Raw genomic sequence first — 42,405 nt, 5'->3', positions numbered from 1 at the left:
AGAAGTGAAACCTCTTAGCGCTGATGGTAGTGTGGGGTTACCCATGTGAGAGTAAGTCATCGCCAGCTCATTATTCAAAGCACCCCAATCTCTATAGAGGTCGGGGTGCTTTTCTTTGCGGGGTATTTTTTCTTATAAAAATCCAATAATTTTAATTTTTTTAGAAGCTTTTAAGAAAATAGGATATAAAAGTTACAATAAAATATGATTCTTTAGTTATAAACAATCAAAAAAATTAAGTTCATGCTGTAGATTAGGTAGGTATTCGTAAGGTTGACGAATATATCAATAATTTATCATTATAAAACTATAGATTGTCAATGGCATTGTTTCTCTGAATGTCTTGATAAATTTAGGGATAAATAAGGAATTTGCAAAGGATTGCAGCTGATCAATAAATCAGATAATTATAAGGAAGGGATAGAATGATTGAACTCATTTCTCTAAGTATATTGAGTGTGTTGATTTTGGTGGTATTTGCTGTTCGATATAGAAATCGCAATACTGATCATCAACATTATGATAGTGCTTTAAAACAGCGTGCATTACTTAACTATAATGAGCAGATGATTTATCAACGCTTGTCTCAGTTGCTACCACAACATATTATTTTATCGAATGTGTCTTATAGCTCATTATTGACAAGTAAATATTCACATACACGTGCAAAATATCATAATATGATTGCTGATTTTGTGATTTTAAATGAAAAATTTCAAGTAGTTACGATTATTTCGTTAAGTGATTCGATGTTTACTCAACATCGTGATGATCGTTATGAAGATGCTTTATTAGAAATGGCTGGTTATCGAGTGCTGCGTTATGCAGGCATACCAGATTTGAAAAAATTGTCGCGTGATTTAAATATTCAGGAAAAAACGATGGCATTTGCGTAGGCAAATGCCAGTTTGAAAGCTTATGGTTTAACAGCAGTTACTGTCATTTCAACCAAAACTTCTGGAGCATACAGTTTAGACTCTACACAAGTACGTGCAGGTGCATGACCTGAAACAACCCATGCATCCCAAACTTCATTCATGGCTGCATAGTCTTGTTCGATATCTTTGAGAAAAATAATGACAGATAGAATATGGGTTTTATCTGTACCTGCATCAGCTAAAAAGCGGTCAATATTATCGAGGGTTTGTTGTGTTTGTGAGCGAATATCTTGGCTTGTATCATCTGCAAGTTGCCCAGCGAGATGGACTAAATTACCCGAAATTGCCACTTCACAAAAACGTGAGCTTACATGTAAACGTTCAACAGCCATAACTTTAATCTACAAGGGGAGAATTGACAGTTTTTGATGATACTTGACCCTTCATACATGCTGCAACAATTGAAGTTAATAAACAGCCCACAGTTAAATAGATCGCAACGAAAATCCAGTGCCCATGTGCAAGGAAGATGAGCCCAGTCGCAATAAATGGAGTAAAACCACCGCCAATAATACTGGCAAGCTGATAACCGACACCTGCACCGCTATAGCGATATTCTGTTCCAAACAATTCGGTAAAAATAGGCTGATGAACGCTGACTACCATGTCGTGTGCAAGATTGGCGAGAAGAATAGATAAAATCACTAACCAAAAAACAGATCCGTTTTGCAATGCCAAGAAGAATGGAAATGCGGCGGCTGCACCAATTAGACCACCAATAATACACATGCGGCGGCGACCAAAACGGTCTGCAAGCATGGCAAAAAATGGAATACTGACACAGCTAATCGCTCCGACCATTAAGGAAATGTTCAAGAATAACTGCGAAGACATGTGCAATTTTTCAGTTGAATAATTCAGGGCAAAGGTCGTGACCAAATACATTGAAAGCAATTCAGCTAAGCGTAATGCAATGATGTAGAAAAAACCTTTCGGATTGTGCTTAACCGCTTCAATAATTGGAAAGCGAGATATCTTTTCCTGAGGCTTAGGTTTGTGTTGTTGCTGTTGTTTGAATTCGGAAGATTCTTCTTGATCTGAACGAACCCATACAGCAAAAGCAACCAGGATCACGCTAGCGAGAAAAGGAATGCGCCAGCCCCAGTCACGAAAACCATCTTCACCGATAAATAAGGTGATCAGTGATACACAGCCAGATGCCAGCATTAAGCCCACGCCATAACCGATTTGAACACCACTACTATAAAAAGCCTTTTTAGTTGTTGGTGCATTTTCAACAGCCATGAGTGCTGCACCACCCCATTCACCGCCTACGGCAAAGCCTTGGATTGCACGTAACGTGACCAAGAGTACAGGTGCCCACCAACCAATTTGTGTAAAAGTTGGTAATAGTCCGATGAATACAGTTGCTCCACCCATGAGAAACACGGTCAAGAACAGCATTTTTTTTCGACCTAATTTGTCACCAAAATGCCCGAAGACTATACCACCGAGTGGTCGAAAGAGAAAACCAACTCCAAACGTGGCAAACGCAGCCAATGTACCCATGGTTGGGTCAATATTTGGAAAAAATTGTTGTTTAAATACTAATGCGGCAACAATGCCGTAAAGTAAAAAATCATACCAGTCCACAACTGCGCCAATAAAACTACTAAGAGCAGCTTTGCGAGCTCGTTTTTCTTGTGTGGTATGTAGAGAAGAACTAGAGGTCATTCAGAAGGAGTCCATGCCTAACAATCGGAGCGCCCTGCAATGCGCAAGATGATTAATCCGATGTATTACAGGGACGGCTGGTTAAAACCATGGATTAGTTTTAACCTTGCAATAGCTTCATGGATAAATGTAAGCGCGACTAGCTTAATCGAAAAATGCATGGCATGCGAGTATTTAGTGCATATATTTTCTATGAAGCAGAATTATTTTAAGTTATTCAATGTCTGACCAAAAAGAGAGTTGGGCTTTTTGCTCAATTTCTAAGAGTTGATAGACACCAACCCCAACCAAACGAAAGCGCAATTGAGGGGAAATATTCAGTTCTGTAATTAATAAGGCAATGGCTTGTTGTAGTTGTGCCAGATTTTCTAAGGGACTTTGGAAGCGTTTACTGTGTTGCAGCACATGAAAATCAGCTTGTTTGAGCTTTACTGTTACACCAAAGGCACTGAGCTGACGCTTTGCTAAACTTGCCCAGACTTTTTCAGCCAGTGCTGGCCATGCAGTTTGGCATTCCGTTAAATACAGATCCTGATCAAATGTGATTTCTTTAGAAATTTGCTGACGGACTCGGCTGGCTTCTACAGGTCGATTATCAATGCCTTGTGCATACAGGTGCAGTTGTTGCCCATATTTTCCAAAGTGCTGCTGTAAAACGTGCAATTCAATTTTTTGTAAATCGCCGAGTGTGTAAAGCTGTAATTGTTCGAGCTTGGCTTGAGTCACTTTACCTACCCCAGGGATTTTTTTTAAGGGAAGATCATAAATAAATTGCTGAACTTGCTGTGGTTTAATCACACAGAGTCCATTGGGTTTATACCAGTCCGATGCAATTTTGGCTAAAAATTTATTAGGTGCAACGCCTGCTGAAGCTGTCAGTTGAGTCTGTTGCCAGATTTGCTGTTGAATGGCTTGAGCCACAGCAGTTGCTGATGCCAGACCTTGTTTATTTTCGGTGACATCCAAATAGGCTTCATCTAAAGATAACGGTTCAATTAGATCGGTATATTGCTGGAAAATCTGCTGAATTTGGGTTGATACCTGTCGATATAGTTCAAAGCGAGGTTCTAGGACGATGACTTGTGGGCAGAGTTTACGGGCTTGTGCCATCGACATGGCAGAACGTAAGCCAAAACGTCGTGCAGGGTAGGAGGCAGTTGTGATGACCGCACGTGGATGATGTGATGCAACCACGACAGGGACATCGACTAAGTCGGGGCGTTCACGTAATTCAACTGAAGCATAAAAGGCATCCATGTCGATGTGAATGATTTTGCGCTGTTTAATGATGAATAATCCCTAAATAACGTAAATAACTTTGCCATTGTTCTGCTGAGCCTGCATAGGCGTTCAGATCGACAGATTGGCTAATTCCATTGATATGCCCTTTTTGAGTGTATTGCCAGAACATCCAGCCATGCTGGTCTTTGAGTTTTGGATAAGCCTCATCATAATCGCGAATCCAGAGTGCGGTATGAGGGATGTGTCCCATGAGTACAATATGATAAAAGGTCTTTGAGGTATATATAATGGGGGCTTTACCATAATGCTGATGCAAGATTTGCTGCATCACCTGAATTTGTTTCAGGAGTTGTTCTTGATTTGAATTTTGGATGCAATTGGCATCGTATTCCAAGTCAATCACAGGGGCTAGGGCATCAGCTTTATTGGGCACTGTGGCAATAAAATTGGCGGCCTGAATTTTTGCTTCACGGCATAAACGATAATAATGATAAGCGCCCACATGTAAGCCCTGCTCACGCGCTTTTAACCAATTTTGCTGAAAACTCGGGTCTTGGTAGTCGCCACCTTCGGTGGCTTTTAAATATACAAATTGATATTTATGCGGTGATATTTTTTTCCAGTCGATATTGCCTTGATGATGAGAGACATCAAAGCCTTGCACAGGATGATCTTGCGCTTCTACAGGCTGGTTCTGGAATAGAATCAGGCTAATCAAGCACAGGATTAAGACTACAAGGGTCGCAGTTAAAGTTCGGACAAGGTGCAAATGGCTTTTGCAGGCAGCTTTCATGATCCAGCAGATATGTAAGGTTAAGTCTCTATTTTAAGAAAACTGCGCCTGAAAACCTATTTAAACTTATGATTGATTTTCTTTTGGAATCTTCCAAAAAACCAGCATGGTGATCACATTGATGATACCTAGCGTAATGAGCGTGTAATCAAAAGCTTGGGCGGTTGAAAAGTGAAAAGTCGCACCCTGATAGAAATTAATCAGCGTCCCTGTCAGTGCAATCCCGATACTCATGGAGAGCATCATGATCATTGACAAGAAACTGTTGCCGCTACTGGCATGCTGAGAGGGTAAATCCTTCAACGTGTAAGTGTTCATCGACACAAACTGGATCGAGTTGAGTGTACCAAACAGAAAGAAATGTAGTGCACGTAGCCATTCTGGTGTCGTTGCTGTGGTCAAGGTAAAGCTCATCACACACAGTCCAACGGCAACCGTGTTGATCAGCAGAACATTACGATAACCAAAATGCTGAATTAGAGGGCGGACAATCGGCTTAGAAAATAAAGAACCGAGAACCAGCGGAATCATCATCAAGCCTGTTTCAAAGGGGCTAAATTGAAACACCACTTGTAAGAGTAAAGGCAATATAAATGGAATGGCATTCCCTGCAAAACGCGCAAAGAAATTCCCTAAAATGCCAATCACATAGAACTCATGTCGGAATAAATCACTACGAAACAGTGCATGTTGCTGGTTATATGCATGATGTGCATATAAAGTGCTGGCGATCAGACCAGCAGCCAAAAGTAGATAGGCAATCAAATGCGATGAGGCTTCAACTGAAAATGAATCAATCCCCAAGGTGAGTCCAACCATTGCTACAATCAGCATGAGTACGCCTGAAATATCAAAACGTTTGACATTCGCTTCGACAATATTCGGTAAAGCTTTTAACGTGACTAAAACGCCCAATATTCCCATAGGAATATTGAGTAAGAAAATCCAGTGCCAACTGGCAACTTCCACTAGCCATCCACCAAGTGTTGGGCCAATCAGTGGGCCAACTAACCCTGCAAGGCTCATGAGGTTAATCGCAGATAAAAACTGGTCGCGTGGAATGATTCTAAGCAAAGACAGGCGTCCAACAGGCAACAATAAAGCCCCACCCATTCCTTGTAAGACACGGAAAAAAATCAGGAGTTCTAAAGAGTTGGACAAGCCACAACCCAGTGACGCCAGTGTAAAAATAATAATGGCACTGAGATAGACAACACGCAGACCAAAACGATCCGCTAGCCAGCCACTTAAAGGAATGCAGGTTGCAACGGAGAGCACATAAGCCACGACAACCCCATGCATATGTAGAGGATCTTCTCGCAAGTGCTGTGCCATGGCTGGGAGTGCCGTATTGACAATGGTTGTATCGAGAGCTTGCATGAAAAACCCAATAGACACCAAAAGAACCAATAAGCGGTATTTGGGTTCGAGAGCTTGATACTTAGGCGAATTTTGAGATTCCATGCAGGTAAAACCTTATAAAAAGTCAGGAATTTATCGAAATGTGATAATTGCTATTGTAACAGGAGTGTCATCAGCATTTAAGTTGTAGTTGTATTGCATCGAAATTCTAGGTTATAACAAACCCTAGTGATCATATATTGATCTATGAAGATGACGGGAAGCCACACTCTGGAGGTCGCTTTCATGATGATTCTGCACTATTTACAGTACTCACGAGCCTTTCGTATTTTATGGGCTTTAGAAGAGTTACATTTGCAAAATTACCAAATTCGCTTTTATAAGCGTCAGCCGAATCTCGCGGCGCCTGAAGAACTCAAGATTGTTCATCCGCTAGGAAAATCCCCAGTTTTGCAGGATGGTCAGCAAGTGCTTGCAGAGTCGGCTGTGATTTTGGAAATGTTACAGCAGCGTTATGACCAGGAGGGTCAATTCAAGCCCAAACCTGAAGATCAGGAACATGCTTATCAGTATTTATACTGGATGCATTATGCTGAAGGCTCACTGATGCCACTGCTGGTGTTTCAACTGGTGATGAGTAATATGCCTTGCCATATGCCATTATTGATTCGGCCAATTGCGAAAAAAGTCTGCAATGGTGTCAAGACGGGTTTTTTACAGCCTCGTCTCAAGGATCATGTTCTGTATATTGAAAACTATTTGGCAAGACATGATTATTTTGCTGGAGAATTCTCTTTTGCTGACATTCAAATGAGTTTTCCACTTCAGGCATTATCTAAACGTGTTCCACTCGATATTCCCAACATTCGTGCATTTCTGTCACGTATTCAGCAGCGTGAAGCCTTTCAGCGTGCACAGGAAATTGATGGGCATTATCAATAGTACTTAGGGTTAAATGTAAAAAGCGCTATGCTTATCTTTTTCCTTGTAGGCGTGTTGAATCATGATCCTAGTCAGCGCATGTTTGGCAGGTAAACCTGTTAGATATGATGGAACAGACTGTTTACATCTCAAAGTTCAGCAGCTGATTCATCAACACAAAGCCATTGCGATTTGTCCAGAGTTGCTTGCAGGCTTAGCCACGCCACGACCACCCGCTGAAATTATTGGCGGAGATGGCTACAGTGTTTTGGCAGGTACAGCACAGGTCATTGAGCAGTCAGGGCGTGATGTCACTGAGCAATATATTCAAGGCGCTTATTCCACGCTGGCGATTGCTCAGAAATATCAGGCAACTCATGTGGTATTAAAAGAAAATAGTCCATCTTGTGGTAGTCAACAGATTTATGATGGTTCATTCTTTGGAATTAAAATGGATGGGGTAGGAGTGACGACAGCGTTGTTACGTCAACACGGTATTTTAGTGCTGTCAGAAAAACAATTATTACAGATGGCGGAATAGCGGAAGATACTATTCGGCGATTGCCAGAGGTGGTCGATGACTGGTTGCAATTTGATATTGATCACGTCCACGATGTTTGGCTAGGTAAAGTGCATGGTCTGCCATACCCACCAGCTCAGAAACGGTTTCCCCATATAAAGGAATGGTTGTTGCAACACCCATGCTCAGCGTGACATAAGACGAAATTGAGCTAGAGGGATGTGGTAAGGCCAGTTGATGGACTTTCTTCATTAATTCTTCCGCACGTGCTTGGGCCTCTTTTTCATCTGTTTGAGGAAATAGCAGTAAAAACTCTTCACCACCATAACGGGCAATTACAGCATCAGAGTGTTTAGCTTTAGCGCAGCTCAGCATAAAGGCAATCCGTTTTAAGCATTCATCGCCTTGGATGTGTCCCAGTGAGTCGTTATACAATTTAAAATAATCAATATCGATCATCATGATGGTCAGTGGCATTGAACAATGGATCGCACGTTGCCATTCTTTTTCTAAAATTTCATCGAGATAGCGGCGATTGGCCAAGCCAGTCAGTGAATCAATTTGTGAGAGCTTTGAGAGTTGCTGAGCTTGTTGTACCAACTCAAGGTGGTTATGTTCGATAATACAGTTTTTTAGAAAATTTTCGCGGTGTTGCCGATCAATGAAGTAGGCCAAAGACATGCCTAAAAAACTGCTAAAGGTATATGTGCGGTTGAGCAGCGTCCAGTCAATCATGGCATTCATATGATTACTGATAATCAGCCCAAGCAACCCACCTAACCAACCTGCCAGTAAAGCGGTATAAAAGCGTAGACCGACAAAGGCATAAATAATAATCACTGCATACATCATGGCAGTATGAAATAGAACTGTATTTTGGACTTGCTGTAAGCCATTGACTAAAATGAAACTAATGGTAACGGAAAGGGTTGAACCAATTGAAGCGTAATAATCAAACCAAGAATTGAGCTTTTTAATAAAAGAGCTAATCCAAGCTATAAAAATAATGATCCCTACCCAGCCATATAATAATGCCCAAGCCATAACTTGACTGTCTGGTAAAACTTCATAAATACCCAAAGAAAGATAAAGATATAAAATTAAGATAATAAAACCACGATAACGAAACTCATAAGCGGCTTCGTTACAATAGCGTTCTCTGTATAGGCGTTCGAATCTTTTAGGAAACCACAGAAAATTTAACCGAGTTTTTTTGAGTAAATCGACTTGTTTCCGACCAAGGATACTAGAACCCTGTAAGTTCATAGCTTCATCTCACTCTTCTAAGAATCTATATTTTTAGTTTCTTCTATGGTTTATATAATATCTTCTATGAAATGAAAATTATAACGCGATTTTAAAATTGTATATAAAAATTTCGTTATAATATTATATTTTATGAATTTTTTAGACTGATAATAATTATCCTTAATGCTATATGGTGCTGCATGATAATAAATGATATTTAGAATTTTAAGTGTAAAATTCATGTAAAAAGTAAATATTATTCGTGAAATATAATGTAATGTTTAATGGAAATAAAGAGAGTAAATCTATCATTATGTATTTATTAACATAAATACATAATTCAAATTCTATATTTTATTTAAATCAATAGAACAGTAGTTTTTGTCTAATAAATCAATAAATCTAATTGATTATTCTAGAATAATATTGTATTAAAAATAAAAGTGTGGATTATAAATAGGAATAGGGTAATGACGATTTTAAAAAATGAATTTAGCCTAGAAATCACACCACATAGTGAATGGGCCCAAAAATTTTGGGATGATTTAATTCCCGCAAAAGAACGAGTCAGCCAGCATCCATTATTTCTGGGTATGGCAAATGGAACGCTCAAATTAGAATGTTTTCGTGCTGCGTTATTAAACTTCTATCCACTCGTGGCACAGTTTCCTTCTTATATGGCACTTGCCTTGTCTAAGGCGATTCATTTTCAAGAGCAGGGGGTCGTGGAGAGTCGGGATTGGTTAATTCAGAACATTAAAGTCGAAGAGCGCCATTTGGCTTGGTATCGGGATTGGGCTGGTGGTTTTGGCTTAAGCATTGATCAACTTGATACAGTGACTCCACCACCTGCAATGAATGCTGTCAATCATTTCCTGTGGAGTGTGAATTACCGCAGTAGTCTGGCTGAGTGCTTGGCAGCGACCAATTTGGCGATTGAGTGGGCAACAGGGGATTGGTCTTTGCATGTTTATAAGGGAATTCGTGGTTACGAGAATCATCCAGAGGTTCAGATTAACAAGCGATCACTGGCGTGGTTACGTGCACATGCCCATTATGATGATTTGCATCCATATGAAGCTATGGAGCTGATTAAACGCTTATGTGATGGCAAGCCTGAGCTGCAACTCAAAGCCTTTAACGCGGCACGTGAAGGTCTAGAATATTATGCGTTGGCACTGGATGAATGCTATAAATTGCAGGCTTAGCAAGAGCCGCGAAGTTGAGAAGGTGTACAGCCAAAATGCTGTTTAAAGCGATTGCTAAAATGGCTGGCAGAGCTGAAACCACACTGAAAGGCAACTTCAGTCAAGTTAAATGTTGAGTGCTGAATCAGCTGATGTGCCCGCATCAAGCGTTGTTGCAAGATATATTGATGCGGTGCTTGTTGCATGGAATGCCGAAACATATGGGCAAAATGGTAGTCGCTTAAATGCGCTTGCGCTGCCAAATCTGAAATGGTTAGTGGTAAGTGTAAATTTGCCTCAATCCACTCTAACAGTAAACGCAAGGTGGCAGGTGCAAGTCCGCCTTTGACGTGCGGCATGTTCCATACAATATTGCTGTAGTTGCGAAGTATATGATTGAGCAATAAAGTCGCCGTGGTCGAGAGTTGCAGTAAATTTTCGGACTGTTGCCAATCGCAATTGAGTAAAAAATGCCGATATAACAAAGTGATCTGAGGATCAACTGCGAAGGTTTTTTCATCTAACAGGATGGTATTGGGCTCTTTGTCCCAAACATTGGTCGCCAAATCTCGTAGATGCTGGTCAGTATAATATAAATGCACAAAACTCAGCTCTCCGCGAATGTCCCATTCTGATGCTTGATGCTGTGGCATTAAGCAAAAATGATCTGGCCCGCCCCCATTATGCCAATTCAAGCCCCGTTTTTGATAACTTTCATAGCCTCCCTGAATATATAAACTCAGGGTATGGTGATCGCTACAGACTCCAATACGATCATGTTGGTTATACCAAGAGGCCAATTGCATGCCAGAACCCAGCTGCGTATGGTCAAGCAACTGTGCTTTATGCTTTTGAAGCTGTTGAAGGGTCTGATAGGTCATCTGCATCATTACGTGACAATACCATGGACAGTATAGTCTAGCTGTTTTTTAAACAGTCTTTGCAGATTTTCTAAAAAAACCGCAAGTTTGTGCAAGTCGATCCCGAGTTTATACAAGTTTATTTTTCAGCTGCTCTCCATACTAGCCTATGAAAAAAGGAGAACATCAGTGAACTTGTTTTTATATGCTTTGGTGGTGCTGATTTGGGGCACAACATGGATTGCCATTACTGCTCAGTCCAATTTCGTTGATCCTGTCGTTGCTGTCTTCTGGCGCTTTCTTGTGGCTGCGAGTTGTTTAGTGTTTGGCTTGTTAATCACCCGCCGTTTACGCCGTTTCTCTGTTAAAGATCATTTATTTTTTGCTGTTCAGGGTTTGTGTGTTTTTGGGTTAAATTTTTTATGTTTCTATCATGCGATTGCTTATATTAACAGTGGCTTAGAATCCGTTATTTTTTCGATGGCGGTACTTTTTAATACCCTGAATAGTCGTCTGTTTTTTGGTCAAAAAATCTCTCCTCAGTTTTTCCCTGCGGTCACATTGGGCTTTATGGGAATGTTTTTATTGTTCTGGCAAGACTTGAGCAGCACTCACTTACAAACCGAGACGTTACTTGGTATCGGTCTATGTATGCTTGGAACTTACGGTTTTTCTTTAGGAAATATGATCAGCGCACGCCATCAGAAACGAGGACTAGATGTCTTAAGTACCAATGCTTATGCCATGAGTTATGGGACTTTATGGATGGGCGGGTTTGCTGCGATGACAGGCATGCAGTTTTTACCTGTTTGGAACTGGCAATTTATTGTGGCCGTAGGTTATTTGGCAATTTTTGGTTCAGTCGTTGGTTTTACAGCTTATTTTATTTTAGTTGGACGGATCGGAGCAGGGCAGGCGGCTTATAGTACTTTGCTGTTTCCTCTGGTCGCTTTGAGTATTTCTACGATTTGGGAAAACTATCACTGGAGTTTGAGTGCGGTGATCGGAGTAATGTGTATATTACTGGGGAATCTGGTGTTTTTCTTAGGCCCGAAATTGCGCAATTTAGCCATAAAAAAAGCGATCAGTTGATCGCTTTTTAAAGTTTGGTGGCTTAGTGCTTCACAATGATCGAATCAATTCCGCTATTTTGCAGTGTTTGCTGTGCAGCAATCGCATCATTTTGATTGGTAAAAGGCCCTGAAATCACACGATACCAAGTTTTACCCTTTTCCACACTGACAATAACATCCGCAGGCAATTTGTTCATCAGAATTTCTGAACGTTTGGCATCTGCACTGTCAGGATCGGTAAAGCTTTTCACCTGTAAAATATAACTGGTTTGAGCTGCTGCTGTTGGCTCAGAGGCTGTACTACTGCTTACACTTGGTTGTGGTGCAGGTGCTTCAACAATGACACCCACTTCTTTTGAAGGCGTTACAGGTACGGCTTGCTCAGGAATCGGTGTCACCTGTTGTTTAGGTAACTGATCATAAAAACGGTAGTCTTTATTGGTCTCTTCCTGTGGCTGCCCAGTCGGAATATCAGTATGTGGTTGTACGGGTGCCCACGGCTTCCACAGCATTAATGCAACCGCTGCGCTCAGTACCATTAAAATCAAAATTAAGGTACCAAACCACTTGGGAATGAATGACTGTTTTGGCTGTTTAGGGCGCTCGGAAACGCCGCGTTGTATTTTACCCCACACGTAGGAACCCTCTTAACTTACATCGCTGTTGGTGCAGATACGCCAAGCAATTCTAAACCATTGCGTAAAACTTGTTGTACGTTTACTGAAAGTAATAAACGAGCTTGCGTTAGGGCAGCATCTTCACTCAATACTTTATGCTCGTTGTACCAGCCATGGAACAATGCTGCAAGTTCTTTCAAGTAGTTACCGACTTGGTGTGGTTCATAGGCATTGGCTGCACGGTTAATAATGTCTGGGTAAGCTGCAAGTTTTGCCAAGATTTCAGTTTCAGCATCAAGGCTTAATTGTTCAGCAAACTGGCGTGCCGCTACTGCATCAAATGCAAGGCCTGTATCTTTGGCTTTTTCAAGCATACGGCAGATACGGGCATGTGCGTATTGAATATAATACACAGCGTTGTCTTTACTTTGAGAAACTGCAAGGTCAAGGTCAAAGTCAATGTGCTGTTCGCTCTTACGCATCACGTAATAGAAACGCGCTGCATCGTTGCCCACTTCTTCACGCAATTCACGTAAAGTCACGAACTGACCTGAACGAGAGGACATTTGTACCATCTCACCGCCACGCCACAAGCTGACGAACTGAACCAAAAGTACAGTCAGTTTGCTTGAGTCATAACCCATCGCATCAATTGCCGCTTTTACGCGGGCAATATAACCGTGGTGGTCTGAACCCCAAATATCCACAATATGCGTATAACCACGTTGTAATTTGTTGAGGTGGTAAGCAATGTCCGATGCAAAGTAAGTGGTTTGACCGTTGCGACGTTTCACTACACGGTCTTTTTCGTCGCCAAATTCTGTTGATTTAAACCAGATGTTACCGTCTTGTTCGTACAAGAAACCACGTTGATCAAGGGTTGCTAACGCTTCATCAATTTTTTCAGTCAGGCTAGCTTCGCTGAACCATTGGTTGAAGGTGACACCGAACTCACCAAGGTCATCTTTAATGTCTGCTAAGATGGCTTTCAGTGCAGCTTGATGGAAAACGCGATAGCCTTCACCAAGGAGTTGTTGTGAGTTGGCAATCAAACCATCGATATGTTTTTCTTTGTCACCTGAAACAACGACTTTGTTGCCATCTGCATCAAGCTCATCGGCATATTGAACATCTTCAGGCACATCTTTATAGACATCTGCAACAGGGCGGACATGTGCATCGCTATCTTTTTCAATAATGCTTTGCGCGATTTCTTTAACATAGTCGCCTTGGTAAGCATTTTTTGGGAAGACAAGGCTTTGGCCTTTTAATTCTAAATAACGTAAATACGTTGAAGTCGCCAAAATGTCCATCTGACGACCTGCGTCGTTAACGTAGTATTCGCGGTCAACCACAGCGCCAGTCGTTTCAAGTAAATTCGCAACGGTCATACCGTAAGCTGCACCACGACCATGACCGACATGTAGGCTAGAAGTTGGGTTAGCTGATACAAATTCAACCTGGATGCGTTGTCCAACATTGCTTTGAGTGCGACCAAACTGCTGGTTTTGTTGTTGAATTTGATCAAGCACAGTAAAACGTTGGTCTGCATTTAAAAAGAAGTTAATGAATCCTGGGCCAGCGATTTCAGCTTTACTGATATCGGCAACTTCAGGCAAATTTGCCAAGATTTGTTCTGCAAGATCGCGTGGTTTTAAGCCTGCAGCTTTCGCAGCGGTCATGGCAACATTTGAGGCAAAATCACCGTGGCTTCGATCTTTGGTTCGCGTTAAGGTGCTGTTGTTTTTCCAGTCAGATGGAATAACACCCTGTTGTTGAAGGGACTGAACTGCATGATCAAGAGCTGCTTGGATTGCCGTATTCATAATGGTTAGAAAAAATGTCGCGGAAAAACGCTAAATATAGCAAATTTTGTACGTTCTAGGGAAAGACTATTTCTGTCGATTTTGTGCATGAGCACACGGATTTTTTGACGAAGATGAAAAAAATCGGATAGAATATTGTTATGTTATAACGTAATTATATTGGAGTGTGTTATGAAAAAAGAAATTCATCCTGATTATCAACAAGTTTTGTTTCACGATACCAACGCGGATACCTACTTCTTAATTGGTTCAACCTTAAAGCCGAGCCAAAGCAAAGCGTATCAAGGGCAGATTTATCCTTACGTCACGCTGGATATTTCCAGTGCTTCACATCCGTTTTATACAGGTGAAGTCCGTCAGGCCAGCAACGAAGGGCGTGTGGCCAACTTTAATCGTAAATTTGCACGCTTTGCCAAAAAGAAAGCGTAAAGTAGTAGTTGGAAACCTCTCATTTTCTCTTGCAGAATTTCGTGAAAATTCTGCAAGAATCCTTAAAAAGGATTCAAGACCAACCAGATTACTCAGAATAATTCAATCTCGAAATAAGTCCCATACCATTATAAATTTGCTAAATACCCATTTTTATCAAAAAAGGCTTAAGCTATTCAGGTATTTTGAAAAGCTAAACTTCACAATCGTGTGGTTTTAGTCAAAGATGAGACTAAACATGACCTCTGCTACGCAAAAAAAGCACCCACTTTATATCCCTTATGCTGGAAATACCTTATTAGAATTGCCTTTATTGAACAAAGGTTCTGCATTTAGCGAAGACGAACGGACTCGTTTTAACCTACATGGCTTAATTCCCCATGTTATTGAAACTATTGAAGAACAAAGCCAACGCTCATATCAACAGTACTCTGCATTCCACGATGCGATCAATAAGCACATTTATTTACGGAATATCCAAGACACCAACGAAACCCTGTTTTTCCGCCTGATTGAAGATCATTTGGCGGAAATGATGCCGATTATTTATACACCAACGGTTGGTGAAGCTTGCCAACAGTTCTCTGATATTTACCGCCGTCACCGTGGCGTATTTATTTCTTATCCTGACCGTGAACACATTGACGACATTTTGCAAAACGTGAACCGTAAAAATGTCAAAGTGATTGTGATCACCGATGGCGAACGTATCCTTGGCCTTGGCGATCAAGGTATTGGAGGTATGGGCATTCCAATCGGAAAATTATCGCTGTACACAGCGTGTGGTGGGATCAGTCCTGCTTATACATTGCCAATTACCATTGATGTCGGCACCAACAACCAGCAGTTACTGAATGACCCGATTTACATGGGATGGCGTCAACCGCGTATCAGCGGTGATGAATATTACAGTTTTGTTGATGAAGTGATTCGTGGTATTCGCCGTCGCTGGCCAAAAGCCTTGATTCAGTTTGAAGACTTTGCACAGAAAAATGCGATGCCTTTACTGAACAAATACCGTGATGAAATCTGCTGTTTCAATGATGATATTCAGGGAACGGCTGCAGTATCTGTAGGGAGCTTGATTGCAGCGAGTCGTGCGGCAGGCAAGCAGTTAAAAGATCAGCGTATTGCTTTCTTGGGTGCAGGTTCAGCAGGTTGTGGTATTGCTGAGCAGATCGTGGCGCAAATGGTGGCAGAAGGTCTGACTGATGCTGAAGCACGCAAGCAAGTATTTATGGTTGATCGTTTTGGTTTAATCACTGAAAATCAGCCGAACTTGCTGGACTTCCAGCGTAAATTGGCACAGCAACCTGAAGCCGTTGCAAGCTGGGCACAAGCCGATGAAATGATTTCATTGCTTGATGTGGTGAAACATGCCAAACCAACCGTGTTGATTGGGGTATCGGGTCAGCCAGGTTTATTTACCGAAGAAATTATTCGGACTTTGGCTGAAAACTGTGAACGTCCGATTGTACTGCCATTGTCGAATCCAACTTCGCGTGTAGAAGCTGTACCTGCTGATGTCTTGAACTGGACAGACGGTAAAGCGCTCATTGCAACAGGTAGTCCGTTTGCACCTGTAAATTATCAAGGCAAGCTGTATAACATTTGCCAGTGCAATAACTCATACATTTTCCCAGGTATTGGTTTGGGCGTGATTGCAGCCAGTGCAACTCGCGTGACGGACAGCATGTTGATGGCGTCGAGCAATGCTTTGGCAGACTGTTCACCAATGTTGCAAGATCCAAATGCAGACTTGTTACCTGAAATTGATGACATTCAAAAAGTGTCACGTGTGATTGCGTTTAAAGTGGCAAAAGCAGCGATGGATGCAGGCGTAGCTCCTGTGATTAGTGATGAATTGCTCATGGAAAATATTGAGAAGAATTTCTGGAAACCAGAATACCGTCAATATAAACGTGTTCCATTCTAAGTTGTAAGATGAAAAAAATACCCTGCAAATGCAGGGTGTTTTTTTGGGAATCTGTGGCGTTATAATAAAGAAAATAGATTAATAATTAACCATGGTGAAGCCGATGAATCAAAATATAGAAAACCGTAATGCGGGTTGGATGTGGATTGCTTTCGGACTTGTTTTAGTGGTGGTTTTTTTTGGTTTTATGCTGCTGTCGATGCATAACACGTATCGTGGTGGATATGGCATGGGATGGGGTTCAGGTTCAAGAGCAGGTTACTGGAATCATATGCCCATGTATGGCGGTTATGCCAGAAATCATTGGGGCAATATGCCGATGTACGATGATGAATCTACGGAGCAAAATATTGCGAGTATGCCAATGTATAGTGGGCAGTCTTGGTCGGATATGCCGATGTACAATAGTCGCTATGCAGGGCATGATTGGTCAGATATGCCGATGTACAATGGGCGTTATGCGGGACGAAACTGGTCGGATATGCCGATGTACGATGGTCGCTATGCAGGGCATGATTGGTCAGAGATGCCAATGTACAACATCTTGAATCATCCAGAAAATACAACTCAGTCTAATAAATAATGGTCTGTGTAATGCAATTCTCCCCCTGATGGTTTGGGGGATTAAAGATATGCAGGCATTTTTTATATACGCACTGCTTTTGATTTTTACATAGCTTAAAAAACGATAAATTTGCCATTTTTTATTATTTTACGCTGCATAAGAAAATATGGATCAATAGACCTGATCAGATTGATATTTCGATTCAGGTGTATATTCTCATGTCCATAATTCTAAATGCGGTAAAATCATTCAATATCGTTGCTGTTTCTGGTGGATTAAATCATCCGTCTAAAACCGAAACACTAGTCGAAGAAATTATTCGTGAACTGAGTCATGCAACTCCGATCAATGTGCATTTTATTAAATTCAGTGAAATCGGGCAGCTCTTGGGTGGGGCGATTTACCGTCATCAATTACCACAGCGTGTGCAAGATGACTTGGCAGCGGTGGAAGCAGCGGATGCACTGATTGTCGGGACTCCTGTTTACCGTGCGTCATTTACAGGATTATTTAAGCATTTCTTTGATTTTGTAGAACAAACGGCTTTGGTCGATGTGCCTGTCTTGTTAGCCGCTTCAGGCGGTAGCAACCGTCATGCTTTGGTACTTGAACACCAGTTACGTCCATTGTTCAGTTTCTTCCAAGCGCAAACCTTGCCAATCGGGGTGTATGCCACAGATCGTGATTTCACGCCTGAATACAGCATTCAAAGTGCAGCTTTGCGTGACCGTATTACTTTAGCGGTTGCCCGTGCCTTGCCAATTTTAGAGTGGGCGCCTGCCAAAGGTCAGCATGCGGAAGTGGTCAGCGCTAAAACCGCACAGGCCAATCAAAACCTTGGTATCAACTGCCAAATTGAACAGGACGACGTTCTGCTTTCAGCAGCTGTACTTGATCTGCAAGCCGTAGAATCTCGCTTACAACACAAAACTACCAAAACCCCAGTCAAGGCAGATGTGGCTTAAACCCCATCTATGGCCCAAGGAGAATAAAAATATGGTGCAAGCACAACAACAGCTCGAATTTGCTTACGGGGTTCCCAATGTCTGTGAGAGCTTGGTGGTCAGCAATATCGAACAGCGTACCGCATGGAACATCAAGAACAATAACAAACCAAGGATGTTGCCTAAATGCAATAAGATTCAACATTCATGATTTTGCGAATAAAAATAAAATAAGTGGCATTCGTCGTGATGCAAAAGCGTTAAAACAATTGAGCAACTAGCGACGCATTTTTGGATGCGCTTTTTTATGCCTGATTCAGATATTAATTCAATCTATGAATGAGATAAAAATTTAAGATTATTTTTATAATTAAACCGCTCGTATGATGGTTGCAAGATCAATCACACAGCACCGACTGTGCAACAACGAGATACTAATATGATGAATTCGATAGTTTGGCCTGAGGGCTATCTTCCAGGTGAAACCGATAACTTCTGTTCTAATGAAGTCATTGTCAAAGGTTTAAGCACTGCAGAAGTGTGGCCATATCTGGCGAATGCTGATGTGTGGCCAAGCTATTATGCTAATTCTTCTGACATCAAACTGCCTGAAGGTGCAGAGCAACTGCAAGCAGAGATGGTGTTTTTCTTTAAAACTTTTGGTTTCCCTGTCGATGCTCAAGTGGTGGAATTGGTTGCACCGCAAGCAGGTGAGCCTGCACGCATTGCATGGCATGGTTGGGCGGGCGATGTCGGCTCAGCCGAGCGTCTGGATGTACACCACGCATGGCTCATTGAAGACCTAGACGGTGGTCGTGTACGGATTTTGACTCAAGAAACCCAGAACGGTCAGCCTGCCAAAGAACTGGCCCAAGCCAAACCTAACCCGATGATCAATGGTCATCAGGACTGGTTAGACGGTTTGGTGGCTGCTGCCCGTCAAGCCAAAACTAACGCATAAGTCGAATTGCCTAGCCCCGCGCTAGGCAATGTCTTTTTTAGAGATTAAAAAAACAGGAATAACAACATGGCTGCAAGCGGTATAAAAATTTTAATGATCGTGACTTCACAAGCGACAATGGGAACATCTAATTACCCAACAGGCGTGTGGCTAGAAGAACTGACCACGCCTTACTATGCATTTAAAGATCATAATGTTGAGGTGGATATTGCCTCAATTCAAGGCGGACAGATTCCTGTCGATCCAAATTCAGAGCAGGCCGCAGGTAAAAATCCTGCCAGTGTCGAGCGTTTCTTAAATGATCCTATGGCGATTGCCAAAGTCAAATCTTCTTTAAAACTTGATCAACTTTCAGCACAAAGCTACGATGCGATTTTCCTACCAGGTGGGCATGGCACAATGTGGGATTTACCGACCAGTCAGCCCTTGGCCAAGTTACTCTCAAGCGCATGGCAACAGGGTAAAGTCTTGGCAGCCGTGTGTCATGGCCCTGTCGGTTTGATCAATGTCAAAGACAGCACAGGTCAGGCTGTGGTGAAAGGTCGTCATGTGAGTGCCTTTAGCAACACCGAAGAAGTTGCCGCTGGTTTAGATAAAACCGTGCCATTTTTATTGGAAGACCGTTTGCGCTCACTCGGTGCAATCTATGAAAAAGGCCCAGATTTTCAGGTGCATGCAGTGCGTGATGGACGTTTAGTGACAGGACAGAACCCTCAGTCCTCAGAAAAAGTGGCAGAGTTGACCTTGCAGGCTGTTGCAGATCAGGCAGCTCGATAAGTGAAGTGTTAAATTTATTATATTTTTAGCTATTTAGAGATTAGGAATGACTGCATTATTTACCCCCTTTCAACTTAAAGATGTGACCCTACGCAACCGTATAGCTGTGCCACCGATGTGTCAGTATAGTGCGGTTGAGGGCAAAGTGACCGACTGGCATTTGGCGCACTACACCAGTATTGCACGTGGTGGCGCGGGTCTGGTGATTGTTGAAGCGACAGGGGTTTCACCTGAAGGGCGAATTACGCCAGCTTGTTTAGGCTTATGGAGTGATGAGCATATTGATGGTTTGGCACAGATTGCCCAAGCGATTAAAGCGGCTGGGGCCGTACCAGGCATTCAGATTGCCCATGCAGGACGTAAAGCCAGTGCCAACCGTCCGTGGGAAGGTGATGACCATATTGCCGAAGGTGATCCGCGTGGCTGGCAGCCGATTGGCGCTTCGGCCGTGGCATATGGTGAAAACCTGCCACGTGTCCCACAGGAAATGAGCCTTGAAGATATTCAACGGGTTCAGGCAGACTTTGTTGCGACAGCTCGTCGTGCAGAACAGGCAGGTTTTGAATGGTTAGAGCTGCACTTTGCACATGGTTATTTGGCGCAAAGTTTCTTCTCGAAACACGCCAATTTCCGCCAAGACCAGTATGGTGGGGATTTTGCGGGACGTAGCCGCTTCTTACGTGAAACCTTTAGCGCAGTTCGTGCAGTTTGGTCTGAGCGTTTACCATTAACCGCACGTTTTGGTGTAATTGAGTACGATGGGCATGATGAGGAAACCCTGAGCGAGTCGATTGAACTGGTCAAACAATGGCGTGAGGATGGGCTAGATTTACTCAATGTCAGTATCGGTTTTAATACCCCTAAAGCTAAAGTGCCTTGGGCTGAGCCTGCATTTTTAGCACCAATTTCTGAGCGTGTACGTCGTGAAGCCAATTTGCCTGTTGCCTCTTCATGGGGAATGGACAAACCTGAACTGGCTAACCGTTTGGTGGAACAGCAGCAAATGGATTTGGTGATGATTGGCCGTGCATTCTTGGCGAATCCACATTATCCACTGCAAGCAGCTAAAGCATTGCAACTGGAAAAACCAACGTGGGTATTGCCTGCGCCGTATGCACATTGGTTAGAGCGTTATTAATTGATCTAGGTTTGAGATAAAACGCAATCTAAATGCAAATTTTTTAAAAAAGTCAGCCTTGAGCTGGCTTTTTTCATGTTGTAACCAACGAATTGTACAGCGCACAATTTTTTGCAAACTGTTCTTCATGCTGGCAGGTTTCTAGCATCAACTGACGCAACCAACGATGACGCGGGTCGTGCTCAGTGCGTTCATGCCACAAGGCAACTTTGCTAAAACTTGGAATCTCGAGTGGTGGTTGCACAATTGCTAAATCTTGACGTTTACATACCAGACGTTTCGGCACAGTCGCCACCAGATCACTATTTTGCAAAATCTCAGGCAATAGCAAGAAACTCGACACGGACAGGGTAACGTGGCGCTGCCGTCCCAGTTGTTGTAATTGCTGATCGGTAATCCCTGAAAAGCTGCCCTGAAAGGACACCAAGGCGTGATCCAGTTCGCAAAAAGCATCTAAAGTTAGCGGTTGTTGCAAGGCTGGATGTCCCAAACGCATCACGCTGACATAGTATTCATCGAACAGATGCAAATGATGCAATTCACTGCCGCAACTATGTTCAGGTGTAGACAGTGCCAGATCAATTTCGCCCTGTTCCAGACGTTGTGGTTCTTTATCGGTCGATGGCAACAGTGCAATCTGCACATGCGGGGCTTGCTGTTTGAGTGCCGCCAAAAAAGGCACCAAAATCACCTGATGGGCATAGTCGGTTGCGGCAATACGCACAGTAAAATCTACCGTGGCAGGGTTAAACTCCAGCGGTTGTAGCAGCAGATCAATTTGCCCCAAAATCTGTTTGATCGGGCAGATCAGTTCCAATGCACGCGGGGTCGGCACAATGCCGCGCTGCGAACGGACAAACAGTGGATCATCAAAACTTTCACGCAGACGTGCCAAAATACTGCTCATGGCAGGCTGGGTAATAAACAGGCGTTCCGCAGCACGGGTTACGCTGCGTTCTTCCAGTAAAATATCCATGGCTTTAAGCAGATTAAAGTCCAGATGACGCAAGTTTTTGACCATCATTCTCCCCGAAGTGGCACGTTTTATCTCATGATAACCTGTTCTTGATTGGTGGGGGAATGTCGGGTGAGGCTGAGCGAGTAAAGTGAAGATTTTGCTCAGAAGTTTTGGCGATAGAACAGCAAATTTTGGGTAGGAAATTGTATGGCGAGCCTAAAGCTCACACATACAGTTTAATGGGAATTAAATGATACAGGCCTGACTGATCTGTTGAATCTGGGTTTCGCCTAAGCCCAATTGATCCCATTGGTTCATTTGGGTGGTGAGCCAGACAAAATCGGTAAGTTTCGGTGTCGCTGAGTGTGCAACATAATTTTGAATAATACTGACAATTTTGTAGTAACGCTCAACATGAGTGTCTGGGGAACAGGGGAACTGGACAATTTCATAATGAATCAGCATTTGCCACAATTCTGAAAAATCTTTCATTTGCTGAATGTCTTGCTGTGCCAAACGCAGGGCAGTCCCAATGGTGAGTAAGGTATCGGGATGGCGTTTTGCCCAGTCATCAGTCACTGCAAGGACTTTGTCGGCAACGCAAGGCACAACATCTAACCCAGAAGCAACGACTTGGGTTTTTCCTAAAACTTCCCCTTGAGTATTCCACGGTTCACCGACACAAAAGCCATCGATAAGTCCCGTCGAAACGGCTTCAACCATGTAAGGTGGTGGCAAGGTGAAGAGCTTAATATTTTGTGCCAGTGCTGGGTCAGCAAAAGCCAGCCATTCACGTAGACAATAATGATGCAATGAATGACCAAAGACCTGCGCCAGACGAATCGGGCGATGCGGCAAGATTTCAGCCAGTTTGTGTGCAGCCTGACCTGCATTGTCTTTCGCAGAAATGTCGAGCTCGTGGCAAAGTTTTTGGCTCAAACTAATTGCCGCAGAGTTTTGGCTGAGAATTAACGATGTTTTAAACGGAATGCCGACCTGATCTGTACCTGCCTGAGAAGCAGGGAGCATGGCAGATAAACAGTGCGCTGCATCTAAAATACCAAATGCCAGACGATCGCGCAGGCTGGCCCATGAGGCTTCTTTGACGAGCGTGACTTCAAGCCCAACCTGCTCAAAGAACCCCTTATGTTTTGCCCATAAGATGGCAACGGCATCGAGCAGGGGAATATAGCCGATTTGCAGATGAGTTTTTTCGATCTTCATGCTAATCATCCTTGAACGTCAGGTTGAGTAATTGCTGTGCCTGAATCAGTTGGCGTGCCAGATCTCCCATGGAAGTTCTTGCATTCATTGCATTTTTACGCAATAGACGAAACGCTTCTTCTTCGGACAGCTGCTGGATTTTCATAATCATATTTTTAGCTTTTTCGATGTCTTTTCGATCAGCAAGCCGGAGTTTGGTTTCTTTCAAATCACATTCAAGCTGCTGATGCTTTTTATATTGTTCAATGGCAATTTCAAGGACGCTATCCAGACGTGCAGGATCGACCCCATCGACAATATACGCCGTGACCCCTGCCTGAATGGCTTGTTTTATCGTGTCACGATTATTGTTTTTGGTAAATAGTACGGTGGGCAAATTGAAGTGATTGACAAAGGCTTCGATCAGATCACGTTGAGGATGATCCATGTCAAGCAAAATCACGTCGGCTTTTAAGTCTTGCAAATCTTCGAGTCGAATTTCTTTAATGAGCAGGCAAGCCACAACTTCAAAGTCGTGCTCAGTCAGGCATTCTTGCAAATAGCTTGCTCGAGATTCATCATCATCAATCAAGGCGATTTTGAGTTTGGATGTCGACATAAGTGGCGAGCTCAAAGGTTGGCGAGTAGTTAATCTGTTTATGTAAAAGCAAAATGAATGCCACGTAAATGGCTGAAGACTGATTGTTTGAGCAGATTTTGTCAGGCTTTAGTCGAAGAAAAGTGGCCTAAAATAAAGAAAAGACAAATAAAACAATGAAGTAAATTAAACGTGTGGCATGGCAGTGAGCCACATGAATGTGCAAGCCTAAAAAATCGCCTAAATTTAGTGCGTTTTTGCGATGCAGTGCACAATATGTGCAAAAAGAGCACACGCGATTGATCGATGATAAAAGCTGTTTTTGTTTAATATTTATTCAAAATCAGTGGTTTTTTAGAGTTGGCACAGGCCTTGCATTATCTAAGACAGATCAAAGGCGATCACCTTATATACCAAATATAACGGCCAACGATGTCCGTTCTGATAAATACTACTGATGCAGGGTTGCATGAGTAGAACGTAATTAACGTATCAGTGCGAGAGGATTGGCCATGTCTACCAATTTAGATACTCAAAAAGCAACAAAAATCAGCTTATTTAGTTTTTCTACACCTGCGATGCGCGCTTTTCATATGAGCTGGCTCGCATTCTTCGTCTGTTTCTTTGCTTGGTTTGCCTGTGCACCACTCATGCCCGTGATTTCAGGTGAATTCCATCTTACCAAAGACCAAATTGCCAACATTAATATTGCCGCAGTGGCGATTACCATTTTGGTTCGTCTGATTGTTGGCCCGTTGTGTGACAAATACGGTCCACGCAAAACTTATACCGCATTGTTATTTTTAGGCAGCATTCCTGTATTTGGTATTGCTGCTGCCAACAGCTATGAATCTTTCTTGTTCTTCCGTCTGTTGATTGGTGCGGCGGGGGCGAGCTTCGTCATCACGCAATATCACACTAGCGTCATGTTTGCGCCAAATGTGGTGGGAACTGCCAATGCAACCTCTGCAGGTTGGGGGAATGCAGGTGGTGGTGCGACACAAGCCTTGATGCCGTTATTGTTGGGTGCCATCGTGATGTATGGCGTTGAGCAAAGTATGGGCTGGCGCCTCGCATTGCTTGTCCCTGGTTTTATGATGCTGATCGTAGGTGCTTTGTACTGGAAATTTACCCAAGACTGCCCAGCAGGGAACTATAAAGAGCTTCGTGAACAAGGGATTGAAGTTGAAGGCGGTAAAAAAGGTGGTTGGGCCATCATTAAAGAAGCGTCTCGTAACTACCGTGTCTGGATTCTTTTCATTAGTTATGCAGCGTGCTTTGGGATTGAAATCTTCATCCATAACGTTGTGACCATGTATTACGTACAAAAATTTGACTTCGGTTTAAAAGAAGCAGGCATGGCTGCGGGGATTTTCGGTTTACTCGCGCTATTTGCCCGTGCACTCGGTGGGATTATCTCTGACAAAGTGGCACTGAAACGTGGTCTGGATGCACGGACTGAAATTTTATTTGCCATGATTTTGGGTGAAGGTCTGTTCTTGATGTTGTTCTCGCAAATGAACACACCAATGCTGGCGATCTTGAGCATGACTGTATTTGGTTTGTTCACTCATATGGCCTGTGGTGCGACTTATGCGCTGGTGCCATTTATTGACCGTAAGGCACTGGGTGGTGTCGCTGGGATTATTGGGGCAGGCGGTAATGTGGGTGCTGTAGCAGCAGGCTTTATCTTCAAGAGCATGCCTGACCTACAAACGTGCTTACTGAGCCTTGGCATTATGGTGGTGGTGATTGGTTGTGTGGTGTTGTTCATCCGCTTCTCGCCTGAACACAAAGCCCGTGAAAAACAGTTGTTCGAAGACGCAATGCTTGAACGCAACGAAGCTGTTTAATCCAAATCTCCCAAGAAATCACTTTAAGGATGCCGATGATGAAACTCGTTATGATTGGTCATGGAATGGTTGGGCACAAATTTATTGAAAGTGTCCTCGAACATAACAATGACGACCTCGAAATTACCATTATTGCCGAAGAACCACGTTTAGCCTATGACCGCGTACATTTGACCGAATACTTCTCTGGACGTAGTGCCAAAGATTTATCGCTTGCACGTGCTGACTTTGCAGATGCTTATGGCATTGATTTACACCTCAATACCAAAGCGATTGCAATCGACCGTCATAACCAGACCGTGACCACAGCAACGGGTCAAATCATCGGCTATGACAAACTGATTTTAGCCACAGGTTCTTATGCCTTTGTTCCACCGATTCCAGGCAATGAGCGTCAAAACTGCTTTGTGTATCGCACCATTGAAGACCTTGATGCGATTCGTGCAGCCAGTCTGAATGCAACATCGGGTGTGGTGATTGGCGGTGGCTTGCTCGGTCTTGAAGCGGCAAAAGCACTGCGTGACCTGAACCTGCAAACTCATGTAGTGGAGTTTGCACCACGTTTGATGGCTGTTCAGATTGATGATTTGGGCGGTAAAGTGCTACGCCGTAAAATCGAAAACTTGGGCGTGCAAGTGCATACTCAAAAAGCCACCCAAGCGATTGAAGATGGTGAACATGCTGTGCATGTGATGAAGTTTGCGGATGGCTCACATCTTGAAACTGACATTGTGTTGTTCTCGGCAGGGATTCGCCCGCGTGATGAACTAGCACGGAGCAGCGGTTTGGCGGTGGGTGAGCGCGGTGGGATCGTGATTAACGACTATTGCCAAACCTCAGATGATCACATTTACGCGATTGGTGAATGTGCGCTGTGGCAGAACAAAATCTTTGGTCTAGTTGCACCGGGCTATGACATGGCGCGTATTGCGGCGAAACATGTCCAACAACAAGACACCGCATTGTTTGCAGGTGCGGACATGAGCACCAAACTCAAACTGATGGGGGTTGATGTTGCTTCAGTCGGTGATGCACATGCCATGACTCCAGATGCCGTCAGCTATTTCTATGCTGACGAAGATGCCTTGATCTATAAAAAATTGGTGGTGGATCAAGCCAAAACTAAAGTTTTGGGTGCAGTGTTGGTCGGTGATGCAACCGAGTACAGCGAATTGCTGCAAATGATGCTCAATGATTTGCCTCTGCCTGAACAACCTGAAAGCTTGATCATGCCGGGCTTTAGTCAAGGTGCAGCCAAAGCAGGTGGCAGCGGTGTGGACTTATTACCAGATAGCGCGACCATCTGTTCATGTAACAACGTTTCCAAAGCCGACATTTGCCAAGCGATTGGTGATGGTGCAACCTCACTCGGTGCTTTGAAAAAATGCACCAAAGCAGCAACAGCATGTGGTGGCTGTGCGCCATTGGTGACTCAAGTTTTGAAAGCGGAGTTGCAACGTCAAGGCGTAACGGTGAATAACCACATTTGCGAGCACTTTGCTTACTCACGCCAAGAGCTGTATCACTTGGTACGCGTGCATGAAATCAAAACTTTCGATGCTTTGATTCAACAATTCGGACAAGGTTTGGGCTGTGACATTTGTAAACCGACCACGGCCAATATTTTAGCGTCTTGCTGGAATGACTTTGTACTGAAACCGAGCCATGCAGGCTTGCAGGACAGCAACGACTACTACTTGGGCAACATCCAAAAAGATGGTTCTTACTCAGTTGTGCCGCGTATGGCAGGTGGTGAAGTCACTCCAGATGGTTTGATTGCTGTGGGTCAGATCGCTAAAAAATATAACCTTTACACCAAAATCACAGGCGGTCAGCGTGTCGATATGTTTGGGGCGCAGTTGCATGAATTGCCGCTGATTTGGGAAGAACTGATCGCCGCAGGTTTCGAGTCTGGGCATGCCTACGGCAAGTCATTACGTACCGTGAAATCGTGTGTCGGTAGTACATGGTGCCGTTATGGTGTGGATGATTCAGTCGGTTTGGCAATTCAACTGGAAAACCGCTACAAAGGTTTACGTTCACCGCACAAATTGAAAATGGCAGTGTCTGGTTGTACCCGTGAATGTGCCGAAGCACAAGGCAAAGACGTGGGCGTGATTGCCACTGAAAAAGGTTGGAACTTATATGTCTGCGGTAACGGCGGCATGAAACCACGCCATGCAGAATTGCTGGCATCTGATCTGGATACTGAAACCTTGCTGCGTTATATCGACCGTTTCTTCATGTTCTACATTCAAACCGCAGACCGTTTACAACGCACCAGCGTATGGCGTGACAACATGGAAGGTGGCTTAGATTACCTCAAAGCGGTGATCGTGGAAGATTCACTCGGCTTGGCAGAAGAACTAGAACGCCGTATGGCGCATGTGATCGGCACCTATCAGGATGAATGGCGCACTGCCGTGGAAGATCCAACAGTTCGTAAACGCTTCAAAACCTTCATCAATGCCGATGAACAGCGTGATCCACATATTCAATTTACTCAAGAGCGTGGACAGATTCGTCCATTGAAAACGGCAGAACGCGATCAAGACCGAATCGCAATGGTTGAAGCACAGGTTTAAGGAGAACAGAGATGACCAATCAGCAAATGCAAGAAATGGACTGGATTGAAATCTGCGACCTTGACGATGTGACTGCAAATACAGGCGTGGGGGCTTTGATCGCAGATCAGCCGATTGCCCTGTTTCGCGTGGGAGATGAAGCGCGCGTGTACGCCTTGAGCGCACGTGACCCATTTAGCCAAGCCAATGTGATGGCACGTGGCATCTTGGGGGATATTCAGGGTGAACGCGTGGTGGCATCACCTTTGTATAAACAGCATTTTAGCTTGGCAACAGGGCGTTGCCTTGAAGACAGCACCCAGCATTTAGCGGTGTATCCGAGCAAGGTTGAAGATGGTCGGGTTTGGGTATGTAGTCAGCCGATGAAAACCTATTTGACCAGCAACGGTCAACAAGTCGAGAAACAGGCGTTGGTGTTGGTGGGCAATGGTTTGGCAGGCATGCGCTGTCTGGAAGACTTGCTGGATATGGAGCCTGAACGCTACGAGATTACCGTTATTGGTGAAGAGCCGTGGGGCAACTATAACCGCATCATGCTCTCGCCAGTGTTGTCGGGCGACAAAAAAATCGAAGACATCATGCTGCATCCGCCTGCATGGTATGCCGAAAAAAATATCCGTTTTATTGCCGATGATCCTGCGGTGGAAATTGACCGTAATCACAAAACCGTGACTACGCAAAAAGGTGAGGTGGTTGCTTATGACCGCCTGATTTTAGCGACAGGTTCGAAGCCATTTATTCCTCCTGTTGAAGGCAAAGATTTACAAGGCGTGTTGAGCTTCCGTGACATTTACGATGTCAATCAGATGATCGAAACCAGTCAAAACAAACATCATGCGGTGGTGATTGGCGGTGGTCTGCTCGGTCTTGAAGCGGCGTATGGTTTAAAACGTCGTGGCATGAACGTGACTGTATTGCACTTGACCTCGCACATTATGGAGCGTCAACTGGATGCCTGTGCCAGTGACATGCTGAAACAGAGTATTGAAGAAAAAGGCATTCGTGTGATCACCTCCGCATTTACCCAACGCTTGGCAGGAAATGAACACGGTCAAGTCACCCAAGTCGAACTGCAAGATGGCACGATTATTCCTGCTGATTTGGTGGTATTTGCCGTGGGGATTCGCCCGAATATTGCCTTGGCTCAACAAGCAGGTTTACGCTGCAACCGTGGCGTGTTGGTGAATGACACCATGCAAACCTTTGACCCAAGCATTTATGCAGTCGGTGAATGTATCGAGCATCGTGGCAGTACTTTCGGACTGGTTGAACCACTTTGGGGACAAGCCTTTATCTGCGCGTCGCATTTGGCAGAACATGGCAGCCTGACTTTTGCAGCGCAGCCTGTACCAACACAGCTTAAAGTCAGTGGTTGTGACGTGTTTTCCGCAGGCAACTTTGCTCCTGAAGATGCCTTTGAAGAAATCGTATTACATGACGACAAACGTCAGATTTATAAACGCATCATCATTCAGGACAACAAAGTCGTCGGTGCAGTGCTGTTTGGCGACACTGAAGATGGCGTGTGGTATGCCGAACTGATTGCAGATCAGACACCAATTCATCCGTTTAGAAATAAACTGCTTTTTGGTAAAGATTTTGCATTAAAACAAGCAAGTTAATCGTTAAAACAAAGCTTCTTTCATCGTTATTTACACCCTCTTTGTATTTCTCCCAGAGGGAGAAAAAAAGGGATTGATGAAAGAAGCTATAGAGGTTGAATTCGGCAGCGTGGAACAAGGTATGAACAGCATTCCAATGGTGGAACAGACTCGCCACACCGACAGCACAGTTACTACTGCAAGTACATGCCCGTATTGTGGCGTGGGCTGTGGGGTTGAGGTCAGTGTGACTCAAACGGCACATGGGGCACAGATTGCCGTGCGTGGTGATGCACAGCATCCGTCCAATTTTGGTCGTCTGTGCATCAAAGGCAGTCATTTGGCCGATACACTGGGCATGGAAACCCGTGTACTTGAGCCAATGCAGGGGCGTAAAGCTGCCCGCCGCCGTAGCAGCTGGGATGCTGCCTTGAGCCAGATTGCCGAGCGTTTTCAGGGCAGTATTGATCAGTACGGGGCAGACAGCGTTGCGTTTTATGTCTCAGGACAATTGCTAACCGAAGACTACTATGTGGTGAATAAATTCGTTAAAGGCTACTTGGGCACTGCCAATATCGACACCAATTCACGTCTGTGCATGTCCTCTGCGGTGGCAGCGCATAAACGCAGTTTTGGTGAAGACCTTGTACCTGCTAGCTATGTCGATTTTGAACAGACTAAAATGGTGGTACTGGTCGGTTCCAACACTGCATGGTGTCACCCTGTGCTGTATCAACGCATCATGCAGGCCAAAGCTGAGCGTGATCTGTTTGTGGTGGTGATCGACCCACGTTTTACCGCGACCTGTGAACAGGCGGACTTACATTTGCCGATTTTACCGGGGCAGGATGTCACGCTATTCAATGGTTTATTGCAATATTTATATCAAAACGGTCATGCCGACATCAGTTTTGTTGAGCGCTATACCGACAACTTGAATGCGGCTTTAGAAGCCAGTCAGGGCGAAACTGATTTGGTCGATCTGGCACAGCGGACAGGCATTCAACTGGATAAATTACAGCTATTTTTTGAGAAATTTGCACAGACTGCACAGGTGATGAGCCTGTTCTCGATGGGGGTCAATCAGTCTTCGCAAGGTGTTAACAAAGCCAATTCGATTATTAACTGTCATTTGCTGACAGGGAAAATCGGACGTACAGGTGCAGCGCCATTTTCCATGACAGGGCAGCCGAATGCTATGGGTGGGCGTGAAGTTGGTGGTTTGGCGAATATGTTGGCGGCGCATTTGGATGTCGATAACGCTGAGCATCAGCAATTGGTGCAACAGTTTTGGCAAAGCCCAAACATTGCCACCAAAGCAGGTTTAAAAGCCGTAGATTTATTTGAAGCGGTGGAGCAGGGCAAAATCAAAGCCTTGTGGATTATGGCGACCAACCCTGTGGTCAGTTTGCCGAATGCCGATCAGGTCAAACGTGCTTTGGAAAAATGCGAATTTGTAGTGGTCTCGGATATTTGCCAAGACACAGACACCACCCAATATGCCGACATTTTATTGCCTGCTTTAGGATGGGGCGAAAAAGACGGCACAGTGACCAATTCCGAGCGCCGTATTTCACGTCAGCGTGCGTTTTTGGGTGCGCCTGCTCAAGCCAAAGCCGACTGGTGGGCGGTGGCACAAGTCGCAAAGAAAATGGGCTTTTCAGGTTTCGATTTTCAGTCTTCGCATGAGATTTTCCTTGAGCATGCCCGACTCTCTGCCTACCAAAACAGTGATTTGGCAGGACGTGAGCAGTGCAATACATTCCGCTACTTTAACTTGGCAGGGCTGAGTGACATCAGTGCCGAAGAGTATCAACAACTGCAACCGATTCAATGGCCTGTGTGGCAACAGCCACAAACGCAAGCCTGTGAGCGCCTGTTTTCACAGGGTCAGTTCAGCTTTGCATCGGGTAAAGCCAAATTTGTGGCAACTGCACCCGTTGCGCCTGTGAATGCGGTGAATGGGGATTATCCACTGATTCTAAATACTGGACGGATTCGCGATCAGTGGCACACCATGACCCGTACAGGTTTAGCACCTGCTTTGGCCAATCACCGCGCCGAAGCTTATTGTGAAATTCATCCGCAAGATGCCTTGAAATACGGCATTTCTGAACAGGGTCTGGTGGAAGTGTTTTCAACATGGGGCAAGTGTGTATTGCGTGCGCAGTTCTCGCAAGGCGTGCGCCGTGGGCAGATTTTTGCACCGATTCACTGGACAGAGCAATTTGCCTCCGATGCGCGGATTGGCAAAGTGGTCAATCCTGTAGTGGATGCCATTTCGGGAGAGCCTGAATTTAAACATACTCCTGTGATGATGCAGCCGTTTCATAGTCGCTGGCAGGGCGTGTGTTTTATTCGTGAAGAATATTTGCCACAGGTACGTGATTCAATTCAGTCTGTGAGTTGGTGGAATAAAATCACCACGCCATATGCCGCACAGTATGAACTGGCAGGACGCCAAAATTTTAACGATGTCACCAGTAACATTAAGGCATTATTGAATTTTAATGATGACAGTCTGGAGTGGTTAGATCTTAAAGATCAAAGCCAGCATTTGTGTCATATCGTGGTGCTCAAAGACAACCAACTGGTGGCGTGTTTATACATTGCAGATAAAGCATTTTTGCCTGATCGGGCATGGATTGCTAGCCTGTTTAAGCGTGAGCGCTTAAGTGCGACACATCGTAAAGCCTTGTTAGCAGCAGCGCCGATGAATGCGGGCAGCAGTGAAGGCCCACTGGTGTGTAGCTGTTTTAAAGTTGGAAAAAATCGCATTCTTGAAACAATAAAAACCCAAAACATCACCCACGAAAAACAGGTGACAGCGTGCTTAAAAGCAGGCGGTAATTGTGGTTCCTGTCTCCCTGAAATTCGTGGCTTAATTAAATCGTGCCAACAGGAGCTTGCCCATGACTGATGCAAACCATCCCGTTACAGATTTGGTCATTTTAGCGGGTGGTCAGGCCCGCCGCATGCAAGGCTTAAACAAGCTTTTGCAGTGTTTCGATAAACAAATACAACTCTTAAAAATCTCACAACATTTTCGGGGGAAAACCCAACAGCAGTGGATTAGCAGTAACCGTGATCATCGGATTTATCAGCATATGGTGCCGAACATTCGTAGTTTTCAGGACGATGAAACAGGCTTTCTTGGGCCGCTGATTGGAATGAAAAGTGCGTGGCGACATGTTTCAGCGGATTATGTGCTGTTTGTACCCTGTGACGTGACTTATTTGCCGAAATCGGTTTTGAAAAAACTGCATCAAAGTTTGCAGCAGCACCCTGAAGCCGAGGTGGCTTATGTCGAAATCAATGGCGCGGCGCTGTATCCATTTTGCTTATTGAAACGCAGCAGCTTGCCCACTTTGAGCGCTCAGATTGAACAAGGCGAGTTAAGTCTTAAAAAATGCTTCAAATTGATGCATGCACAAGCGGTAAAGTTTCGAAAACATGCACTGATTTTTCACAGCATTAACTCCTTCGATGAATTACAACAATACAAACAGTTGAATGTGTTGATTTAGTGCAAAGTTGGAATATTTCTTGCTTCAATAAAGCTCATAAAATGTGCACCTGAACCGTGTGGCAGGTGCATTTTTCTTCTTCAGGTTTGGAGTGGTTCGTGCATGATGCAGTCCGCCAGTTCATGGATTGACCAGTTTGGTCGTCAAAAACGTAAACTGAGAATTTCAGTGACGGATCGCTGCAATTTCAAGTGCCTGTATTGTATGCCTGAACATCCTGAATGGATGGACAAACACAGCTTACTCAGTTTTGAAGATTTGTATGCCTTTTGCCAGTTTATGGTGGAACGCGGCATTGACAGCCTGCGGATCACAGGCGGTGAACCGTTGATGCGTCAGGGCGTGGTGCATTTTATTGAACAATTACAAGCGCTGCGCGCACTGGGTCTAAAGCGCATTGCCATGACCAGTAATGGGCACTATTTGCCCAAATATGCACAAGCCCTGAAACAGTCAGGTCTGGATGATCTGAATATCAGTCTGGACAGTCTCGATTCAGTTCTTTTTCAGCAACTGACTCAGCGAGAGCTTGCGCCTGTTCTATCAGGTATCGCTGCGGCACAGCGGGCAGGGCTATCCCTCAAAATTAATACGGTACTGATGCAAGGCATTAATGATTCACAAATTTTGCCGCTTGTGGCATGGGCCAAACAGCAGCAATTACCGCTACGTTTTATTGAATATATGCCACTCGATGGTGATGCACAGTGGCAACGTCAGCAGGTGGTGACCGAGCAACAAATTTTGCAGCAACTGGGCGAGCAGTATCAGATTGAAGCCTTGCCGCAAGACCATTCACCTGCACGCATTTACCGCTTAGACCAAAGCTATGATGTGGGCATTATTTCCACCATTAGCCACGCTTTTTGTGGACAGTGTGACCGTATTCGCCTGACGGCTCAGGGCGAGTTATTTAACTGTCTGTTTGCACCGCAAGGCATTGCGCTCAAGTCCGAGATTCAGGCTTTGGCTGTGCATTCCGATGTAGCGCGTGAACAGTTACAACAGCGCATTGGAACTTATATTTGGCACAAAGCGGCGGGCTTTCATGCCATACAGGCTACCCAACATTCCCCTCGCAAAATCAGTATGCATATGCTTGGAGGCTAACATGCAAAAAATTTCCGTGCAGATTGAAGGTTTTGGCGCAGTGACGCGCTGGTTGCCTAGCGATCTTCGACTTGAGTTCGATGCGCCTGTGGCGATTGCGGCAGTGCTCAGTCAGCTGGAGCAGCAGCATCCCCAAGCACAATCTGCAATTCAGCAATGTGCTTGTGCCATCGGGGACAGTCTGGTGTCACGTCAGGATGCTTTAAATACAGCGTGTACCTTGGTGTTGCTGTCACCTGTTGCAGGAGGTTAAGCATGGATTTTGCACGAATTCAGGATCAGGATTTAAGCCTCGACTGTTTTGCCCCGATTGAAGATTTCCCTGAATGTGGTGGGATTGGCAGTTTTGTCGGTGTGGTGCGCAATCATCATGAAGGACGCTCAGTCGATGCGTTGTGTTATACCGCTTATGCGCCTTTGGCTGAAAAAATGATTCGGCAGATTGAGCAGGAAGTCCAAGCCAAATATGCAGTGCAGTATGTGCGGGTGGTGCATCGGGTCGGCAAACTGGGCATTGGTGGAAAAGCGATTATTGCGCTGGCCTATGCCGAGCATCGCCGTGAAGCGTTTGCGGCTTGTGAAGAAGCCGTCGAGCGTGTTAAACATGAAGTGCCTGTCTGGAAAGAAGAATTTTATAGCGATGGCACGAGCCAGTTTGTGACAGGTTGTTGTATTCGTAAAGACTATAGTGCCGAAGAACAGGCACATTCAGAACATCAACATACACATAAACATCAGCATTCACATTATTAATTGAATTATTTGAGAAACATCAGCATGAAAAACGTGGCCATGAAAGCAGAGAGTTATCGGATTGCAGAAGCCCAAGCGGTGCTCTCTGCGCCGCCGCATTGCATTGAACTCTTGCGGCAGGGCAATACCGAAAAAGGTGATGCGCTGAAAACGGCACGCATTGCAGGGATTTTGGCTGCCAAGCGGACGGATGAACTGATTCCGCTGTGTCATCCACTGCCGATTTATCGTGCCGATGTTGAATTTGAACTGCATGAGGCGGCGGTGACCATTGTGGCTACTGTGGAAACCATTGGGCCAACTGGGGTGGAAATGGAAGCCTTGACGGCTGCCAGTCTTGCGGCATTGACCCTGTATGACATGCTAAAACCGCACTGTGAACCTGAAGATTTGCAGATGGATCAGTGCCGATTGCTCAAGAAAAAAGGTGGCAAATCGCATTTTGTCCGTCAGCTCAAGCGTAGCTTAAAAGCGTCGGTGATTGTGCTATCGGATACGGTTGCCGCAGGCAAAAAGCCCGATACTGCAGGGCAAAGTGTCATGCAGATGCTTGAAGAAGCCAATTTTAGTGATATCGTCTATCAGGTGATTGCTGATGATCCTGCGGCTTTACTGGCACTGATCGAACAGCAAAAAAATCACTATCCACTGATTGTGACGGTGGGCGGTACAGGTTTAGGCCCGAAAGATCTCACCGTTGAAACCTTGCAGCCCTTATTACAACGTGAAATTCCGGGGCTGATGGAAGCGGCACGCAGTTTTGGACAAAAACGCACACCGTATGCGGCGTTATCGCGTGGTGTGGCGGGCTATATCGACCACAGTCTGGTGATTACCCTACCAGGCAGCCGTGGCGGCGCGAGTGAATCATTGACCGCAATAGTCCCTGCCTTGGTACATCTGTTTGATGTTCAGCAAAATATTCCGCATGCAGGGGGCTACCAATGAGTGGCTGTGGTGCAGAACATGGACTGATCTCGATTGATCAGGCTTTGGCACTGATTGCACAAACAGTGAAACCGCTAGCGTATGAGACTGTGCCTGTCGAGCAAGCTTTACAGCGTGTTTTGTCCGAGGAAGTGCATGCACCTGTCAACTTGCCAATTTTTTCGCAAAGTGCGGTAGATGGTTATGCACTGGCAGCCGTGCAGCATCCGATAGATGCAGGTCAAACTTTTCAGGTCATCGGTGAAATTCGTGCAGGACAAGTCAGTGACGTCATCCTTGAAGCTGGGCAAGCGGTACGGATTTTCACAGGTGGCAAAATTCCCGAAGGCACAACCACGGTGGCACGTCAGGAAATTGTACGACTCCACGTGGAACAGCAGATCGAACTCACCGAAGATTTGGTAGAACATGCCGATATGCGTGATGCAGGCGAAGAAGTACAGGCAGGGCAAGTCCTCGCCACGCAAGGGCAGTCTTTGGGTGTCGGGGCGATTGCTGCACTGTGTATGGCAGGGGTGCAACGTGTTTCGGTCTATCGCCAAGCCAAAATTGCGGTGGTGGTGACAGGGGATGAAGTTGCCAGTCATGTCGATGAATTACAACAGGGCAAAATTTTTGATGCCAATACTCCGATGCTCAAAGCATGGTGTCAGCAACAGCACTTAGATGCAGAATTTTTTTTGGTGGCCGATCAGGAAACCGCACTGACCGAGCTGCTACAGAATTTGAAATTCCGTTTTGACTTGATCATTACTACAGGCGGTGTATCGGTTGGGGATTATGATTTTGTCCGACCTGTGGCACTGAACTTGGGTTTTGAGCAGGTGTTCTGGAAGGTCAAGCAAAAACCGGGTAAGCCGATGTTTTTTGCCTGCGCTCAATTGGCTGAGCATCGCTGTTATTTGCTCGGCTTACCGGGAAATCCTGCGGCAGTCTATGTAGCACTACAAGTCTATGTCAGCAGTTTACTCCGTGGTTTGGTCGGGCAAAGCGTCAGTCCTGCATGGGTCAGTGCTGTGCTGCAACACGAGCTCAAGTCTGATCGCCGTGAACGCTTTTTAAGAATGTCTGCTCAGGTCGAACAAGGGCAAGTTCAAGTCACAGCCCTGAAAAAACAACAGTCACACATGCTCAGCAACTTATTCGACAGTAATTTCTTGCTACGTGTACCTGCCGATACGGTGCTGAGTGCGGGCACTGTATTGAACGGACTTTATTTGGATTAGGATGGTGAACATGCGCGTTATTTCTCAACTCAGTCTGCTCGTTGCGGGCACATTCACAGCGCTATGTGTGCAGGCAGGGGAAGTCAAAGTCTATGCCGCAGCCAGCCTGACTAATGCCGTGACCGAGATTGCGACTCTGTATCAGAAACAATATCCAAAGACCAAAGTTGTGCCTGTGTATGCAGCATCCTCCACGCTCGCCAAGCAAATTGTGGCGGGTGCGCCGAGTGATATTTTCTTTTCAGCCGATCAGGACTGGATGAAATATTTACTGCAAAAACAGGAAGTCAGTCCTCAATACGTCAAGCCTTTACTACGTAATCAAATCGTACTGATTAGCCCGAAAAACCTGAAGATTAAGGTTCAACCCAATTCTCATTTTGCCTTTGCTCAAGCCTTTTCAGGCAAGCTGTGTACAGGGCAAATGGAGTCCGTCCCTGTCGGAAAATATGCCAAACAAAGCCTGATCAAACTGAACTGGTTCAACAGTTTGCAAGGTCGAATTGTTGGAACGGATGATGTCCGTGCTGCGCTGACTTTTGTCGAGCGTGGTGAGTGCGATGTCGGGATTGTCTATAAAACCGATGCCTTGGTGAGTCAAAAGGTCAAAATTATCGGAGTGCTACCTGATACTTCACACGATGCCGTGATTTACCCTGTGGCGCTGACCAAAGTCGGTGAGCAAAACCCTGAAGCACAACAGTTTTATCGTTTTATGAGCCACAGTGTTCAAGCTCTGGCGATTTTCCAGCATTATGGCTTTAGCATTAATCGCTGATCAGGTGCAGCATGCTTTCCCCTGAAGAACTCAGTGCTCTAGCACTGTCAGCCAAAGTAGCATTGTGTGCGACCTTGCTGTGTTTACCTTTTGCGATTGCTGTGGCATGGAGTCTGGTACATCTCCAGTTTCGGCTGAAATTTTTGCTCGAAGCTTGTTTACAGTTACCGATGGTCTTGCCACCTGTGGTATTGGGTTATGGCTTGCTGGTGCTGTTTGGCAATCAGGGCTGGATTGGGCACAGCTTGCAACAGTTAGGCATTCAGTTGGCGTTTAACTGGAAAGGGGCAGTACTGGCTTCAATGGTGGTGGCATTTCCGCTGATGGTACAGCCGATTAAACTCTCGTTTCAGCTGATTGATCAGCGGCTTGAACATGTGGCGGCCAGTCTAGGTGCCAATCCGTGGCAGGTGTTTTATAGCGTCAGTTTACCGATGGCGATTCCAGGCATGATCATTGGCAGCATCTTGTGTTTTAGTCGCAGTCTCGGTGAATTTGGCGCGACGATTACCTTTGTCGGGAATATCCCTGATGAAACCCGCACGGTGCCGATTGCAATTTATTCGCTGCTGCAACAACCCGATGGGGAACAGATGGCACTGCGTCTGGTGATGCTTTCAGTTGCGCTGGCATTTACAGCACTGATTGCCAATCATTTGATTTTGCAAAAATATCAACAACGTTTGGGGCGGATGTAAATGCTGAACTGTCAGTTTGAATATCGCCAAGCCGATTTTTGCTTGCAGGTCGATCTGTTGACCCAGTCGCCTGTGTTGGGGATTGTTGGTGCATCGGGTGCAGGAAAATCCAGTTTTTTTAAATGCCTTGCAGGCTTACTGCAACCACAGCAAGGTAAAATTCAGCTTAATCAGCATGTACTTTTGGACAGTCAGCAGGGGGTGAATGTCCCTGTGCATCGACGCAATATTGCCTTTATTTTTCAGCAAGCTTGCCTGTTTCCGCATCTCAATGTTTTGCAAAATATTGGTTATGCCCAGCGCTGGAAAAAATCTGCAACACCGAAATTTGCTAGTGGTTATATTGTGGAATTACTGGGTTTGGTGCCGCTATTAAAGCGTGAAGCCCATCAGCTATCAGGCGGTGAAGCCCAACGCGTGGCGATTGCACGGGCGCTGTTATCATCCCCTGATTTATTGCTACTGGATGAACCGACCACGGGTTTGGATCTGCAACTTCGCCAGCAGTTACTGAGTTTTTTAAATACCATTCAACAAGAACTGGCGATTCCGATGCTGTACATCACTCATCATTGGGAAGAACTAGAACAACTCAATGCCCCACAGCTTCATCTGACTGAAGGGCATTTACATTATCAGGATTGAGTGGAGAGGTGTTCGATTCGTTGTAAGCGGCGACCTTCGAGCCAGCGAATGCCTAAACTGATCAATCCCATGATTGCCGCAAGCGTCACCACGGCTTGCCAACCTGCCATGGCATAGGCTTTGCTGCCGAGCCATGAACCTGAGGCCATGCCTGTGAACACGCCTGTAAATAGCACCGCATTTAAACGTCCGCGCGCAGTCGGTTCTAGGCTGTACACCAACGTTTGATGCGCCACCAAACTGGCTTGTAATCCTAAATCAAAGCCAATCGCAGCAATCGCAATCAACAGCAGTTGGGCATGTATCGACAGCATTGGTAACATCCACATCGCAGCAAATGACAGCATCACTAAAGCAGCGCCGAGTTGCGTCACCCGATGCGAGCCATAACGGTCAGACAGTGAACCTGCAATCGGTGCAGCCAAAGCCCCTGCCGCACCCGCAATCCCAAAACCACCTGCTGCTGCACTACCCAAGTGATAATGCTCCGCCAGCATGATCGCAAGTGTCGACCAAAAGGCACTAAAAGCAACCGAGAGCAGACCTTGAGCCAGTGCTGCGCGGCGCAAGGCGGGATACTGTTGCCACAAATGTCGCATTGAACTGAGTAAGGCAAAGTAGCCCAGTTGCGCATGCGGTTGAAAGCGTGGCAGTACCCGCCATAAACCGATTGCCACCACAAAGACACTGATGGCTGCCAGTTGGTACATGGCGCGCCAGCCCCAGTAGGCTGCAATCACTCCACTGACGGTTCTCGACAATAAAATCCCCAATAACAGCCCTGTCATGACTGTGCCGACAAATTTGCCTTGCTGCCCCGCAGGCGCGAGAATTGCCGCTGTCGGGACAATATCCTGTGCCATGGTTGCGGTAATGCCAACCACCAGACTAAACAGCAGCACGCTATAGAGTCCCTGACTTAAACTCAGCACCAGTAAAGACACAATCAATAACAGGCTTTTGAGCAAAATCAGCACACGACGGTCGTAACGATCTCCGAGTGGAATCAGAAAGAAAATTCCCAAGGCATAGCCGATTTGGGTCAGCATCGGAATCAGTCCCAAATCCCCGACTGCAACATGCAAGTCACTGGCAAATAAAGGCAAAATGGGTTGGGAATAATATAGGCACGCTACAGCAATACCAGCACCTGTTGCCAGCATAAATACCAATAAGGACGAAACAGATCGGGTGGGGGCAGCAGTAGTCATAACGGCAATCTCTTGATCGGGGCAGGAACAGATGGCTATTTTTGGACAAATGGCAGAATCGTGGTAGCAGGCGTCATGGTAAAATAGTTATACGTCCAACGTATAATCAGAATGCAGATGAAATCTCTTGAACGTATAGATCGGCTGGAATTGCTACATACCCTGATTCGGATTGTCGAGGCAGGTTCACTGTCAGGGGCAGCACGTCAGCTTGAAGTGTCACAGGCAACGGTCAGTCGGCGTTTAAGTACCCTTGAGCAATTGCTTGGGGCAAAATTGCTGCTCCGCACCACACATGCCACCAAACTCACCGATGATGGCGAGCGCTGTTATCAGCATGCCAAAAACCTGATTGATGACTGGCTGAATCTGGAAGATGAGCTGAAACAGGTGGCGGATGAACCTGTCGGTTTACTACGAGTCCGTGCCCCACATGCCTTTGGACAACAGCAATTGTTACTGCCTGTTTTGGATTTTTTAAAGCGTTATCCCTCGTTAAATATCGAATGGCGGCTCAGTGACGCAGCACCTGATTTTTTGGCTGATCATATCGACTGCGCCATACATGTTGGCTTTGAGCCTGACCCGAATACGGTGACAATTTTACTGGCTGAAGTGCCACGCATTATGGTGGCGAGTCCTGAACTGTTGGCAGATTTCCCCCAAATTCAAAACATTGAGGACTTACAGAATTTTCCTTGGTTGGAACTCAGTAATTATTATCGGAATGAAATTCGTCTGAAAAATCAGTTGAATGAGTCGGTTTACAATGTGCCGATTCAACCACGTTTGAGTACCGATAGCTTATTTGTCCTGAAAAATGCTGCATTGCAAGGCTTGGGTGTCGCCGTGATTTCTAGTTGGCTAGCAGCGGATGCGCTGGCAGATGGAACATTGGTGAATATCTTACCCGAGTGGCAAGCAGCGCCTTTGCCTGTGTATTTGGTCTACCCTTGGGCGCGTTATTATCCTGCACGGTTAAGGCAGTTTTTAAGCCTGATGCGTGAGGTGATGCCGACCATTTCAGGTATGCAGCAACTTAAATAAAGACAAGAATTGATGAAAGCTAGCGAATTCAGTTATTGCTTAGAATCTATTTTCGAATTTATGGAAACGTATGATGTGCGAAAATGTCATCCGCAACTGTTTGAGGCATGATGAAATTAACAAATAATTGTTTCTGCGACAAATTTGATTATTGATAACTACTGACGAGTTTTGTGGTGAGGAGCATTGCTCCGCAAGGTGGTTTTGGCTACTTTTGCCGAAACAAAAGTAGTGATGAGCTCCAAATATTTGATTTCAATGATAAGAGCCTATTATGAGTTTATTGAAATAATGGAATTTATAATTAAACTTCTAAAGTGATTTGTATTGCTTAAACAGTTTTCAAAACTGGCAATCCTGCTGAGGATTTATGCTATTTTAGTAAAACTTTTACTCACTTTTGGGTAAATGAATTCATTTTGTTGGCCTATGCCCGCGCATTTTATTATTTATTGATTTTGTTCGAGTTGATCATGACTAACCGTGTTTCTAACCCACAGCAGCAAGCAGAGTTATCGCCATTGCACGACAGCCCATTGCCGTTGTATGAACAAGTCAAACAACTGATTATTAAAAAAATCCAAGACGGAATTTGGCCTGCCAACTATAAAATTCCCTCGGAAATGGAACTGGTCAAGCAGCTCGGCTGTAGC

40 protein-coding genes and 1 pseudogene (1 of these 41 running past the window's edge) are annotated in these 42,405 nt (G+C 44.9%); 28 read left to right on the top strand and 13 right to left on the bottom strand.

Annotated elements, in window-relative coordinates; genetic code table 11:
- Nucleotides 1–425 precede the first annotated feature (425 nt).
- On the top strand, nucleotides 426–896 hold the full coding sequence (locus C1A47_RS07815) for a DUF2726 domain-containing protein (protein WP_111894069.1): 471 nt from the start codon (nucleotides 426–428) through the stop codon (nucleotides 894–896).
- 20 nt (nucleotides 897–916) lie between these two features.
- Here the strand turns inward: C1A47_RS07815 and C1A47_RS07810 are convergent, their stop codons facing one another.
- From C1A47_RS07810 to mdtD, 5 genes are all read right to left on the bottom strand, one after another.
- Nucleotides 917–1,270 carry a RidA family protein gene (locus C1A47_RS07810; protein ID WP_111894067.1) on the bottom strand — a complete coding sequence of 118 codons (354 nt, stop codon included), beginning with the start codon at nucleotides 1,268–1,270 and terminating at the stop codon, nucleotides 917–919.
- A 4-nt stretch (nucleotides 1,271–1,274) separates the two neighbouring features.
- A complete protein-coding gene (gene shiA / locus C1A47_RS07805; protein WP_111894065.1) occupies nucleotides 1,275–2,612 on the bottom strand; it encodes a shikimate transporter in 1,338 nt (445 codons plus the stop codon).
- A 213-nt stretch (nucleotides 2,613–2,825) separates the two neighbouring features.
- Complete coding sequence (gene dinB / locus C1A47_RS07795) at nucleotides 2,826–3,899, bottom strand: DNA polymerase IV (RefSeq protein ID WP_264756265.1); 1,074 nt, start codon at nucleotides 3,897–3,899, stop codon at nucleotides 2,826–2,828.
- Nucleotides 3,895–4,647 (bottom strand): GH25 family lysozyme, encoded by a 753-nt coding sequence (locus C1A47_RS07790; protein WP_111894059.1) that lies wholly within the window; start codon nucleotides 4,645–4,647, stop codon nucleotides 3,895–3,897. The genes dinB and C1A47_RS07790 overlap by 5 nt, the downstream gene beginning before the upstream one ends.
- A 66-nt stretch (nucleotides 4,648–4,713) precedes the next feature.
- Nucleotides 4,714–6,111: a multidrug transporter subunit MdtD gene (mdtD, locus tag C1A47_RS07785; protein WP_111894057.1), complete on the bottom strand. Its 1,398-nt coding sequence runs from the start codon at nucleotides 6,109–6,111 to the stop codon at nucleotides 4,714–4,716.
- 183 nt (nucleotides 6,112–6,294) lie between these two features.
- On the opposite strand from mdtD, the gene C1A47_RS07780 reads away from it, so the two are divergent.
- Both C1A47_RS07780 and C1A47_RS07775 read left to right on the top strand, forming a co-directional pair.
- The gene (locus tag C1A47_RS07780; RefSeq protein WP_111894055.1) at nucleotides 6,295–6,951 is read left to right on the top strand and encodes a glutathione S-transferase; all 657 of its coding nucleotides are present in this window, start codon (nucleotides 6,295–6,297) and stop codon (nucleotides 6,949–6,951) included.
- 61 nt (nucleotides 6,952–7,012) lie between these two features.
- Complete coding sequence (locus C1A47_RS07775) at nucleotides 7,013–7,471, top strand: DUF523 domain-containing protein (protein ID WP_111894053.1); 459 nt, start codon at nucleotides 7,013–7,015, stop codon at nucleotides 7,469–7,471.
- A 9-nt stretch (nucleotides 7,472–7,480) separates the two neighbouring features.
- Here C1A47_RS07775 and C1A47_RS07770 read toward each other — a convergent pair whose 3' ends face one another.
- Entirely contained in the window at nucleotides 7,481–8,716 is a 1,236-nt protein-coding gene (locus C1A47_RS07770) for a GGDEF domain-containing protein (RefSeq protein WP_111894051.1), read from the bottom strand.
- 452 nt (nucleotides 8,717–9,168) lie between these two features.
- Here C1A47_RS07770 and C1A47_RS07765 point away from each other — a divergent pair, with 452 nt between their 5' ends.
- Nucleotides 9,169–9,906: a TenA family transcriptional regulator gene (locus C1A47_RS07765; protein ID WP_111894049.1), complete on the top strand. Its 738-nt coding sequence runs from the start codon at nucleotides 9,169–9,171 to the stop codon at nucleotides 9,904–9,906.
- On the opposite strand, the gene C1A47_RS07760 is transcribed toward C1A47_RS07765, so the two are convergent.
- Nucleotides 9,903–10,766, bottom strand: coding sequence for an AraC family transcriptional regulator (locus tag C1A47_RS07760; protein ID WP_111894103.1), 864 nt, complete (start codon nucleotides 10,764–10,766; stop codon nucleotides 9,903–9,905). The two genes, C1A47_RS07765 and C1A47_RS07760, sit on opposite strands and share 4 nt — an antisense overlap.
- A 168-nt stretch (nucleotides 10,767–10,934) precedes the next feature.
- Between C1A47_RS07760 and C1A47_RS07755 the strand changes: the two genes are divergently transcribed.
- The gene (locus tag C1A47_RS07755; protein ID WP_111894047.1) at nucleotides 10,935–11,837 is read left to right on the top strand and encodes a DMT family transporter; all 903 of its coding nucleotides are present in this window, start codon (nucleotides 10,935–10,937) and stop codon (nucleotides 11,835–11,837) included.
- A gap of 22 nt (nucleotides 11,838–11,859) precedes the next feature.
- On the opposite strand, the gene C1A47_RS07750 is transcribed toward C1A47_RS07755, so the two are convergent.
- Entirely contained in the window at nucleotides 11,860–12,453 is a 594-nt protein-coding gene (locus C1A47_RS07750) for an SPOR domain-containing protein (protein ID WP_111894045.1), read from the bottom strand.
- A gap of 17 nt (nucleotides 12,454–12,470) precedes the next feature.
- Nucleotides 12,471–14,261 (bottom strand): arginine--tRNA ligase, encoded by a 1,791-nt coding sequence (argS, locus tag C1A47_RS07745; RefSeq protein WP_111894043.1) that lies wholly within the window; start codon nucleotides 14,259–14,261, stop codon nucleotides 12,471–12,473.
- Between the two features lie 171 nt (nucleotides 14,262–14,432).
- Here argS and C1A47_RS07740 point away from each other — a divergent pair, with 171 nt between their 5' ends.
- From C1A47_RS07740 to C1A47_RS07705, 8 genes and pseudogenes are all read left to right on the top strand, one after another.
- Entirely contained in the window at nucleotides 14,433–14,690 is a 258-nt protein-coding gene (locus tag C1A47_RS07740) for a type B 50S ribosomal protein L31 (protein WP_111894041.1), read from the top strand.
- 238 nt (nucleotides 14,691–14,928) lie between these two features.
- Nucleotides 14,929–16,626, top strand: a complete 1,698-nt coding sequence (locus C1A47_RS07735) for an NAD-dependent malic enzyme (protein WP_111894039.1) — start codon at nucleotides 14,929–14,931, stop codon at nucleotides 16,624–16,626.
- 103 nt (nucleotides 16,627–16,729) lie between these two features.
- Nucleotides 16,730–17,209 carry a hypothetical protein gene (locus tag C1A47_RS07730; RefSeq protein ID WP_111894037.1) on the top strand — a complete coding sequence of 160 codons (480 nt, stop codon included), beginning with the start codon at nucleotides 16,730–16,732 and terminating at the stop codon, nucleotides 17,207–17,209.
- A gap of 200 nt (nucleotides 17,210–17,409) precedes the next feature.
- On the top strand, nucleotides 17,410–18,156 hold the full coding sequence (gene msuE, locus C1A47_RS07725; RefSeq protein WP_111894035.1) for an FMN reductase: 747 nt from the start codon (nucleotides 17,410–17,412) through the stop codon (nucleotides 18,154–18,156).
- 31 nt (nucleotides 18,157–18,187) lie between these two features.
- Nucleotides 18,188–18,298 (top strand): annotated as a pseudogene (locus C1A47_RS17860) (dimethyl sulfone monooxygenase SfnG); the annotation flags it as partial.
- A gap of 276 nt (nucleotides 18,299–18,574) precedes the next feature.
- Nucleotides 18,575–19,096 carry an SRPBCC domain-containing protein gene (locus tag C1A47_RS07715; RefSeq protein ID WP_171294352.1) on the top strand — a complete coding sequence of 174 codons (522 nt, stop codon included), beginning with the start codon at nucleotides 18,575–18,577 and terminating at the stop codon, nucleotides 19,094–19,096.
- Between the two features lie 66 nt (nucleotides 19,097–19,162).
- Nucleotides 19,163–19,873: a type 1 glutamine amidotransferase domain-containing protein gene (locus C1A47_RS07710; RefSeq protein ID WP_111894031.1), complete on the top strand. Its 711-nt coding sequence runs from the start codon at nucleotides 19,163–19,165 to the stop codon at nucleotides 19,871–19,873.
- A gap of 46 nt (nucleotides 19,874–19,919) precedes the next feature.
- On the top strand, nucleotides 19,920–21,011 hold the full coding sequence (locus C1A47_RS07705; protein WP_111894029.1) for an NADH:flavin oxidoreductase/NADH oxidase: 1,092 nt from the start codon (nucleotides 19,920–19,922) through the stop codon (nucleotides 21,009–21,011).
- A 73-nt stretch (nucleotides 21,012–21,084) separates the two neighbouring features.
- Here C1A47_RS07705 and C1A47_RS07700 read toward each other — a convergent pair whose 3' ends face one another.
- The 3 genes from C1A47_RS07700 to C1A47_RS07690 all read right to left on the bottom strand — a co-directional run bounded on the left by C1A47_RS07700 (nucleotide 21,085) and on the right by C1A47_RS07690 (nucleotide 23,791).
- Nucleotides 21,085–22,035 carry a LysR family transcriptional regulator gene (locus tag C1A47_RS07700; RefSeq protein ID WP_264756264.1) on the bottom strand — a complete coding sequence of 317 codons (951 nt, stop codon included), beginning with the start codon at nucleotides 22,033–22,035 and terminating at the stop codon, nucleotides 21,085–21,087.
- Nucleotides 22,036–22,215: 180 nt separating this feature from the next.
- Nucleotides 22,216–23,193, bottom strand: a complete 978-nt coding sequence (locus C1A47_RS07695; RefSeq protein ID WP_111894027.1) for an ABC transporter substrate-binding protein — start codon at nucleotides 23,191–23,193, stop codon at nucleotides 22,216–22,218.
- A gap of 1 nt (nucleotide 23,194) precedes the next feature.
- A complete protein-coding gene (locus C1A47_RS07690; RefSeq protein ID WP_111894025.1) occupies nucleotides 23,195–23,791 on the bottom strand; it encodes an ANTAR domain-containing response regulator in 597 nt (198 codons plus the stop codon).
- 491 nt (nucleotides 23,792–24,282) lie between these two features.
- Between C1A47_RS07690 and C1A47_RS07685 the strand changes: the two genes are divergently transcribed.
- The 13 genes from C1A47_RS07685 (at nucleotide 24,283) to C1A47_RS07625 (ending at nucleotide 39,494) form a co-directional block, all read left to right on the top strand.
- Nucleotides 24,283–25,623 (top strand): MFS transporter, encoded by a 1,341-nt coding sequence (locus C1A47_RS07685; protein ID WP_111894023.1) that lies wholly within the window; start codon nucleotides 24,283–24,285, stop codon nucleotides 25,621–25,623.
- A gap of 38 nt (nucleotides 25,624–25,661) precedes the next feature.
- Entirely contained in the window at nucleotides 25,662–28,208 is a 2,547-nt protein-coding gene (gene nirB, locus C1A47_RS07680; RefSeq protein ID WP_111894021.1) for a nitrite reductase large subunit NirB, read from the top strand.
- 11 nt (nucleotides 28,209–28,219) lie between these two features.
- Nucleotides 28,220–29,830 carry a nitrite reductase small subunit NirD gene (nirD, locus tag C1A47_RS07675; RefSeq protein WP_111894019.1) on the top strand — a complete coding sequence of 537 codons (1,611 nt, stop codon included), beginning with the start codon at nucleotides 28,220–28,222 and terminating at the stop codon, nucleotides 29,828–29,830.
- Between the two features lie 121 nt (nucleotides 29,831–29,951).
- Nucleotides 29,952–32,729: a nitrate reductase gene (locus C1A47_RS07670; protein WP_111894097.1), complete on the top strand. Its 2,778-nt coding sequence runs from the start codon at nucleotides 29,952–29,954 to the stop codon at nucleotides 32,727–32,729.
- On the top strand, nucleotides 32,722–33,336 hold the full coding sequence (locus tag C1A47_RS07665) for an NTP transferase domain-containing protein (RefSeq protein WP_111894017.1): 615 nt from the start codon (nucleotides 32,722–32,724) through the stop codon (nucleotides 33,334–33,336). Before C1A47_RS07670 ends, C1A47_RS07665 begins: the two co-directional genes overlap by 8 nt.
- A 102-nt stretch (nucleotides 33,337–33,438) precedes the next feature.
- Nucleotides 33,439–34,446, top strand: a complete 1,008-nt coding sequence (gene moaA, locus C1A47_RS07660; RefSeq protein WP_111894015.1) for a GTP 3',8-cyclase MoaA — start codon at nucleotides 33,439–33,441, stop codon at nucleotides 34,444–34,446.
- A gap of 1 nt (nucleotide 34,447) precedes the next feature.
- A complete protein-coding gene (locus tag C1A47_RS07655) occupies nucleotides 34,448–34,699 on the top strand; it encodes a MoaD/ThiS family protein (RefSeq protein ID WP_111894013.1) in 252 nt (83 codons plus the stop codon).
- 2 nt (nucleotides 34,700–34,701) lie between these two features.
- A complete protein-coding gene (locus C1A47_RS07650; protein WP_111894011.1) occupies nucleotides 34,702–35,199 on the top strand; it encodes a molybdenum cofactor biosynthesis protein MoaE in 498 nt (165 codons plus the stop codon).
- Between the two features lie 24 nt (nucleotides 35,200–35,223).
- Nucleotides 35,224–36,147 (top strand): bifunctional molybdenum cofactor biosynthesis protein MoaC/MoaB, encoded by a 924-nt coding sequence (gene moaCB / locus C1A47_RS07645; RefSeq protein WP_111894009.1) that lies wholly within the window; start codon nucleotides 35,224–35,226, stop codon nucleotides 36,145–36,147.
- Nucleotides 36,144–37,373, top strand: coding sequence for a molybdopterin molybdotransferase MoeA (locus C1A47_RS07640; protein ID WP_111894007.1), 1,230 nt, complete (start codon nucleotides 36,144–36,146; stop codon nucleotides 37,371–37,373). The genes moaCB and C1A47_RS07640 overlap by 4 nt, the downstream gene beginning before the upstream one ends.
- A 10-nt stretch (nucleotides 37,374–37,383) precedes the next feature.
- Complete coding sequence (modA, locus tag C1A47_RS07635) at nucleotides 37,384–38,151, top strand: molybdate ABC transporter substrate-binding protein (protein ID WP_111894095.1); 768 nt, start codon at nucleotides 37,384–37,386, stop codon at nucleotides 38,149–38,151.
- A gap of 11 nt (nucleotides 38,152–38,162) precedes the next feature.
- Nucleotides 38,163–38,849, top strand: a complete 687-nt coding sequence (modB, locus tag C1A47_RS07630) for a molybdate ABC transporter permease subunit (protein WP_111894005.1) — start codon at nucleotides 38,163–38,165, stop codon at nucleotides 38,847–38,849.
- Nucleotides 38,850–39,494 carry an ATP-binding cassette domain-containing protein gene (locus C1A47_RS07625; RefSeq protein WP_111894003.1) on the top strand — a complete coding sequence of 215 codons (645 nt, stop codon included), beginning with the start codon at nucleotides 38,850–38,852 and terminating at the stop codon, nucleotides 39,492–39,494.
- Here C1A47_RS07625 and C1A47_RS07620 read toward each other — a convergent pair.
- Nucleotides 39,485–40,705 (bottom strand): MFS transporter, encoded by a 1,221-nt coding sequence (locus C1A47_RS07620; RefSeq protein WP_111894001.1) that lies wholly within the window; start codon nucleotides 40,703–40,705, stop codon nucleotides 39,485–39,487. The two genes, C1A47_RS07625 and C1A47_RS07620, sit on opposite strands and share 10 nt — an antisense overlap.
- A 111-nt stretch (nucleotides 40,706–40,816) precedes the next feature.
- Between C1A47_RS07620 and C1A47_RS07615 the strand changes: the two genes are divergently transcribed.
- Together C1A47_RS07615 and hutC are read left to right on the top strand one after the other, a co-directional pair.
- Complete coding sequence (locus tag C1A47_RS07615) at nucleotides 40,817–41,752, top strand: LysR family transcriptional regulator (protein WP_264756263.1); 936 nt, start codon at nucleotides 40,817–40,819, stop codon at nucleotides 41,750–41,752.
- 473 nt (nucleotides 41,753–42,225) lie between these two features.
- Nucleotides 42,226–42,405 carry the start of a histidine utilization repressor gene (gene hutC, locus C1A47_RS07610; protein ID WP_111894093.1) on the top strand. The gene runs 591 nt beyond the window's last position, so the window shows 180 of its 771 coding nt (coding positions 1–180); the start codon lies at nucleotides 42,226–42,228; its stop codon lies beyond the right edge, outside the window.

This window comes from Acinetobacter sp. MB5 (genome assembly GCF_003261585.1).
Lineage (GTDB): Bacteria > Pseudomonadota > Gammaproteobacteria > Pseudomonadales > Moraxellaceae > Acinetobacter.
Note: the sequence above shows the minus strand (reverse complement) of the source record. Positions and strands in the feature narration are given on the sequence as shown.

Excerpts from the sequence above, each read along its gene's own strand:
- C1A47_RS07815 (WP_111894069.1), top strand. The coding sequence starts at position 426 with ATGATTGAACTCATTTCTCTAAGTATATTGAGTGTGTTGATTTTGGTG.
- C1A47_RS07810 (WP_111894067.1), bottom strand. The coding sequence starts at position 1,270 with ATGGCTGTTGAACGTTTACATGTAAGCTCACGTTTTTGTGAAGTGGCA.
- shiA (WP_111894065.1), bottom strand. The coding sequence starts at position 2,612 with ATGACCTCTAGTTCTTCTCTACATACCACACAAGAAAAACGAGCTCGC.
- C1A47_RS07790 (WP_111894059.1), bottom strand. The coding sequence starts at position 4,647 with ATGAAAGCTGCCTGCAAAAGCCATTTGCACCTTGTCCGAACTTTAACT.
- mdtD (WP_111894057.1), bottom strand. The coding sequence starts at position 6,111 with ATGGAATCTCAAAATTCGCCTAAGTATCAAGCTCTCGAACCCAAATAC.
- C1A47_RS07780 (WP_111894055.1), top strand. The coding sequence starts at position 6,295 with ATGATGATTCTGCACTATTTACAGTACTCACGAGCCTTTCGTATTTTA.
- C1A47_RS07775 (WP_111894053.1), top strand. The coding sequence starts at position 7,013 with ATGATCCTAGTCAGCGCATGTTTGGCAGGTAAACCTGTTAGATATGAT.
- C1A47_RS07770 (WP_111894051.1), bottom strand. The coding sequence starts at position 8,716 with ATGAACTTACAGGGTTCTAGTATCCTTGGTCGGAAACAAGTCGATTTA.
- C1A47_RS07765 (WP_111894049.1), top strand. The coding sequence starts at position 9,169 with ATGACGATTTTAAAAAATGAATTTAGCCTAGAAATCACACCACATAGT.
- C1A47_RS07760 (WP_111894103.1), bottom strand. The coding sequence starts at position 10,766 with ATGACCTATCAGACCCTTCAACAGCTTCAAAAGCATAAAGCACAGTTG.
- argS (WP_111894043.1), bottom strand. The coding sequence starts at position 14,261 with ATGAATACGGCAATCCAAGCAGCTCTTGATCATGCAGTTCAGTCCCTT.
- C1A47_RS07740 (WP_111894041.1), top strand. The coding sequence starts at position 14,433 with ATGAAAAAAGAAATTCATCCTGATTATCAACAAGTTTTGTTTCACGAT.
- C1A47_RS07735 (WP_111894039.1), top strand. The coding sequence starts at position 14,929 with ATGACCTCTGCTACGCAAAAAAAGCACCCACTTTATATCCCTTATGCT.
- C1A47_RS07730 (WP_111894037.1), top strand. The coding sequence starts at position 16,730 with ATGAATCAAAATATAGAAAACCGTAATGCGGGTTGGATGTGGATTGCT.
- msuE (WP_111894035.1), top strand. The coding sequence starts at position 17,410 with ATGTCCATAATTCTAAATGCGGTAAAATCATTCAATATCGTTGCTGTT.
- C1A47_RS07715 (WP_171294352.1), top strand. The coding sequence starts at position 18,575 with ATGATGAATTCGATAGTTTGGCCTGAGGGCTATCTTCCAGGTGAAACC.
- C1A47_RS07710 (WP_111894031.1), top strand. The coding sequence starts at position 19,163 with ATGGCTGCAAGCGGTATAAAAATTTTAATGATCGTGACTTCACAAGCG.
- C1A47_RS07705 (WP_111894029.1), top strand. The coding sequence starts at position 19,920 with ATGACTGCATTATTTACCCCCTTTCAACTTAAAGATGTGACCCTACGC.
- C1A47_RS07700 (WP_264756264.1), bottom strand. The coding sequence starts at position 22,035 with ATGATGGTCAAAAACTTGCGTCATCTGGACTTTAATCTGCTTAAAGCC.
- C1A47_RS07695 (WP_111894027.1), bottom strand. The coding sequence starts at position 23,193 with ATGAAGATCGAAAAAACTCATCTGCAAATCGGCTATATTCCCCTGCTC.
- C1A47_RS07690 (WP_111894025.1), bottom strand. The coding sequence starts at position 23,791 with ATGTCGACATCCAAACTCAAAATCGCCTTGATTGATGATGATGAATCT.
- C1A47_RS07685 (WP_111894023.1), top strand. The coding sequence starts at position 24,283 with ATGTCTACCAATTTAGATACTCAAAAAGCAACAAAAATCAGCTTATTT.
- nirB (WP_111894021.1), top strand. The coding sequence starts at position 25,662 with ATGAAACTCGTTATGATTGGTCATGGAATGGTTGGGCACAAATTTATT.
- nirD (WP_111894019.1), top strand. The coding sequence starts at position 28,220 with ATGACCAATCAGCAAATGCAAGAAATGGACTGGATTGAAATCTGCGAC.
- C1A47_RS07670 (WP_111894097.1), top strand. The coding sequence starts at position 29,952 with ATGAACAGCATTCCAATGGTGGAACAGACTCGCCACACCGACAGCACA.
- C1A47_RS07665 (WP_111894017.1), top strand. The coding sequence starts at position 32,722 with ATGACTGATGCAAACCATCCCGTTACAGATTTGGTCATTTTAGCGGGT.
- moaA (WP_111894015.1), top strand. The coding sequence starts at position 33,439 with ATGATGCAGTCCGCCAGTTCATGGATTGACCAGTTTGGTCGTCAAAAA.
- C1A47_RS07655 (WP_111894013.1), top strand. The coding sequence starts at position 34,448 with ATGCAAAAAATTTCCGTGCAGATTGAAGGTTTTGGCGCAGTGACGCGC.
- C1A47_RS07650 (WP_111894011.1), top strand. The coding sequence starts at position 34,702 with ATGGATTTTGCACGAATTCAGGATCAGGATTTAAGCCTCGACTGTTTT.
- moaCB (WP_111894009.1), top strand. The coding sequence starts at position 35,224 with ATGAAAAACGTGGCCATGAAAGCAGAGAGTTATCGGATTGCAGAAGCC.
- C1A47_RS07640 (WP_111894007.1), top strand. The coding sequence starts at position 36,144 with ATGAGTGGCTGTGGTGCAGAACATGGACTGATCTCGATTGATCAGGCT.
- modA (WP_111894095.1), top strand. The coding sequence starts at position 37,384 with ATGCGCGTTATTTCTCAACTCAGTCTGCTCGTTGCGGGCACATTCACA.
- modB (WP_111894005.1), top strand. The coding sequence starts at position 38,163 with ATGCTTTCCCCTGAAGAACTCAGTGCTCTAGCACTGTCAGCCAAAGTA.
- C1A47_RS07625 (WP_111894003.1), top strand. The coding sequence starts at position 38,850 with ATGCTGAACTGTCAGTTTGAATATCGCCAAGCCGATTTTTGCTTGCAG.
- C1A47_RS07620 (WP_111894001.1), bottom strand. The coding sequence starts at position 40,705 with ATGACTACTGCTGCCCCCACCCGATCTGTTTCGTCCTTATTGGTATTT.
- C1A47_RS07615 (WP_264756263.1), top strand. The coding sequence starts at position 40,817 with ATGCAGATGAAATCTCTTGAACGTATAGATCGGCTGGAATTGCTACAT.